The organism is Chlorogloeopsis sp. ULAP01, assembly GCF_030381805.1.
Lineage (GTDB): Bacteria > Cyanobacteriota > Cyanobacteriia > Cyanobacteriales > Nostocaceae > Chlorogloeopsis.
On record NZ_JAUDRH010000013.1, the window covers coordinates 173,014 to 230,684 of the forward strand.

General features: G+C 40.5%; 42 protein-coding genes (2 of these 42 only partly in view). 21 read left to right on the plus strand and 21 right to left on the minus strand.

The genetic code is table 11. The features are described 5' to 3' along the window. Nucleotides 1-4,024, minus strand: the 5' portion of a protein-coding gene (locus QUB80_RS24335) for a response regulator (protein ID WP_289792055.1). The gene continues 554 nt to the left of window position 1, outside the view; 4,024 of the gene's 4,578 nt are visible here — the first part of the coding sequence; the start codon lies at nt 4,022-4,024; its stop codon lies beyond the left edge, outside the window. A 544-nt stretch (nt 4,025-4,568) separates the two neighbouring features. On the opposite strand from QUB80_RS24335, the gene QUB80_RS24340 reads away from it, so the two are divergent. The 6 genes from QUB80_RS24340 (at nt 4,569) to QUB80_RS24365 (ending at nt 13,100) form a co-directional block, all read left to right on the plus strand. Next, nucleotides 4,569-5,867 (plus strand): HlyD family secretion protein, encoded by a 1,299-nt coding sequence (locus tag QUB80_RS24340; RefSeq protein ID WP_289792056.1) that lies wholly within the window; start codon nt 4,569-4,571, stop codon nt 5,865-5,867. Between the two features lie 160 nt (nt 5,868-6,027). Continuing rightward, nucleotides 6,028-7,980 (plus strand): ATP-binding cassette domain-containing protein, encoded by a 1,953-nt coding sequence (locus tag QUB80_RS24345; RefSeq protein ID WP_289792130.1) that lies wholly within the window; start codon nt 6,028-6,030, stop codon nt 7,978-7,980. Next, nucleotides 7,949-10,276, plus strand: coding sequence for an ABC transporter permease (locus QUB80_RS24350; RefSeq protein WP_336622340.1), 2,328 nt, complete (start codon nt 7,949-7,951; stop codon nt 10,274-10,276). Before QUB80_RS24345 ends, QUB80_RS24350 begins: the two co-directional genes overlap by 32 nt. 627 nt (nt 10,277-10,903) lie before the next feature. Then, a complete protein-coding gene (locus QUB80_RS24355) occupies nt 10,904-11,386 on the plus strand; it encodes an adenosine-specific kinase (RefSeq protein ID WP_289792057.1) in 483 nt (160 codons plus the stop codon). A gap of 52 nt (nt 11,387-11,438) precedes the next feature. Continuing rightward, nucleotides 11,439-12,383: a YihY/virulence factor BrkB family protein gene (locus QUB80_RS24360; protein ID WP_289792058.1), complete on the plus strand. Its 945-nt coding sequence runs from the start codon at nt 11,439-11,441 to the stop codon at nt 12,381-12,383. 120 nt (nt 12,384-12,503) lie between these two features. Then, the gene (locus QUB80_RS24365; protein WP_289792059.1) at nt 12,504-13,100 is read left to right on the plus strand and encodes a DUF3611 family protein; all 597 of its coding nucleotides are present in this window, start codon (nt 12,504-12,506) and stop codon (nt 13,098-13,100) included. Between the two features lie 8 nt (nt 13,101-13,108). Here QUB80_RS24365 and QUB80_RS24370 read toward each other — a convergent pair whose 3' ends face one another. After that, complete coding sequence (locus QUB80_RS24370; RefSeq protein WP_289792060.1) at nt 13,109-14,746, minus strand: alpha-amylase family protein; 1,638 nt, start codon at nt 14,744-14,746, stop codon at nt 13,109-13,111. Between the two features lie 78 nt (nt 14,747-14,824). Further along, nucleotides 14,825-15,979, minus strand: coding sequence for a permease (locus QUB80_RS24375; protein ID WP_289792061.1), 1,155 nt, complete (start codon nt 15,977-15,979; stop codon nt 14,825-14,827). A 40-nt stretch (nt 15,980-16,019) separates the two neighbouring features. Between QUB80_RS24375 and QUB80_RS24380 the strand changes: the two genes are divergently transcribed. Beyond that, nucleotides 16,020-16,250, plus strand: coding sequence for a hypothetical protein (locus QUB80_RS24380; protein ID WP_289792062.1), 231 nt, complete (start codon nt 16,020-16,022; stop codon nt 16,248-16,250). A gap of 304 nt (nt 16,251-16,554) precedes the next feature. On the opposite strand, the gene QUB80_RS24385 is transcribed toward QUB80_RS24380, so the two are convergent. Next, the gene (locus QUB80_RS24385) at nt 16,555-17,397 is read right to left on the minus strand and encodes a hypothetical protein (protein ID WP_289792063.1); all 843 of its coding nucleotides are present in this window, start codon (nt 17,395-17,397) and stop codon (nt 16,555-16,557) included. Nucleotides 17,398-18,566: 1,169 nt separating this feature from the next. Here QUB80_RS24385 and QUB80_RS24390 point away from each other — a divergent pair. Then, on the plus strand, nt 18,567-19,295 hold the full coding sequence (locus QUB80_RS24390; RefSeq protein WP_289792064.1) for an AIM24 family protein: 729 nt from the start codon (nt 18,567-18,569) through the stop codon (nt 19,293-19,295). Between the two features lie 179 nt (nt 19,296-19,474). After that, on the plus strand, nt 19,475-19,864 hold the full coding sequence (locus QUB80_RS24395) for a 6-pyruvoyl trahydropterin synthase family protein (protein ID WP_289792065.1): 390 nt from the start codon (nt 19,475-19,477) through the stop codon (nt 19,862-19,864). A 131-nt stretch (nt 19,865-19,995) separates the two neighbouring features. On the opposite strand, the gene QUB80_RS24400 is transcribed toward QUB80_RS24395, so the two are convergent. Continuing rightward, complete coding sequence (locus QUB80_RS24400; protein ID WP_502875322.1) at nt 19,996-20,760, minus strand: hypothetical protein; 765 nt, start codon at nt 20,758-20,760, stop codon at nt 19,996-19,998. A gap of 547 nt (nt 20,761-21,307) precedes the next feature. On the opposite strand from QUB80_RS24400, the gene QUB80_RS24405 reads away from it, so the two are divergent. Continuing rightward, nucleotides 21,308-22,624 carry an HhoA/HhoB/HtrA family serine endopeptidase gene (locus QUB80_RS24405; protein ID WP_502875320.1) on the plus strand — a complete coding sequence of 439 codons (1,317 nt, stop codon included), beginning with the start codon at nt 21,308-21,310 and terminating at the stop codon, nt 22,622-22,624. A gap of 166 nt (nt 22,625-22,790) precedes the next feature. Here the strand turns inward: QUB80_RS24405 and QUB80_RS24410 are convergent, their stop codons facing one another. Together QUB80_RS24410 and QUB80_RS24415 are read right to left on the minus strand one after the other, a co-directional pair. Beyond that, nucleotides 22,791-23,369, minus strand: a complete 579-nt coding sequence (locus QUB80_RS24410; protein WP_289792067.1) for a DUF1997 domain-containing protein — start codon at nt 23,367-23,369, stop codon at nt 22,791-22,793. Between the two features lie 289 nt (nt 23,370-23,658). Then, nucleotides 23,659-24,141, minus strand: coding sequence for a thiol-disulfide oxidoreductase DCC family protein (locus tag QUB80_RS24415; protein WP_289792068.1), 483 nt, complete (start codon nt 24,139-24,141; stop codon nt 23,659-23,661). A 234-nt stretch (nt 24,142-24,375) separates the two neighbouring features. On the opposite strand from QUB80_RS24415, the gene QUB80_RS24420 reads away from it, so the two are divergent. Next, the gene (locus QUB80_RS24420; RefSeq protein WP_289792069.1) at nt 24,376-25,401 is read left to right on the plus strand and encodes an NAD(P)/FAD-dependent oxidoreductase; all 1,026 of its coding nucleotides are present in this window, start codon (nt 24,376-24,378) and stop codon (nt 25,399-25,401) included. A 208-nt stretch (nt 25,402-25,609) separates the two neighbouring features. Then, nucleotides 25,610-31,210: a translocation/assembly module TamB domain-containing protein gene (locus QUB80_RS24425; protein ID WP_289792070.1), complete on the plus strand. Its 5,601-nt coding sequence runs from the start codon at nt 25,610-25,612 to the stop codon at nt 31,208-31,210. A gap of 176 nt (nt 31,211-31,386) precedes the next feature. Here the strand turns inward: QUB80_RS24425 and QUB80_RS24430 are convergent, their stop codons facing one another. The 4 genes from QUB80_RS24430 to QUB80_RS24445 all read right to left on the minus strand — a co-directional run bounded on the left by QUB80_RS24430 (nt 31,387) and on the right by QUB80_RS24445 (nt 36,150). Further along, nucleotides 31,387-32,247: an alpha/beta fold hydrolase gene (locus QUB80_RS24430; RefSeq protein ID WP_289792071.1), complete on the minus strand. Its 861-nt coding sequence runs from the start codon at nt 32,245-32,247 to the stop codon at nt 31,387-31,389. 72 nt (nt 32,248-32,319) lie between these two features. After that, a complete protein-coding gene (locus QUB80_RS24435) occupies nt 32,320-32,496 on the minus strand; it encodes a hypothetical protein (protein ID WP_289792072.1) in 177 nt (58 codons plus the stop codon). 495 nt (nt 32,497-32,991) lie between these two features. Continuing rightward, nucleotides 32,992-35,583: a tetratricopeptide repeat protein gene (locus tag QUB80_RS24440; protein ID WP_289792073.1), complete on the minus strand. Its 2,592-nt coding sequence runs from the start codon at nt 35,581-35,583 to the stop codon at nt 32,992-32,994. Nucleotides 35,584-35,742: 159 nt separating this feature from the next. Next, the gene (locus QUB80_RS24445) at nt 35,743-36,150 is read right to left on the minus strand and encodes a universal stress protein (protein ID WP_289792074.1); all 408 of its coding nucleotides are present in this window, start codon (nt 36,148-36,150) and stop codon (nt 35,743-35,745) included. Nucleotides 36,151-36,515: 365 nt separating this feature from the next. Here QUB80_RS24445 and QUB80_RS24450 point away from each other — a divergent pair, with 365 nt between their 5' ends. After that, a complete protein-coding gene (locus QUB80_RS24450) occupies nt 36,516-37,718 on the plus strand; it encodes a phosphoglycerate kinase (RefSeq protein ID WP_289792075.1) in 1,203 nt (400 codons plus the stop codon). Nucleotides 37,719-37,744: 26 nt separating this feature from the next. Here the strand turns inward: QUB80_RS24450 and QUB80_RS24455 are convergent, their stop codons facing one another. Then, the gene (locus QUB80_RS24455) at nt 37,745-37,918 is read right to left on the minus strand and encodes a hypothetical protein (protein WP_289792076.1); all 174 of its coding nucleotides are present in this window, start codon (nt 37,916-37,918) and stop codon (nt 37,745-37,747) included. 350 nt (nt 37,919-38,268) lie between these two features. On the opposite strand from QUB80_RS24455, the gene QUB80_RS24460 reads away from it, so the two are divergent. From QUB80_RS24460 to QUB80_RS24475, 4 genes are all read left to right on the plus strand, one after another. Further along, nucleotides 38,269-38,814, plus strand: coding sequence for a CAP domain-containing protein (locus tag QUB80_RS24460; protein WP_289792077.1), 546 nt, complete (start codon nt 38,269-38,271; stop codon nt 38,812-38,814). Nucleotides 38,815-39,187: 373 nt separating this feature from the next. Beyond that, nucleotides 39,188-39,379: a hypothetical protein gene (locus QUB80_RS24465; protein WP_289792078.1), complete on the plus strand. Its 192-nt coding sequence runs from the start codon at nt 39,188-39,190 to the stop codon at nt 39,377-39,379. Nucleotides 39,380-39,493: 114 nt separating this feature from the next. Further along, complete coding sequence (glpK, locus tag QUB80_RS24470; protein WP_289792079.1) at nt 39,494-41,014, plus strand: glycerol kinase GlpK; 1,521 nt, start codon at nt 39,494-39,496, stop codon at nt 41,012-41,014. Between the two features lie 202 nt (nt 41,015-41,216). Beyond that, a complete protein-coding gene (locus QUB80_RS24475) occupies nt 41,217-41,909 on the plus strand; it encodes a Uma2 family endonuclease (protein WP_289792080.1) in 693 nt (230 codons plus the stop codon). Between the two features lie 623 nt (nt 41,910-42,532). Here the strand turns inward: QUB80_RS24475 and QUB80_RS24480 are convergent. The 3 genes from QUB80_RS24480 to pedR all read right to left on the minus strand — a co-directional run bounded on the left by QUB80_RS24480 (nt 42,533) and on the right by pedR (nt 44,983). Further along, entirely contained in the window at nt 42,533-43,531 is a 999-nt protein-coding gene (locus QUB80_RS24480; protein ID WP_289792081.1) for a glycosyltransferase, read from the minus strand. A gap of 195 nt (nt 43,532-43,726) precedes the next feature. Next, nucleotides 43,727-44,380: a DUF6391 domain-containing protein gene (locus QUB80_RS24485; RefSeq protein WP_289792082.1), complete on the minus strand. Its 654-nt coding sequence runs from the start codon at nt 44,378-44,380 to the stop codon at nt 43,727-43,729. Nucleotides 44,381-44,704: 324 nt separating this feature from the next. Beyond that, nucleotides 44,705-44,983, minus strand: a complete 279-nt coding sequence (pedR, locus tag QUB80_RS24490; protein ID WP_016873275.1) for a photosynthetic electron transport-dependent transcriptional regulator PedR — start codon at nt 44,981-44,983, stop codon at nt 44,705-44,707. Nucleotides 44,984-45,333: 350 nt separating this feature from the next. Here pedR and QUB80_RS24495 point away from each other — a divergent pair, with 350 nt between their 5' ends. Then, entirely contained in the window at nt 45,334-46,317 is a 984-nt protein-coding gene (locus tag QUB80_RS24495) for a carbohydrate kinase family protein (RefSeq protein WP_289792083.1), read from the plus strand. A 15-nt stretch (nt 46,318-46,332) separates the two neighbouring features. Here QUB80_RS24495 and QUB80_RS24500 read toward each other — a convergent pair whose 3' ends face one another. Further along, a complete protein-coding gene (locus tag QUB80_RS24500; RefSeq protein ID WP_289792084.1) occupies nt 46,333-47,331 on the minus strand; it encodes a DUF6745 domain-containing protein in 999 nt (332 codons plus the stop codon). Nucleotides 47,332-47,438: 107 nt separating this feature from the next. Between QUB80_RS24500 and QUB80_RS24505 the strand changes: the two genes are divergently transcribed. Then, nucleotides 47,439-48,803: an NAD(P)/FAD-dependent oxidoreductase gene (locus QUB80_RS24505; protein ID WP_289792085.1), complete on the plus strand. Its 1,365-nt coding sequence runs from the start codon at nt 47,439-47,441 to the stop codon at nt 48,801-48,803. Between the two features lie 19 nt (nt 48,804-48,822). On the opposite strand, the gene QUB80_RS24510 is transcribed toward QUB80_RS24505, so the two are convergent. The 3 genes from QUB80_RS24510 to modA form a co-directional block, all read right to left on the minus strand. Continuing rightward, on the minus strand, nt 48,823-50,010 hold the full coding sequence (locus QUB80_RS24510; protein WP_289792086.1) for an MFS transporter: 1,188 nt from the start codon (nt 50,008-50,010) through the stop codon (nt 48,823-48,825). Nucleotides 50,011-50,294: 284 nt separating this feature from the next. Then, nucleotides 50,295-52,106, minus strand: coding sequence for a molybdate ABC transporter permease subunit (gene modB, locus QUB80_RS24515; protein WP_289792087.1), 1,812 nt, complete (start codon nt 52,104-52,106; stop codon nt 50,295-50,297). Between the two features lie 280 nt (nt 52,107-52,386). Next, the gene (modA, locus tag QUB80_RS24520) at nt 52,387-53,178 is read right to left on the minus strand and encodes a molybdate ABC transporter substrate-binding protein (protein ID WP_289792088.1); all 792 of its coding nucleotides are present in this window, start codon (nt 53,176-53,178) and stop codon (nt 52,387-52,389) included. A 94-nt stretch (nt 53,179-53,272) separates the two neighbouring features. On the opposite strand from modA, the gene QUB80_RS24525 reads away from it, so the two are divergent. Further along, nucleotides 53,273-53,713, plus strand: coding sequence for a TOBE domain-containing protein (locus QUB80_RS24525; RefSeq protein ID WP_289792089.1), 441 nt, complete (start codon nt 53,273-53,275; stop codon nt 53,711-53,713). 140 nt (nt 53,714-53,853) lie between these two features. On the opposite strand, the gene QUB80_RS24530 is transcribed toward QUB80_RS24525, so the two are convergent. Further along, entirely contained in the window at nt 53,854-54,207 is a 354-nt protein-coding gene (locus tag QUB80_RS24530) for a circadian clock KaiB family protein (protein WP_289792090.1), read from the minus strand. Between the two features lie 397 nt (nt 54,208-54,604). After that, nucleotides 54,605-55,294, minus strand: a complete 690-nt coding sequence (locus QUB80_RS24535; protein WP_289792133.1) for an MBL fold metallo-hydrolase — start codon at nt 55,292-55,294, stop codon at nt 54,605-54,607. A 1,626-nt stretch (nt 55,295-56,920) separates the two neighbouring features. Here QUB80_RS24535 and QUB80_RS24540 point away from each other — a divergent pair. Continuing rightward, a protein-coding gene (locus QUB80_RS24540) for a cellulase family glycosylhydrolase (RefSeq protein ID WP_289792134.1) crosses the window boundary here: on the plus strand, nt 56,921-57,671 show its 5' portion. 263 nt of this gene lie beyond the right edge of the window; 751 of the gene's 1,014 nt are visible here — the first part of the coding sequence; it begins with the start codon at nt 56,921-56,923; its stop codon lies off the right edge, out of view.

Below are 57,671 nucleotides of genomic sequence, written 5' to 3' on the forward strand. Positions count from 1 at the left end.
TATCTGCTCGTTCCTTTAAAATTGCCATTGTTTCCCAGCCATTCATACCGGGCATCAGTAAATCTAGCACGATCGCATCTGGATGTTGAGCAGATGCAGCAGCGATCGCTTCTTCTCCATTAGATACCGCAATTACCCGATAGTGCCGTTTCTCCAGTAGATTTTGCAATTGGGCGCGAACTTCTGCATCATCGTCACAGACAAGTACCAAAGGAGAATAGGGAAGATGCTTTGTATTTGCCTCAAATAAAGAGTAAGGCAACGTCGGGGTAGTGCCTTGTGAACTCCCCGAAGTCAAAGACAGGGGGATCGTAAAGTAAAAAGTACTACCCTTTCCTAACTCGCTATCCACCCAAATTTGTCCGCCATGTTGTTGGACAATACTCTTGCAGATAGCCAAACCCAAGCCAGTACCATCATGGTTGCGGGAATCGGAAGAATCAACTTGTTGGAAGCGCTCAAAAATACTTTCTAGTTTATCTGCCGGAATCCCGCGCCCGTTGTCGCGGACAGTAAATAAGATGTGGAGGGAGGGGGAGAGTGGGGGAGTGGGAGAGTAGGAAAAATCCTTGTCCCCACCTCCCCGTGTCCCCACCTCCCCGTGTCCTCTTTCCCTGTCCCCTGTCCCCTGTCCCCTATTCCCTGTCCCCTCCTCTGCGCTCAACCAAACGGTAGAACCAGTAGGCGAGAATTTAATTGCATTACTGAGAAGATTTGTCAGAGTTTGGACAATGCGATCGGGATCTGCCCAGATTTGTTGAGATAGACTTGAAACCGAGATGGTAACTCCTGCTTTATCTGCAAGGGGCTGCATTACGTTTACTGCTTCTGCAATCAAGTCAGCGACATTGCAGGTTTGTTTTTCCATTTTGACTTTGCCCGACTCGATGCGCTCAATATCAAGAATGTCGTTGATCAGTCTGACTAAACGTTCTGTACTGTCTACAGCAATTTGTAGCAAGCGTTTTCCCTGTTCGGACTCTGGCTTAATTAAACCACTGGCTAACATTCCCAAAGAGCCATGAATTGAAGTTAGGGGCGTGCGGAGTTCGTGACTGACAACAGAAACAAATTCATCTTTCATCCGTTCTACTTGCTTGCGATCGCTAATATCTTGCAGGTAAACGGTATATACTATTTCTTGCCCCAGCTTTAATTTAGAAATAGAAGCCTCTGCCGGAAACTCCGTGCCATCTTTGCGACGTCCGTAGATTTCGCGACGTTCTCCCATGCGACGAGCAACTTTTGCAGAACTGCCGAAGTCTGAAACATAGTGACGATGTGCTTTAATATACCGTAATGGAATGAGTAAATCTAATGTTTGCCCTAGCACTTCCCTCGCTTCGTAGCCAAAAATTTTTTCGGCTCCTTGGTTAAATAAAGTAATATTTTGATTGCTGTCAATAGAAATAATTGCATCATCTGCAATTGATACAATCCCCACAAACATTGCTTGGGAGTTTCGCAGTTCTGACTGAGCGTATTGGCGCTCGTTTAGTTCAGATTGGAGTTGCTCGTTAATTTGAGTTAACTCTGCTGTACGCTGTGCTACTCGCAGTTCTAAATCATCCTTAGCTTGACGTAAAATCTGCTCTGTATGCTGTCTCTCCAATGCTGCCGAAAGTATATTCGCAACGGATTGAACAAAATTAATATCACGCTCGGTAAAAGTCAGTTTTTTTGCAGAATATACTCCCAAAACTCCATAGGAACCATTTTGTTTAGGAATCGGTACACTTAAGCCACTAATTATTCTATGTTCTTGGAGCAGAAAAGAAGGCTGAAATCGTGTTTCTGTGCGTAAGTCTTCAATAATGACTGGTTGCTGTACCAATAAAGTATAACCAGAACCAGAAGCATCACAGTTAATCTTTGCTTTACCTACAAGTCCTTGACGCCAGCCAACTCCAGCACATAACAACATGGTATTTTCTTCCGGAAGCAGCTTCAAGAGTTTGCAATATTCAACTTTGAGGTTTTGTGCCACTAGTGTTACTGCTTCATCCATGAGGCTAGAAAGTTCTTTGCCCAATAGAGCTGATAGTCCTAATTGAGCTACTGTGGCTTGTTGACTAATGCGAATGTTGAGTTTTTCTTCTGTTAACTTGTCTTCATTTTCCAAAAAGCGATCACTTTGCTTCATCCCTCGTCGCAGTTTAATTCGTTCTAGACGATTGATGATCCGCGTTACCAATTCTGGGCCGATAATAGGTTTGCTCACAAAGTCATCTGCACCGACTGCAAACACCTGATTAACAATGTCGGCATCGCTGTGAACTGTCAAAAATAAAATCGGCAATTCGCTCCATTGCGGATCGTTACGTACTACTTGGCAAATCTCAATCCCGCTAAACTGGGGAAGTTCCACATCGAGAATGAGCAAATCAGGATTTACAGTTTGTAGAGTTTCCCAAAAACGGCGCGGATCTTCTAAAGTTGTGACTTTGATGCCCCAAGGATTTAGCAAAGTTTGTAACAGCGCACCGATTTTCGGATCGTCATCTACAGCCAATATATGAGCTTCGGCATGGGGAGCTTCTTGTAATACTTGCGTGACTGCTTCTAGCACCTGTGTAATAGGCATGGGCTTTTGCAAAAAAGTGTGTCCGCCCTTACGAGCGACTTGCAGGCGGTTAGTAAAATCACTTTGTTCTGTAAAAACTACTACTGGTACAGGAGGCTTACGCTGTTTTAATTCTGCCAACAGGCTAAAGCTGTCCTCAATATCTGACGAAACACTTGGATCTAGAAGTACTACACTTGGATGCTCTCGGTACAGCTTATTTTTTGCTGTTTCAATATTAGTAGCAATAGTAACTTCTAAGCCTTTGGTTGTGGATTCTACTTGGATTTGTTCGGCAAGTAGGCGATCGCGATCGACTACCAATAGCAAGGGATGTTCTTGCTCTGTACTGGGAAGGGCTGATACTGTCTTTTGTTCATTACAGGTTATTTCTTGACGTAATTGCTCTACCCAATGTACAAACTGGGTAGTATCGTCTTTTGTTAAAGTTTTATTTGCCTTGAGTAAATGCTCTATTTTGCGTGCCAATTTAGAGCCAACATCATAGCCAAAAGTGCCTAAAGAACCTGCTAATGTGTGTGCTTCTTGTTGTGCTTGTTTATGCAATTTTTGATGTAAAGATTTTTGGCGAGCAGCACTAGCTGCTTGCTCTAGTAACGTTACCTGTGCTTCAATTCTCGGTTGAAAGCGGTTCCAAATTCCAGCAATAGCTTGGAGAGTTTGCTGTTGAGTAGAAGTGGCTTGAGAAGAGGCGGAGAATCTATCAACAATATTCCCCACCTCCCCTTGTCCCCACCTCCCTTTGTTCTCTTCTCCCGTTTCCTCTTTTAGTGGCTTCAAACGATAACCAATACCATAAACTGTTTCAATTAAATCCCCTGATGCTCCTACAGCTTTTAATTTCTGCCGCAATCCTTTGATATGGGTGCGAACAGCTTCTTCTCCTGGAGTATCCTCATAAGTCCACAGATGTTCTAAAATCATCCCACAGCTAAACACCCGGCGACTGTTTCGTAAAAATAGTTCTAACAGTGCATATTCTTTAGGAGTTAACGACAATAATTTATCGGCATATGTTACTTCACAACTTGTCGGATCAAGCTGTAAATTACCCCATTCTAGAATTGGTTGTGATATTAAATTACCACGACGTAAAAGTGCTCGAATTCTAGCAACTAATTCCTCTTGATTAAATGGTTTAACAAGATAATCATCCGCACCTGCGTCTAACCCAATAGCCTTTTCGTGGCTGCTATCACAACCTGTTAACAACAAAATTGGCATTCGTAAACCGTGGGATCTGATTTGATGGCAAAGAGTGATTCCATCTATCCTCGGCAAGATGACATCTAATAGAATTACATCATAATCAAATGTCTGTATCAAATCCCATGCTGCCTGACCATCTAAGGCAATTTCTACAGCATAATTGTAATTAGTAAGGACAGCTGCAAGTGCATGAGCAACAAACTCATCATCCTCAACAATTAATATTTTCATTGGAAAAAGTTAATTTATCTTGACAAGAGTTAGGAATTGCGAGCCGAACAAATTAAAATTTAAATCTGAACAATGTTGATCTTACAAACAGATGCCAGATAGATGTAATTTTAGTTAATAAATATCTAAGCGAGGTTTACAAATTTTAAAGAGTAAAAGGGATTGGGGACTGGGGATTGGCTTTAAAAGTTTGATGTTTTACCTTCTGCCTTGAAAGAGGGATGTAAGGGTGTAAGGGTGTGGGGGAGCCACTGCGGTGGTGAGCCAGCGCGTTGGGCGGCTACCCTCCGGGAAGCCGCTAGCTAACGCAACGCCTGACGGCGAACGCGTCTAGTGCCGACTTGTAGCGACTGGCGAAAGGGTTTCCCGGCATAAAGCATGTGGCGTTGTAGGGGAAAATACCTTTTTCATGCCTGGCGGTAAAGCTTGTTTCATAGGGACTGCCTACTGCCTGGTTGGTGAGCGGAGTCGTTCGACGTAGTCGTTCCCGCAGGGTACCACTGCCCTCTGCCTTTGTTTGTAAGATCTACCCAAGGAAAAAGCTATGACAACCCAGTTTGTTCCTAAGTCCCAAAAAGGGGAGGAACCACAGCAGTTAGTAGAACCAAAACAGCACGAACCACCAATTGAGCCGCCTTCCGGACGTAAGCTCAAGCTGCCTTTGTTAATTTTGGGTGGAATTTTAATGGCAGCAGCGATCGCCACGCCAACTTGGTATTATTTATCTCGTCCGCAACCCTCTGGCTTGGAATTGAGCGGACGAATAGAAGGTTATGAAACTGACATTGGGGCAAAAATTTCTGGGCGCGTGAATTTTGTAGCTGTGCGTGAAGGCGATCGCGTCACTAGAGGACACGTAGTGGCAAAACTCGACGACGAGGAAATCCAAGCCCAACTCCAGGGTGCAAAAGCCAGAATCACAGCTGCCGAGCAACAAGTAGAACAAGCACGAATGCAAATCAGCGTGATTCAAGCCCAAATTCAGGAAGCACAATTCAACTGGCAACAAGCCCAAGACAACACTCAAGGTATCATCGCCGAAGCTAGATCTCAAGTTGCAGCAGCCGAAGCACAGTTGAGTCAAGCCCAAGCCGACTTACAGCAAGCAATTTCCAATGCCAGATTGGCGCAAATAAACCGCGATCGCGTCGCTCAACTACACCGCGATGGTGCTTTTAGCCAGCAACAATTTGACGAAGCTCAAACCAATTTAGAAACAGCCCAAGCTACCGTTAAAGCACGACAAGCAGCAGTTAGCGCCGCAAATAAAAAAGTCAAGGCATCTGAAGGTGCTTTGGTACAAGCACAAACGACAAAACTTAACCCGAATATTAGCAAAACCCGGATTGCAGCTTTACGCGAGCAGCAGAATATTGCTAAAGCTCAACTAGCAGTAGCCCAAGCCGAAGTCAAAAATGCCCAAGCCACCGAAAAACAAATTCTCGCTCAAATTGCTTACCTGAACGTGACAAGCCCTATAGATGGAGTTGTCACCGCCAGAACTGTAGAACCGGGAGCCGTTGTGGGTAGTGGCAAGACTCTGCTAACGATAATTGATCCGAATACAGTTTATATGCGCGGCTTTATTCCGGAAGGTGAAATTGGAAAAGTTAAAATAGGGCAACCAGCTAAAGTTTGGCTTGATTCGTTTCCCAAGCAGCCCTTGAATGCTCGCGTCAGTGCTGTTGATACCCAAGCTTCTTTTACACCAGAGAATATTTACTTTAAACAAGACAGGGTAAAACAAGTATTTGGTGTCAAACTGAGTATCGAGCAATCGGGTGGCTTTGCCAAGCCAGGGATGCCTGCTGATGCAGTAATTGAGATTGAAAAAAAGAATTAATTAACCACATAGACGTGCAAGCGGCTACTTACCCTACGGGAAGCCGGGCAAAGCCCGTCTACAGAAGCCACTACTCTACCTTGAAGCCGCACTACGTCCGTCTACGTGTCTACCCGCAGCTTAGGACACAAAGTACACAAAAAAGAGAAAGGAGGAGTTTATCAAAACTCATCAATATCCTGTTATTCAAGTTCAAGGATTATATAAACAATACGGTAAATTTACTGCTGTTTGTGGTATCGATTTTAAAGTTAACCGAGGAGAAGTATTTGGATTAATTGGCCCTGATGGAGCAGGTAAAACCACAACCTTTCACATTTTGGGTGGAGTAATGGAGGCAACAACAGGTAATGTGAAAGTACTTAATTACTCTCCCCAACAAGCACGTTTGGGAACGGGTTATTTAACACAGCAATTCTCTCTCTACTTGGATTTAAGTATCGATGAAAACCTGTATTACAGTGCTGGGTTGCGTCAAGTTTCAGAAAATCATTTTCGAGAGCGTCGCGCCAAATACTTGCGATTGATGAGCTTAGAAAAATTTAGTAGTCGTTTAGCAGGGCAGTTATCTGGTGGCATGAAACAAAAGTTAGCTCTTTGCTGTGCTTTAATTGCTGAACCGGAAGTATTGCTTTTGGATGAACCCACTACAGGCGTAGATCCGGTATCGCGTCGGGAATTTTGGGATATTTTGGCAGCTTTGTCTCAAGAGGGAGTAACAATTGTAGTTGCTACTCCTTATCTGGATGAAGCAGAACGCTGTCATCGTATTGCTTTGATGTATGAAGGGAAGATTCAGGAAATTGGAACGCTAGCTCAACTGCGTTCTAGTTTGGGCTTGCAGCGTTTAGAAGTGCGTGCTAGTGATTTAGGAATCACTGAACGTGTTTTATTAGATGCTGTAACCACTAATATAAGTAATATTGTCGATGTTCAAACTTTTGGCGATCGCTTGGATGTACTAGTCAAAAATCTTCACACTGACATCGCTTACATTCAATCCATCCTCAAGCAAAATCAAATTCAAGCTACCATCGAACCAGCACAACCAACCCTCGAAAACGTTTTTGTCACTCGCCTGCGCCAACAAGGCTCAGATCCAAAGTTTATTCCATTTCCCCGCAGTGAAGAGGAGGGGGGGAGAGGGAGACAAGGGGAGGTGAGGAGTTTTTCTCTCTTTGCGTCTTCCACCGCTATTGGTGCGCACAATATCTGGAAAACCTTCGGTAACTTCCATGCAGTCAAGCAGTTAAATTTACAAGTTGGCTATGGTGAAATTTACGGGCTTTTGGGTGCAAATGGTGCTGGCAAGACTACTACAATTAAAATGCTATGCGGGCTGCTTAGTCCTACTTCCGGAGAAGTTTCGTTAGCTGGTAAGGTAGGAAACCTAAGGAGTCCACAGGTACGGCAGCGCATCGGTTATATGAGCCAAAAGTTTACACTCTACGATGATCTCAGCCTCATTCAAAATTTAGAATTTTATTGTGGTGTCTACGGCATACCTCGTCGAGTTAGACGTAAAAAAATAGACTGGGTATTAGAAACCTGTGGATTAGTTGGGCAAGAAAATATGCTCACAGGTAGGTTGCCAGGGGGTTGGAAACAACGAGTTGCTTTTGGCGCTTCGGTAATGCATGAACCAGAGATTTTATTTTTAGATGAGCCGACATCCGGTGTCGATCCCTTAGCGCGACGTCAATTTTGGCGCTTAATTGAAGACTTTGCCCGTCACGGTACAGCAGTTTTGGTGACAACGCACTACTTAGAAGAAGCAGAACATTGCCATCGGATGGGGTTTATGGTGGCGGGTGAAATGGTTACTCAGGGTTCACCGACAGAGATTAAAGCCGAACAGCCAGGACAATTGATAGAAATCATAGTTGATCGCTTAGATATTGCTTACGACTTGCTGAAATTGCACTTTCAACCGTGGCAAGTATCGCTATTTGGCTCCAAGCTACACCTAGTCTTGGAGCATCTCGATCTAGAACTTGCCCAAGTGCGTTCATTACTCCAATCTGCGAATTTAGAAATTCAATCTCTGCGTCGCATTCCCTTCTCTCTCGAAGATGCCTTTATTGGCATTGTCAAACGCACTACACAGAGATGAACAAGTCAAAAGCGAAAAAGCCCTCTGCCTTCTGCCTTTATCTATGAAACGCATCCTCAGCCAGTGTATGAAAGAATTAGTGCAGTTTCGGCGCGATCGCCTGACTGTGGCACTGGCTTTTGCATTACCTCTTGCGATGTTGCTTCTATTTGGTTTTGCAATCAGATTAGAAGCAAAAAATATTCCTCTAGCTATTCAAGATTTTGATCGCACTCCCACAAGTCGTGCCTACATTGAGCGTTTATTTGCTACCAACCAATTTCATCCTACTAGCTTGCATGGCAACGCAGAGGAAGTAATAGCGAGTGGGCAAGCAAAAGCTGTGGTAATTATTCCACCAGATTTCAGTCGCAATATCAATGCAGGTAAACCCAGTTCTATCCAAGTCTTAGTTGATGGCACCGATGGTAACAATGCGCGAGTAATTCAAAACAGCATCCGTGCTACAACAAGATTTTTCTTGCAAACTAGCGGATTGCAACCGTTTACCAATCCAGTTGTTCCCCGGATTAGGCTCTGGTTTAATCCTGGCAGAAAAGAATCTCTATATATTGTGCCTGGAGCTTATGCTGTTATTCTCTGGATTTTTCCATCTTTGCTGATGGTGATCGCGATGGTGCGGGAAAAAGAACAGGGAACGATTCTGCAAGTCTACACTACCAGTATGAGCGCTACGGAATTATTACTTGGCAAAGGACTTGCCTACTTAATTATCGGTCTTGGTCAGGCTGTTTTTCTACTGCTGTTGGGTTCACTCATTTTTAGCTTAGGCTTTGCCGGAGATCCTACACCTCTACTCATCGGCACACCACTATTTTTAAGTGCTGCTGTTATGTTTGGCTTATTAATGGGTGTACGCACTAATACTCAAAGTGCAGCAGTTCAGGCAGTGGCAACTATTGGTTTTTTAACAGCCTTTTTGCTTTCTGGTTTTATTTATCCGGTTGAAAATATTCCTTTTCCGTTATCATTAATTTCCTATTTCGTTCCTGCTCGTTACTATATCGAATTGACACGAGATGCTCTTGTGCGAGGCACAGGTTGGGCAGGAGTTTGGTATGTACCGCTAGTATTGTTTTTATTTAGTGGATTGTTTTTTGTTATTGCTCGCCGCCAAATTTGGCGAATGCAACTACCACAAATAGCAAGAGCAACAACTACGAGTGTTGCAGATATAAAACTAATAGGGCGTCTTTTAGATAGCCGTTTTTGGTCTTTAGCAGTCAAAGAAATTAACCAAACTCTGGGAAATAAACAACTTATTTTTATGTTAATCTTCCCAGTCACGATACAGTTGCTCGTCTTTGGCTTTGCTCTCAGCCCCGATGTCAACAACCTAAAATTAGGAGTTGTCGATTATTCCAAAACATCAGCTAGTCGAGAACTGATTTCTGCTTTGACTGAGAATGGTATTTTTGTTGTCAAAAGTTATAGCAACACTCAGCAAGAACTTGGAAATCTCGTTAGAACGGGGCGCATCACTGCCGGAGTAGTTATTCCTCCAAAATTAAACTATGATTTACGTTCTAGACAAACTGCCGAAATCCAAATTTTAATTGATGCGGTTGATGCCAATGCTGCCGGGATTGCTAGTGGTTACGCTGCTCAAATTATCAATAATTACAGCCAGCAGCAAGTAAATCATACTCCACCATTAATTCAACCCAGGGTTCGTTTTCTCTACAATCCTGGTTTAATTAGTAGCTGGTTCTTTGTTCCAGGTGTATTGGGGTTAGTTTTAACCCTGATGAGTTCTTTGGTAGCTGCTGCTACAGTGGTACGTGAGAAAGAAACAGGCACGCTAGAACAGTTACTAATGACGCCTGCTGCCGATTGGGAAATTTTGCTAGCCAAAGTCGTACCTTTGTTCATCTTATTGATTGGTGATGTTTTGATCGCTTTGGGAATAGCACGTTTAGTATTTAACCTGCCCTTCCGTGGTAGTTTTTATTTATTCATGATTCTTTCGGGCGTATCTATCTTTGTCGGCATTAGCATCGGCATTTTGCTAGCAACGGTTTCACCCAACCAAATCCGCACTCAACTCACTGCTTTTTTCATCAATATGCCAGTCAATACTCTCTCTGGAACTGTGACACCCATTGAAAGTATGCCTGTATTCTTTCAATATTTGTCTTTGCTAAATCCACTACGACATTATGTCAGCATTTCACGGGGTTTACTCCTCAAGGGAGTTGACTTGGAGGTACTATGGCCCAATGCTCTTGCTTTATTAATCTTTGCAATCATACTTTTAGGGGTAAGTACCTACCTATTCCGCCGTCAACTAGTTTAGTGAAGTAAAAAGCCCACTCTTGCAAGCGGGCATACAAAAGGATTGACAAAATTTAGTCTGAGTCAAAAATTAATGTTGCACCCAGTATTTAAAAAATAAGGTATTTTTGTCTTATATTAAAAGGGTAAAACTTGATTTTAAGACTTAACTTTAGGCTTTTATTTAATTCTCGATTGTCTGCAATACAATCAGTAAAATTTAATAATTAGCAAATCTCCTGTGTTGTTGTGATGTTACATAATTGTAGTAACCGATAACTTCTACTTCTTGAAAAATAAGGAGTTATTCCCGTTAGTTCGCTCCAAATTAATCAGAGTTAGTTAAAAATACAAAAAACTATTTCTGTAGAGAATGCGATCGCCTATTTTTTATCAAAATTTATCTAGTAGAAATTATGCAATAAAATTTAAACAACATATGTCAAACATATAGGCTTTACTAGAAGGAAATAGATGGACATCATTAAAGATAAAATTTTGAAAATGATTTATAAAGTGATTTTCAACCGTAGGGTGCGTTAAAGCAGCGCGTAACACACCACCAGATTGCGGTGCTTATTTAAATTCTCAAACTTGCATAGCCATAACAAACTAGACTGCTTTCTACCTTCTATTTGGAGAAAATAATATGGACGTAAAATCAGTAGCAATGGAGATTCCAGAAGGAAGTAATATCATTATTGGTCAAACCCATTTTATTAAAACAGTAGAAGATTTATATGAAATTATGGTGGGTATCTCTCCCCAAGTCAAATTTGGAATAGCCTTTTGTGAAGCTTCTGGCCCTTGTCTAATTAGAGTTACAGGTAATGATAGAAATTTGGAAGAAGTAGCAATAAAAAATGCCAAATCTTTAGCTGCTGGTCATAGCTTTATCATTATCTTAAAAGAGGCATATCCCATCAATTTTTTGAACGCTATTAAACAGTGTCCAGAGGTTTGTAATATCTATTGTGCCACAGCAAACCCTGTGCAGATGATAGTCGCCCAAACAGAACAAGGTCGCGGTATTTTAGGTGTTGTGGATGGATTTTCACCCAAGGGTGTAGAAAGTGCTGATGATGTAAAAGCACGGCAGGAATTCTTACGTAAAATTGGTTACAAACTTTAAGCTGAAGTTCCTCCCGATTAAACTTGTAACTCTGAACCAGAAATCAGTTCTTATGATTCGATATATTCGAGCCAATATTCTACCCTCAAAACCGGCTCAACTCCTAATCAAAACAGGGCTGAAGTGGGATCAAGATAATTGCCCCGGTATGGCAGCTGCCCTATCGTATTATGCCCTCTTCTCACTGTTTCCGATGCTATTAATAATCCTAAGCGTTGTCGGTTCAGTAATTGAACCCAATTCTGAAGCATTTCAATACCTCAAACAAGTAGTAGATCGGTTTCTGCCTCCAGAAGTTCACGATCTGGTGAAAGGAACTGTGATTGCCCTCAACCAAAACAGTGTCGGAGCGGGAATTATTGGATTTGGATTGCTCTTATCCGCAGCCAGTACAGTTTTTGCCGTTCTCAGGAATTCAGTCAATAAAATTTGGCGATCGCATGGTACAACCTCTGAATCAGCAACAATTCATAGGATGATGCTTGCGTTTGTTCTGAACCAACTTCTGTCTTTTACGTTGGTATTTGGAACCGCCTTATTGTTGCTGACTTCATTAATCTCAAATATTGCCATCAAAGCTATCCTAAAGCTAGTCGCCACCTTCCGAGAAACCTTCTTCTTGATCCAGATTGACGAACTGCAATTATCTCAGGGGCTTCATGTTGGCTCAACTTTTTTTATTCTAGCTCTGACTGCTTGTATTTTATTCAAAATTTTGCCATCCGTTTATGTAGGTTGGCGTGATGTCTGGTTAGGTGCTTTACTTACCGCCTTACTGCTGGTGGTGTTGCAACAATTAGTTAGCAATAGCATTATTACAATCGGTAGCCATTTCCTATCCTATGGCGTGATCGGAAGCGTCATGATTCTGTTGTTGTGGATTTATCTGACATGCCAAATTTTCCTAGTTGGCTGTGTATTTTCCTACGTTTATGCCCATCTTTTCGGTAGCCGTCGCGGAATGGCGATGAATAAGGTAAATTCACATCTGTCTTGAAAGGCAGAAGAGAAGATTCACTTTCATTTCTTTTTTAAAAAATTGATTGCGACAGATATATTCACAAAAGCCGAACACAGAAGCAATTTTTAATCCAAAATCTAAAATTCAAAATTGTATATGTTTGACTTCCTTAAAACCGAAACAGTTAGCTCTACTCCCCAACAGATTGCTCGTTCTATGCGCTGGCTGGGCTGGGCTGGCTTCTGGTTGCAAGCTCTGCTGGGATTTATTCCGCTTTTAGTAGTAGTCACATCTGTGCTGTTTAATCCTAGACAACAGCAAGGTGGTGGATTTTCATTTGGTATATGGTTGGCGATCGCTTGTTTAGTTATTTTGATTTTTAGTATTTACTGGTGTTTTCGCTATACGCAACTAGCAAATAAGCTAACAATTCGGGAATTGCGCCCAGCCAAGTCTCAAATAAGCCGAGATCTGAAGTTGGGGCTGCTTGCCAATCTCAGTATTATGGCGATCGCAGTACTGATTGCTCTAGGGCGAGTTGGTGAATTGAGCTTCAAAATGTTGACGCTGCCTCAAGGTTCGACTGTGATTACTCCCAACCCAACTGCGACGATGGTAACCCAGGGAGCAATGATCCCACCGTCTACTATTATTTCCATTCAAGCAATGGTTAATGCGATCGCAGCCGGATTAGTTGGAGCCATTGTGGCAATTGTGCTGCTCTACCAACTTGGGCAAAATCGCAATGATTAATATTTTTGTTAGCCGAATGAGAGCATACTGTTAACTCGGAACCAACGATAGCCGTATGCTGATAAGGGTATGGAGTGAACATCACCATCGAGTGGTTCATACTGACAATTGCAAAATAAATCGATTAAATGTTGGTACTGCGGTGATTTGAGTGTAACGTTACAGACTTTATCTGCTAAGTTATGAACTGCTATTACCGCATTGCCATTCCACTCACAACAATGGGCAAAAACGCTAGGTTCATCTGTTTCTAGAATATGCCATTGACCCCGCCCTAATTCCGGACACTGCTTGCGAATGCGAATTACCCGTTCCATCCAATTAATTAAAGAATCTGGTTGACGCTGTTGGGTAGCAATGTTGACTTCCTCATAGCCGTATTCTCCCTGAGAGATTACAGGATGTGGTAAAGCAGAAACTGGGGCAGTAGAAAAGCCTCCATTCTCTTCATTTGACCATTGCATCGGTGTACGAACACTACTTCTACCCGGTAAAGACAAGTCATCACCCATACCAATTTCTTCACCGTAACGTACTAGGGGCGTACCAGGTAAACTAAATAACAGACTGTAAGTTAGTTCTATGCGACGGCGATCGCCTCCTAGCATGGGTGGTAGTCGGCGACGGATACCCCGTCCGTAAATCTGCATATTTTCTTGAGGCGCAAAAGCGGCAAATACTTCTTGTTGTTCGGTTTGGGTAAGTTCAGATAAAGAAAGCTCATCGTGATGGCGGACAAAATTTACCCATTGTGTGGTATGGGGAATATCTGGTAGAGACTTGAGTGCATCACATAAAGGTGTTGTTTCCTGACGGGCAAGAGCCAAAAACATATGCTGATTTAACCAAAAGTTAAACAGCATTTGCATCCGATCGCCATCCCCGAAATAGGTACAAAGTTTATCTGGTGTAACGTTTGCTTCTCCTAGCAGTACTGCATCACCGTGACGAGATGAAACAAACTCCCGCATCTCGGATAGAAAATTTTCTAAATCGGATGGTTCTGCACCTGGAATACCCATTCCTTCTATCAAGTAGGGAGCAGCATCCACGCGGAAACCGGATACGCCCAACTCCAACCAGAAACCCATAATTTTGCAAATTTCTTCTCGCACCGCCGGGTTAGCAATATTTAAATCTGGTTGTTCTTTATAAAAATGATGTAGGTAATAAGCTCCTGCCTGTTCATCGTACTCCCAAACACTTTCTTTTTCTCCAGAAAAAATAACCGTGTGTGAGTCTCCCTGAGGTGGTTCTTCTGTCCAAACATAATAGTTGCGATATTTAGAGTTTCGATCTGATCGTGCTGCCATAAACCAGGGATGGCGATCGGAAGTATGGTTCACTACTAAATCCGCAATCACGCGAATACCCCTTTCTCGCGCTTCATGCATGAACTCTACGAAATCTCCTAAAGTTCCTAATCGAGAATCAACATTGTAGTAGTCCATTACATCGTAACCATTATCACGATTAGGGGAAGGATAAAATGGCAATAACCACAAACAAGTAATTCCCAACCCAGCCAGATAATCAAGTCGGTTCGTCAGCCCCGGAAAATCACCTACGCCATCTCCATTGGAGTCTACAAATGTCTCCACATCTAGAGAGTAAATAATTGCGTTTTTGTACCATATGTGTTCCATCGTAGCTACTTTCCTGTCTTGATATAAATCATTAATAACTAAATACTCATAAATTTTAGTATTAACTACTACTGTGTATTATGATTTTGCTACCTCCTGTTGCGAGTATTGTTCAGTATTGCCAGCTTGATAGACATGTTTGTTTTGCCAGTGCAACCACAGCAATACACCACCAAATACAGCAAAGATCATATTGAGCCAAAAAGTGTAATCAATGTGAAACTTATACACCTGTGTGAGTGTAGCTCGTTCCACAGGAAGTGCGCCACAAAGAGCAAAAATTTCATGTACTGTAATTGCTGCTGCTACTATGCAGACATACAATAGCCCAGAAAGATAAGCTGCGTATTTCCAACCGTAGTATTTGACTTGCAAATAGATTGCGGTTGCTGCTACCAAGTCAGCACCTAAAAAGCTCATCACTCCATCAAAGGAAGCATTTTTTGACCACAGTAAAGCAGCTATGGGTATACTACCCATCGAATCAATACAAATCAAGCAAACGATAATCGGTGCAATCAAAGCATTTTCTATTACTGTTAGCAACGAAGGTATATTGTGATCGGCTTGCAAAAATAAGGTATCCCAGAAGTTCGTAGGAACAAAGACATAAATCAAGCCTGCAAAGATAAACCCAATCAAAATTCCTTTATATGCTATTTTCCATTCTTCAAAAAAGGCATCGGCGATCGCTCTCCAACCATCTTTTGAAGACAATTTTTGCCACCAGTTTTTGTTCTCCAAACTTTTGTTGTGCTGTATCCCCTTGCCTTGGTGGCGTATTTGAGCGTGTTGTCTGGCTTTTTCTGCCAACTGCTTGGGAAACCAAAAACGATTCATCATGTAGGCATAGACAATCATCAAAATGCCAAGTAAAAAATTGCCCACCAGGAATTGCCAACCTAGCAGCACCCACAAAACAATTCCCAATTCAATTACCAAATTTGTAGAAGCAATCAGAAAACACAGAGCATTTACTGGGTGCGCACCCTTGACTAAAATAGAACGAGAAACAGCGATCGCTGCCAATGAACATGATGAAGAGATAAAACCAAATAACCCAGCTAAAGTAACTTGTTTCCAACTGCGCTTACCTAAAACTCTTGCCATTCCAGAGCGGTTAACCAGTACCTGAATGACAGCAGAAATCGTGTACCCGAACACTAATGCCCAAAATGATTTCCACAAAATACCAGCACTGGCGAGCAGAGCTTGGATGATTTGATTGAGCATGAGATAGTCTATATAGCTAAATTTTACTTGCAAAAGTTTTGTGCTTCATCTTGATTTGAAACCCCAGCAAAAGCTTGTCAAACACTTGACAAGGGACGGTTTTAAAGTATTAAGAAATATAGGACAAGATGCAAAACCTGAGACTGGAGAGTTTTTACCCAATAGTCATGATTGTGTAAATTTTCAAAATATTACTCACCTGCCTTTAGGTAGAAATAACTTGGCTTTGACAAAAAGAAGGCAATTTTTTCTCACATTGCAATTAGGATAAATAATTGAAAATTAGTACCAACACTAGTTAGTGCAGGCACAATTTTTCAAATACACCATCCACTTCTAAAGCTTTTTCCTGGCACCTGGTTCCTGTACGCTAGTCTTTTGCTGCCAGGCAAGTTCCAAACCTTGCTTATCACAGCTAAGGGGAAATTTATTTAATCGTTAACAATCTCATTATATAAGTAAAAAGACGCAAAAAAAGTTTTTTTTCGTGTTTTATATCACTGGTAGAGAAATCCAAACTGTAGAAGTGGGTAGTCAGGCGATCGCTCAACGGAAGAGGTTCCTAATACTCAAGGCTAAATTCCTGAAGGATATATAGCTTGGGCAATGATTACGGGCATATTATTATATTGTGCTTCTAAGTGTCTTTTCACCTGCAAATCCCAAGTTACTTTGTAGTCTCGTTCAATCTCAGCCACAACAAACGGACGAACTACACCGATGACTGCTATTGTCTGCCCTTTATTAATAGCTATCGCTGGTGGTGTATTTAATAAAATTGGCAAATTCTCCCCGCCAAATAGTCGATTTTCCTTAACTGAAAACAAAACTGGGCTTTGAATATTTTCAACTCTTCCAATGACTGCTAGTTTTTTACCTGAATATGCACTAATATTGGCACGGATTTGAGTCGGTGTAGGAGAAAGCATAATAGAGCGAGCTATAATCGCAGGTTTGTTGATGCTATCTCTATAATTTTCATCTTGCAACCTGAGCTTAAACTCTCGTTCTATTTCTGAAATTACAAGGTTGCGAACCTCACCCGTCACTTGAACTGCTACATTTGGATCTTTGGGTAAGTCAAAGGACTTTCCAGAAGCATTCACAACTATAATCGGTTCTCCACTAAAAAATCGGCGATCGCTAACTGTAAAGGAACTCAAACCAACTATTTGTAAAGGTTTGCTTTTAATTGTTACACTTTTACCAATCAATTCCTCAGTGTTGCTAACTACATTTGTAGTGGAGACTAAACCTGGAAGAGCAACTGTTTGTTGCCCATCACTATAACAAGCCCTTACCACCACAGCTAACATTACTAAACCTAGTAAGACTTTCGCTCTCCAAAGGCTTTGAAGTATTCCATTGTTTCGAGTATTAGTATTATTGGTAGTTTGTTTATCGTCAAGTTTAATCATAATTAAAAAGATTTGACATTAATTTAGTAAAAATATTAAATTTACAAAACTAGATATATTGTTTATTAATTGTGTTAAAGAACTTTATATTATTATTTTTTACTTTCATAAAATAATTAAACATTAATAAAATCCAAGTTTTTAACCTCTTCTTATAATAATAAGAAATTTATCATACTTCTTCTAGCTGAAGTAATATAATGAACATCAAATTATACCTACTGACTCTACCATAGACAGAGTCAAAAACATCTACTTTGCAAAGTTAGCTGTAATTGACTTTTAGCTTAAGAATATATGGGTACACTTAAAAGTAGGTTTGTATATATTTTATTATTTAAGTAGTAATCTTTAACTTTTTTAATTTTATTAAACATATATTTTTATCATTAATACGGAATATCAATGTTTTGAGCCTGTATACTTACAATACCGTTGTATAGACTAAAACTATAGATTCAAGATATAATATTTACATAAATGAACTGACACAAGTAGCTTGAACGAACTAATCGAGGGCATAAATGTAAAATAAATTTTGTGATCTAGCCATTTTGTCCGCACCGAACGAACTTACCCATGCCCCAAGAAAATCTCGGTATAACGCGATCGCGCATAGGCTTTCTCACAAACAACTTGTGTTCATTGGTAAAGGTTTGAAGCGTATTTACTTTTCATAACTCACATTATATTTATTTCCACTCAGTTATTTAGCAATGTAATAGTGGAGTCTTCTACATTATTTATCCAGTTATTAAGCAGTTATTAATATCTAATAAAAAAGCTCCTAACACAGGAGCCAATGCATTCAAGCGAGTGTGTAAACGTGCCATTACTGCTAGTTTAATCATTAATTTATAAATTCAACCCTATCTTAAGGGTGATAGTAATAATGAGATAGTAAAAAAGCGATCGCACTTTCAGTTATGAGACGATTAAACAGATATAAGGAAATGCTACGGTCTTTATAATCATGGTTGCTTCATTTATCTTAAACATTTATCTTAAAATTTATCGCTACGCATCTATCTGCCACTACACTGCTTTTCAGCGCTTGAGTGTCTGCGTATATCTGCTCTCAGCTTACACCGTTATAAATTCTTACAAGTATTGACAAATACTAAAAAAATTTATACACCTAAACTTAATTGTCAACGGAGACAGAAATTATGCACCACGAAGTAAGAATTTTGGAACCAACAGATTTATGGTACCTGCAAAATAATATTAACAAAGATACAAATAAATACTACCATCCAACAAAAACTATTCCACTTGTTCAGCAAGTGGAAATTAGACTAGAAAACTCTGGAGTAATTATTCAAAAAGGTACATTACATAGTTGTGTTGGTAAATTAACTTATGATGTTTATAAAACTGATAATCGCTTGAGAGATATATGGGTGTCTTTAACAACAGAGATAGAATTTAATGCACCTGTATATAGAGGTTTGGGTATAGTTCTCCTAGAACCTAGACAAAAAGGTTATTTTTTGCATTACACACCTATTGAAGTTTCCGAACAAGAACAATGGGAATTTGATGATGGTGTATTTCAGTTTTGTTCTGACAATGTAGTCATAGGAGCAAGAAAATTAAAGTTCCGCCAAATGGCTGCCTCTGGGGATGGAAAATGGAGAATTGCTCTTAAAGCTTTGCCAGGGCAAATAGCAAAAGCGATCGCGGGTACTTTAGCACCTGCCAAAGTAATTGAATTAAAAAGAGGAGAAACTTTAATTGCAGATTATGACATGGTCAAAGGATATACAAGTGGGATTACAGAAGATTATCGGAAATTAGGTCATTTTGGCAAAGGAGGTGGAGAAGGTTTTGTTTGGATTTATAGTGGTGAAGGTAAATTATTAGTAGCTGAAACTGATAGTCTTGGTCTTGGATAAAGTAACTTTTCTGGTGCAACGTGTGTCATCTGTGTATTAACATCCCCTGAAAGAAGTCGATAGAAGCTCCAGCGTATGCCTTTGCATCAAAGACGTAACCTGTTGCCCCAAGATGTCTAGAAGCAGAGTATACGATCAACAAAGAATGTATTCACGATTGGCTTTGAGGCGATGTTAAAATGCCCAGATGGAAACTAGTAACAGAATTCTCGTTTGATAGTGCTCATTTTATTAAAGACTATGATGGCCCTTGTGGTAGATTGCATGGACACACTTACAAAGTACGAATCGAAGCAATATCCTCCAAGTTGCACTCCTCAGAATATTGTCCGCATCCAGTCATGGTAGCTGATTTTAGAACTTTACGCTGGGCGAAACAGGATGTGTCTAGAGGAGGGCTTGATCATTGCGTTCTCAACGAAGTCTTGCCTCCTGAGTACGAAACCACCGCCGAGATGATTGCCAAATTTATATACGACGAAACCAAAAAACGGATGCCGCAGGATGTACAGCTAAAAGTTGCGGTGTCAGAAACTCCAAATTCTTGGGCAGAATATGAGGATGACTAAAATTGGCGTTGCCTAGACGGGATATATCGAGTTTCTACAAGGATTTTGGCATGACGCAAAATTATTTTCATATATTAAATCAGCAACACCCTAAAATTTAGCTGGATGTGAGGTAGGCGATCGCACTTTGCTTACAAAGCCAGTAAGAGAATGCTATAAGCTGCCGCACCTAACATAAAAGCCCAAAAGCTGCTTTCCCGCTCCTCTGGTAGTTCTTCTTTAAGAACGTTAAGAATAACCCCCCCTGCTAAAAACGCAAATAAGACAGCGATCGCGGCTGCTGGAATTTCTATTCTACTACCAAGCACCCAACCGATAATAATTGCTGCTGCTAGTATCCAGCGCCCAATGCGATCGTAAAGATGCTTATGGTGTTCGCGCAAACCATGATCATTAACAACAAAGTGTAATGTCATGGCTATACTAAACAGTAGCAAACTGATCATGCCCTGCTCTTCTCGATGTAGCAGCAGATAGCCAATCAATGCATTGTAAATAGCAAATGAGATGATATGTAACCAAAATATGGAGCTACTAGTTATATCACCTTGCCCTTGTCGTTGTAATTGGTTACGAGAAGACGTGGCTAAACGTTCCAGTCCATAGAATATAGTTAAACCGAATAAAGCTATTAAATAGACGTGGTATTCTATGTATGGAATTATCCCCTTTCCTAAGTCTTGTAACACTGTTTGATGTTGACTTAATTCCGGCAAAATATGCACAAAAACATAAGCCACCGATACTCCACCAGCAGCACTCAACCAGCGACTACGAGGAACTTTTTTGAATCTCAACCAACCAGAGTAGAGGTGTGCTAGTGCTAAACTTATAGCAATTAATGCTGATAAAATAAGTATGCCTTGGGTCGATGAGAAAGATGCTAGAATGAAAATCATGCTACTAGTAACTCATAAAAACAATTTAGTTTGATTGCTACTATTACTGAGAAACGTAGCTATTATTATTTTTATCGTCTTTACCAGAAGCTAAATACAAATTATTCCTAAAGAGTAAATATAAAAAGCAAGTGAAAATTAAATAAATATTTCTATAAAAATTTTGATATGGGACTCATATTTGATTTTTGAAAAAAACGTAGACTGTGTGATCGTGAAGCGTAAAGCACCGTTTTCAAGGGTTGGGTGCGTTAGACTCAAGTCATAACACAACGGCAGTTTTGCGCTCAGAAAATCTACACCGCAAACTGCCTCCTTAATTTTTTCAGCAATCAAACCGGATTCCTATAAATTAGTCCATAATATATAGTAAATGACTACAAATATTAAAAAAACACATAAAATCACAATAAAATTATTACTTTTGGTAATTTATAGCTCATAGCTCCCTTTCGGCAGAGGTAAAAAAACCAAAAAAGTATCAAAATTGAAAATAGACATCCTCAAATAGATAACTTACATCTAAAATTAAAGCCTAACAACTATGACGCAAAGAATAAGCAGAAAAAATAATCAGAATACTTTTGATTTAAACTTTTACGAAAGTCAAGAACAACCGATTAATCTTCAGAAAGAAGCTTTGCAAACAAACCATTTTCTAGGCAAAGTCCCTTGGCGCAAAGAAGCAAAACACTTACTGCTACCACTCATAGCAACAGCCATAGGTTTATTAAATGGCTGCTCGGTACAAGTTCCCAGAAGTACTCCTGAAAATAACACTACCCAACAAGTTCAGCAGTCAACACCCACCAACAATCGTCCCCTAGAACCAACTCCCGAAGACACCAATTTTGTTGTTGCAGTCGTAAATAAAGTAGAACCAGCAGTAGTGCAAATTAATACTGCTCGTACTGTACGCACTCAAGTGCCAGACGTTTTTCAAGATCCATTTATTCGGAGGTTTTTTGGCGATCGCGTACCAACACAACCACAAGAACGAGTCGTACGCGGTGTTGGCTCTGGTTTTATAATTAGTGCCAATGGTCAGATTTTGACTAATGCTCACGTTGTTAACAACGCTGATAGGGTAACAGTTACCTTTTCTGATGGTCGCAGATTGGAGGGTAAAGTTCTGGGAGCCGATAGCGTCAGCGATGTTGCCGTTGTGCAAGTTCCTGCTAACAATTTACAGGTAGTAGAATTGGGAAATTCTAAGCAGGTACAACCAGGACAGTGGGCGATCGCGATCGGTAATCCTTTAGGCTTGCAAAGAACTGTTACAGTCGGCGTTGTTAGTGCAATAGATCGCTCAGTCAGCGATTTAGGAATTTCTGATCGTGGTATTGGCTTTATTCAGACGGATGCAGCTATCAATCCTGGAAATTCGGGTGGCCCTTTGTTAAACGCTCGTGGACAAGTTATTGGTGTTAATACCGCTATTATCCAAGGTGCTCAAGGCATAGGTTTTGCCATCCCAATTGAGACAGCACAAAGGATTGCCCAACAATTAATTACCGAGGGCAAAGTTGAATATCCTTATATTGGCATTGAAATGATAGCACTCACACCAGAAATTAGGCAACAAATTAATAATCTTCCCAACAGTAATATCCAGGTTGACACCGACACAGGTGTTTTAGTTGTTCGCGTTGTCCAAGGTTCTCCAGCAGCGCGAGCTGGACTGCGCCCAGGAGATGTAATTCAGCAAATTAACAAGCAATCAGTGACAGCAGCCGAACAAGTGCAACAAGCAGTTGACAAAAGTGGAGTAGGTAGCAATGTACAAATACAACTACTACGGAATGGACAAACCGTGCAAGTAACTGTACAACCTGCACCCCGCCCAGCCAGAACCCAATAGATTCCAGAGAGGGGGAGTGTCAAAAAAGCCCGGTTATCCTAGCCGGGCTTTTGAGTGGGGTAATATTCCCCAGAAGTTTAGATATAAAAAATTAAGTATAAATCGTTTATTTGTACGCTGATAATGACTACAAAACTTGCACTGTTAATTTCGGAAAAATTCAAATCTAACTCACTGGATTTGTGATGGGAATCATGGTGGAGGTGTTTGCACTAACTTGCATCGCCTTAGCCCAAGCTTGATAATCCCGCACTAGTTGACGTTCCAAACGGTGCTTCATAGTCAAAAGAACGCCATTGAGAAATGTATTACCAGCAGTCTCTAAAATTGACTTGGGTGTTAGTAACAGAGCTGGCGGCAGTTCAACTTGTACTGTCAAATCTGCCCTTCCCTTAAGCAATGTGGCAGTTTCCCTACTTTCAGGCGATAGATTACCCGTAAGATTGAATTTGAAAGACTTTTGTAGGTACTCAACTCCATGAATCTCACAAGCAAGCGATCGCAGATGGATTGTTCCGTCTGCCTGCGCTAAAACTTGCAAATCGACTGTAGGTTTAAAACTGAACATCATGAAATTTAGAGGACGAAGCTTGAGCCGAAAGTCAGAGAGACTCAGTTGTTCTACCTGAGTGCGATCAGTAACAGCCTCAACTAAACGTTGTGGTTGACGCAGATAATGTTCAATTGGAACTACCTGATTAGGCACGTTCATCGTCAAGTCTTGAGATGCATGGAACTTAAGCATAAGTAGAATTCCGTTTACCTACGAAAGGAAGATACCTAAAAAACTCGGTATAAGATTTGAGAAAATCAGTTAAAGCAGGCTGAAAGCATTGCGAGCAGGAAAGATAGACTGATTTGAGAGCCTATATTTGATAAAAATAAACTTTTGTAAATATTATTAATAATTTATTACAAATAAAATTAAAAAAATAGGGCGGATAACCGTATATTTTCAGGAACACGGGGAAAATGAGAAGGATCGCGAATCACGATTCCCCTCTCCCATTCGTGTTCTGAATCACCAGTCACCATTACTCGCTTAGTTGACAGCGTACCTGTGTACTACACTCAATACGCTTGTTGCGATCAGCAATAATTGTCGCTAAATCCGGTCGTCCAGTCAGAGCAAGTCGCCAATCAGCCCAAACTCCATATAGCTTATCGACGATAGGGCCGATTACAGGCCAACGAGTTGCAGCATATACCCATCCCATCCCTAATGCTTCGTAGACTCGACGAAAGACTTCCACGTTTTTGATCACACTACCATCAGGTAAAATACCGTGGATTCGACCCATTGCCGTTGCAAAGTCTATACCTCCATGTTCTTCGGGAGTATAATTTTCGTCTGCTATATCTACAAATGCTACCAAGCCTCTACCTGCATCTCGCCTTTTCAAGAAGTTAACTTCTCGCATACACAATGGACACTCACCGTCATAGAGTAGCTTGATTTGCCATGACGGTATAGCAGTTCCAACGGATTCATGAGACTGAGTTTTAGACGAGGACATAAGTATTTCTCAATCAATTCATGTTTTAAGTGAGGCTTAAAAGCCATATGAATTATTTTAAGTAAATTTAATAAAAATTAACAACTATACAGACATTAAGGACAAATGCAATACTCAAAAAGCTATAGATTCAACTGGTAGCGACGAGAAGCCTACACCAATCAGACATTTTTTAATCCAGCCCCCAGTTCCTTTTTACGATATCCTTGAGCAGGTAGTCTGTGTTTTTTCTCCATGCCTGAAAAGTCTTCTCAATCCTCTTGCCTTGTTATTGGAGGTGGAATTTCCGGTTTAATTGCAGCTACAGTTCTACAAAGACAAAATATTCGCGTCACTGTAGTTGACAAAGGTCGAGGAATTGGCGGGAGAATGGCGACTCGTCGCATCAGAAATCCTAAGTACGGTGAAGGTGTTTTTGATTACGGCGCTCAATCCTTTACTGTTACTGACTCCAAGTTTGAATCTTGGGTTAAGAGTTGGATACAAGAGGGAGTCGTTCAAGAATGGGTAGGAGATTACTCAAGTTACAATCAGCACTCAAGCAATGGTGAAATTTGCTATCGAGGAGTCAATAGCAATCGCAGCATTGCCCAATATCTAGCTCAAAACTTGAATGTTTATACAAATACAAAAGTTGTTAGTTTTGAATGGCGGAGCGATCGCTGGCAAGTAAAGACAGAAAACAACGAATACTTTTCCGCAGATGTGTTACTGCTGACACCACCAATACCCCAAACTTTGGAACTACTGGATCGTTCGCAAATTGAATTAGCACCGCAATCGAGACATCGACTTGAACAGGTAGTTTACCATCGTTGTATTGCGGTACTTGCTCTATTAGCGCAGCCCTCTTTAATTCCAAATCCTGGCGGTGTGAAGTTGGATGGGGAGCCTTTAAGCTGGATTGCTTGCAATCACAAAAAGGGAATTTCACCACAAGGCAATGCAGTTACACTCCATGCCAGTTCCAAGTTCAGCGAAACTAACTGGGAAAAAAACAATTTAGCGATCGCCAATCAACTTCTAGAAGCTGCATCTGAATGGTTAGGTTCGCAAGTAATTGAGTTTCAGGTGCATCGATGGCGCTTTAGTCAACCACAGACTGTATACGGTGAGCCTTTGCTTGCCTTAACTAAGCCAGGATTACTAGTTATATCAGGAGATGGTTTTATTCAGCCAAATATTGAGGGTGCTGCTTTATCAGGTTTAGCTGCTGCTGATTATTTGCTGAAAAAATTTCAATTAGGGAAATCAGTATGACGAGGAAGAACACTCTGTTTACTGATTAGCTCTTATTTGTTGCACTTTTAGCCTTACCACGCCGCTAACTTAAATAGTGATCGCGCGACGATAAAAGCTTGGTGCTAATATTCATCTTAACAATAGTGAATTTTTATCTTGTATATTTTTTGAAGTCAACAGGCCGAGTTCAAAAGTCCCCTTCTTCTGTGTAATGAGGATGCAATCAATGACAAATCAACCTCAAAGAAGAATTAGTAGACGTACTCGACAAATTCTACTCGGAGGTGGCTGTGCTATTTCTGGAGCCACTCTAGTGGGGGTTTTTGCTGGAAGTTGGTGGGCATATAAATTTATTGACGAGCAACTCTCGCCTTTGATTGTTCAAAACTTACAAGATGTTTTAAATCGCCCTGTGGAAGTAGGAAAAGTCCAAAAATTCGGCTTCACAAATATCATATTTGGTCGTTCTACTATTTCTCCCACAGCAACAGATCCAAATCAAGTCAATATTGAGCGTATTGTAGTTAACTTTAACCTATTAGATGCTCTATTGACTCAAACTTTACCTTTGAAAATTACTCTTGAACGCCCCAATATCTTTTTATCACAAAATCAACAAGGACAATGGACAATACCACAAATCAATCAGTCAAAACTAAAAACAGGATTAAAAGACAGTCCAATCAAAATTAATCCTAATATTCAAGTGCAAAACGGCACTGCTATCCTTTCAGCGATTGGCAAGCCCAGCCGCCCTTATAGTTTACCAGAGGATTTGTCTTCAATTTTTGCAACACCAAAAAAATCAACTGCCAACCTCAACTCTAAATTACAAAATCAAGTCAGAAGTGTTGTGAAGATTGAAAATATCAACGCCAATCTTTCATTGCAAGACAACTATCAACTGATTGGGTTTGACTTCTCCGGAAAACCAGTAACCGGAGGAAGTCTGCAACTACAAGGCAATGCTAATTTAAAATTACCAGAGATAAAGCTACAAGCCGCAGCACAAAACTTTCTTGCTTCAGATATTACGCTATTATTACCGACACTGCCAGCTAAACTCCTCAATGGCAGACTCTCAAGCAATGTAAATGTTCATTTCCCTCCCAATAACCAGCCGCTTCAGTTTGGTGGAAAATTGAGTTTTCGAAATTTAGCAGCGAAATTTGATGCTATTCCTAAACCAATTACATATGTAAATGGTAGTCTCCAACTGCAAGGAGAACGCATAACTTTAGAAGAAATAAGGTTGCGTTACGGTGGAATACCACTGCGAGCAACTGGTAGCCTTACCACCCAAGATGGTTATAACCTCAAAGCCCAGGTACTTCCTGTCAGCGCCACAGCTTTATTAAAAACACTAGATCTCAAATCACCTGTACCAGTTGCAGGAGAATTTGGGGTTGATACGAGAATCACGGGAGCGATCGCCCAACCCATCATCACAGGAATCGCCAGAAATACTAAACCCGTCAAAGTCGATAAAGTTAACTTTGCAACAACTGATGCTAATTTTCAGTTGACTCCCCAAGCCTTGATTTTACAAAAATTCCTGGTTACTCCCGCAGATGGTGGTGCGATCGTAGGCAAGGGAAATATCAAACTAGATAAACACCTGCCAGTTGCCTTGAATTTGCAATTACAGGATTTGCCAGCAGATGCCATTGCTAGTTCTTATGGAATTAAAGGTGCAAATTTCACCTACGGTAAAATAACTGCTAATGGAAAGATTAATGGTGAGCTAAACAAGATTCGAGGCAATTTCCAGTGGCAAGCACCTCAAGCAACCTATCCAGGAAAAGGAAATATTGATATTGCAGGTAATAATCTCTTATTTAGAGATATGATTTTCTCTGTCGCAGGTGGGAATGTTCGTGTACAGGCAGAACTGTTTCAAGTCGCGGGGATATTGCCGCAACGCTGGCAAGTACTTTTAGAGGGATCAAAAATTTCGCTCAATCAGTTTGCAGCCAATATGCAAGGGCTAGCGAGTGGAAGATTGCAACTATCTGGCAGTTTAAACAATGTCAACCAAGCTACTATGTCTGTGCAAGGGCAAGCTCAACTTGCTACCAATCAAAAATTGTTGTCGGTAGCGCCGATTAAGGCTTCACTAAGTTGGTTAGGAGATAAACTGCAAATTCAACAAGCATCAATTCCTGGTTTAGAGTTAGATGGATTGGTATTCACTCAGCAGCTACCAGGAAAAAGCATACCTACCATCTCTAATCTAGATTTAAATGCACGACTGCAAAACTTTAACTTGGCTACCGTGCCAGTTCCGATTCCCGATGCTATTCGTTTAGCTGGCAAAGCGAATTTCAACGGACACATCACTGGCAATTTAGAAACACTCAATCTTGCAGGTAAATTGGGACTAAATCAGTTTGCCGTTAATGATTTTGTCTTTGATCCTACACTCAACGGGCAGTTGCAGTTTGCGCCAAACCAAGGATTAAATCTAAATCTGACTGGGCAACAAGACAAAATTAGCTTGCAATTAGATAAAAACTATCGTGCTGCTAGCTTTTTGTTACAGCAAGGCGAAACTGTTGCTCGCGCTACAGCTAAGAATTTTGGTAAAGACTATCGGTTGGTAGTAAATTTACGTAATCTGCGGCTCGATAAAGTTACTAAAAATATATCAGGGCTAGTCAATGGCAGTTTGCAAGTATCTGGTAGTTGGGACAATATTAACAAGGCTACCATTAAAGCTCAAGGGAATGCACAAATTCCTTCATCGGCAAAACCCCAACCAATTGGCCCTATTATAGCTTCACTGCGTTGGCAAAAAGATAAGTTGCAAATCCAACAAGCATCCGCTCCTGGTATAAAAGTAGATGGATGGGTATTTGTCCAGCAGGCTCCAGGAGAGATGATACCTAGTATTTCTACCCTGGAGCTGAATACTCAACTGATCAACTTTAACTTGGGTGCGCTGCCAATTCCTGTTCCTGATAACGCCATCCGTGTTGCTGGAAAAGCAAACTTCAACGGACGTATCACTGGTAATTTAGAAACACTTAATCTCGCAGGTAAATTAGGATTAAACCAATTTGCTGTTAATGATTTTGCCTTTGAACCTTCATTGAGAGGGCAATTACAATTTGCCCAAAACCATGGCTTATCTTTGAATCTAACTGGTAAACAAGACCGAATTACATTACAGCTAGATCATGCTTATCGTCCCACTAACTTCTTATTACAACAAGGGCAAACTATTGCTCGTGCTACAACCAATCAAGGCGATCGCACTTTAGCAGAAGTACGCAATCTTCCACTCGAAAAACTCGCCATTGCCCCAGCAGATACATTCGGTTTAGGAGTAGTTAAAGGCAACCTCAATGGTAACTTTGATTTGAATCTTACAGAGTTATTAAATCCGGCAGTAGTAGGAGTGGTAAGCGTTACTCAACCAGCCCTTGGTTATATTGGAGCAGAATTGTTTACCGGACAATTTCACTATGCTAACGGTACTGCCATCCTCAGTGAAAGTGAATTACGTAAGGCACAAAGCCGTTTGTCAATGACTGGGAGTTTGAATCTGAAGAGTGATCCCCAACTACAAGCAAAAATCACTGCTCATCCCATCAATTTACAAGATATTTTAGCAGCATTACATTTGTTTGAACTTTCCGATTTTTCTAGAGGACTTAAAGCTCCTGAATATGCCTCTGCAAAAGTATTGCGACTATCCCCAGTGGGCAACTATAACGCTAACCTGTCAGAACAACTAAAATTGCTAGCAGACATCAGTCAACGGCAAAAGCAAGCGCAGGAACAAGCAGCCTTGCAATTACCAGAACTTTCTCAGTTGCAAGGAACGTTTTTAGGTAATGTTGATGTTGCCTTTTCCCCTCACACTGGGCTGGGATTTAAATATGGCTTGCGCAGTCAAGATTTAAACTGGGGCGAGTATCAAGTCGAGCAGGCGATCGCCCAAGGCAATTTCCAAAATGGCTTGTTAGCAGTTTCACCTCTGAAGCTAGAATCTGGGCGATCGTTGGTAGCATTTTCAGGACAAGCAGCGCTAGACAAGCTATCTGGGCAGCTAGTATCTCAGAACATTCCCATATCACCTCTACGCAAGTTTTTTGATTTGCCTGTTGATATTCAAGGTGACTTCAACAGTAATGTGAATTTGGCAGGTAACTATAAAAATCCCCAAGTAGCTGGAGAGTTATTTCTAACAAATGCAAGCCTCAACCAAACCCCAATTAATCAAGCTCAAACTTTGTTTAGCTACAATAATGCTCGATTAAATTTTAATGGAGAATTGCTTGCTACCAATTCACAAAATCCCCTACGGTTAGGTGGTAGTATTCCGTATACTTTGCCTTTTACAACTGCATTTTCCAATAATGATGAATTCAGATTAGATGTCAATCTTAAAGATGATGGATTATCTTTAATTAATGCTCTGACAAACGGTCAAATGAACTGGGCAGGTGGCAAAGCAGCAGTAGAAATTAATGCTAAAGGAACTGTGCGTAACATAAATAATGGTTTAGAAATTAAACCATTTATAAATGGTGCTATTGATTTTGATAAAGCGGCGTTTGCAGCATCTAATATGCAAAAAGTTATCGAAAGTTTGACGGGTAACATCTTATTTAATTTTGACCATATTCAATTTGATAAATTACAAGCTAATGTCGCTAATGCAAATGTATTGATTCAAGGTTTTCTTCCTATTTTTAAGCCTGAAAATTCTACTATTTTAGAACAAAACAAACCCTTAACCATTACTCTGAATAATCAAAAGTTACGGTATAAAAATCTTTTTCGAGGGAACATTGATGGTCAGGTATCAATTACTGGTTCTGCCCTTGCACCTATAATTGGCGGACAAATTAACCTTGAAGATACCAAAGTAGAAATAACATCATTAAATTCGCCTTTGTCATCATCTCTTTGCGATTCACAAGCTAATCAGCAAATAACTGCTGCTAAACCAATCAAAACAAACGAAGGTAATCAAAACTTTGTTTCCATACCTAAATTTAATAACCTACGGCTAAATTTAGATAATGAAGTTCGCCTAAAAGGCCCCTTGTTTAACTTTTCTGTTGCAGGGAAAATGGCTGTTAATGGAACATTACTTAACCCTCTTCCCAAAGGAGAATTTAATATACATCGTGGTTCTATTAACCTATATACAACTGAATTTCGCTTGGTATCAAGCCGTCCCAATACTGCCTCATTTGTTCCTAGCCAAGGCTTAGATCCGATTTTAAATGTAGAGATGTATTCTGTAGTTTCAAATATAGACAATCCTCCAATTACCAATCACTCTGCTCTATTTCCATCATCAGAATTTGCAGATTTATCAAATAATAACTTTGGTGAAATTGGCAATATAATAGTTGATGCCAAGGTTGAAGGGCCAGCTTGCAAATTATTTGAAAATCTCCAATTAACTAGTACTCCTAAATTAAGTGAAGAAGAAATAGTTAATTTAATAGGAGGGAATACTGTCAATAATCTATCGCTAAATCGAGGTCTACTTCATGAACTCAATAGAGGTATACTTTCTGAATTAAATAATTTGGTTAACAACATCTTGGGCTTAGATAATTTCAAACTATATAATACGAACTTTGGCTCAAAAGATGGTAGAGGCTCTGAAAATACCGTAGTAGCTGAAGTAGCATTTAACGTTAATCCGAAATTATCTGTCTCTGCTAGTTCGTTGTTGAATTCTAATACTTTACCATTTCGACTTGGTGGAGTATATCGGCTCAATGAAGATTTGACTGTGCGTGGTTATAGTCAATTTATGATTGACAATCGCATCTTTGTAGAATACAGAAAAAAGTTTTGATATTATAACCGCCTAAAGAGGGGTATACTCCATTAATTTATACGTCGTTGCGAAAAACTCCCAAGCCTGGTGGCGGCAGCCCAGAAATCCTCGTTACTAGGTTCAACCTGGTAACGAGAATTAGAGCCTCTGGCTCTCTCAAATGGTGCAAACAATCTAGCTCTATTACCTTCAACTTAACGTTTATAAATCAAAAAACCAGCGATCGCATCTAGCAGTGCTTCTTTTTCATCTGCCCGAATCAGGTGAGCACTATTTTCAAAGATTCTTAAGTCAGCATTCTTAATTACTTGAGCTATCTCTTCAGAAAATTCCGGAGGACAAATCCAGTCATGTCGCCCTCCAATAACTAAAGTAGGTGTAGTAATTTTGTGTAATTGGTCAAGTAGATTATAGCTGCGTAGAAAGCCACCAAAGGCAACATTAATGGCATCAACCGACAGAATTGTCCGATCCCAATTTTTACCAGATACACAAGGATCGTAAGTTAGCGAATACATCGGCCCCATAATCTTAAAATACTCCCGCAGCTGTTCTTCATTTTCAAAGGAGCCATCCCACAGTTTTTGAGCAATTTTCCTTTGTTCCTCTGTTCCCCTTTGTGCCAAAATTTCTTGAGCTCGTTGCAAGAAGCGAAAACTAGCTGCTGTTGCAATCACAATTAAATGCGATATGTGCTGAGGATAGCGAACTGCATAAGATAAAGCAACCATACCGCCATAGGATGTGCCAATGACAACGATTTGATCAAGCCCTAAGTGACGGCGCAGCGCTTCCATGTCTTCGACATTATTATTCAGAGTGTAAGTTTCTTTTAGTCCACGAGCAGAACGTCCTTGTCCCCGATGATCGAAGTAAACTAGTTGCAGCTTTTGAGCAAGAGGAGAAAAAGCAGGTTTATATGAAGTATGATCTGCACCAGGGCCTCCATGAACCAAAAAGGCAACTGGTTTGGTGTGAATGCGATCGCCATCTACTACCAAAGAAGAACCTTCTACATCAAAGAAAATCTCTGTATCGCGGATTTTTGCTCGCATTTTGTACTCCTATCCTGCATACTCATTTTCTCTGAAAAAGTAGATGCTTTGGTAGCCAAAAATTATCTTTACTTAAATACAAATTTCTAAATTAAATAAATCATCAAGTAGCTTATTCACCCCCAAAAAGCCATATGTCCACCATCTATCTTGCTGAACTGTATACACCCGATGATTTTTAGCAGCTTTGAGTGTAGATAAAAGTGGATTTTGAGAAAAAGATAGCGCCGCATTCTTACTTTCACTCATAACAAACAAATTGGTGTCTAAGTTTTATCATTTGTTAATGTCCTAACCACTTTGGCTATTGCTATATCTAATCAAATTAATACTTAAATAACTTTAATATTACTATTTGTCGAGAAAATAAATCAGGTGCATCCTTGTTTTTTACAATGCCCACAGGCTATGAGCCTGGGGCTATAAATACAAAGCCTGCCTGCGCAGTCTAGAAACAATCATAGCCTGTACAGGCAGGCTTCGTTAGTATAGGAATACTCTTCTGAGGTATTAATTAAAACAGTGGAATGCTCCCAATTAAATCTCTCTATTTTAATTTTATTTAGCAAAAATCAAGAGTGTTGTTATACGTGCATAATAGAATAATCTAAAGTGATTTATTTTCTTGATTTGATTGATGAACGACAACTTTACTAACACTCAAGAATGGTTCACTGTGTTAGGCTACCTGAGCTTTACGGTTTTTATTGCATGGTGCGTATTTGCCACCCAGAAAAAATGAGTTTACGCTCGCACATTGGTGTTTCCTACTAGCTCCTGAAAGCGTTTATTTGTGGCAATTAAATCAAAATCTATGTCAGCTTCTGCTTGTTGCCTATATCTAGGATTGAGATTGATAGCTTGTTGTAAATTTTCCAAAGCTAATGCTACTTTTTCCTGCAAAGCGTAACAGATTGCTTTGTTGTAATAAGCATTGGCATAGTCAGGTTTAATTTTCAGGGCTTTGTCAAAGCTTTCAATTGCCTCGTCATCATAACCAAGCATGACTAGTGCGTAACCTCGATTATTCCAGGCTTTATAAGAATTAGGGTTGAGTTGAATCGCTTTGTCAAAAGATGCGATCGCATCTTCATATCGTTCTAAATCTTCCAGTGCTAATCCCCTGTTTAACCATGCCACAGCATCATCTGGGTTGATTTTAGTGGCTTTGTTAAAAGCAATCAAAGCTTCTTTGTGTCGTCGCAAATATCCCAAGGCTACGCCTAAATCGCACCAAGCTTGATGATAGTCGGGTTTAATTTTCAGTGCTTTTTCATAGGAGGCGATCGCATCTTTGTATTGTTTTAGCCTTGCTAGCGCCATACCCCGTTTTAACCAGATTGCAGGCTCATCTGATTTAATTTTAAGTGCTTGGTCGTATTGAGCGATCGCCTGTTCATAGCGTTTTTCTGAAAACAGCACTTCTGCTTGTTTAAAGTAATCGTCAGCATTTAAAGTATCTTGTACTTGGTGCGTTTCTGGCTCTGGTGCTGGTTGCGGAGCTTCTTCTATTTTTTCTATTTTTTCTTCTACTTTCGCAGTCACAGGATTTGAGGAGGGTGGGGGTGTAATATGAGAAAGTTGTTCTAAGATTTGCTCTTTTCGTTGTTGGGCATCTGTTTGCAAATCTGAAAGTTGAGATACAAACTCAGACTCTAATCTTCCTAGCTTTTCTAAAACTAGAAGTTTTTGTTCTTGGGTATTCCACTGCAATTGCGAAAATTGAGAAGCAAATTCAGAACCGGATTTTTCTAAATTTTCAATTACTAGCTCTTTTCTTTGTTGAGCATCTACTAATAATTCATTTATTTGCGAGGCAAATTCTAATTGTAATTTCTCTAAACTCTCAAGAATAATTTGCTTTTGTTGTTGAGCGTCTAACTGCACCCCAGAAAGTTGAGATTTTACCTCCGATATTGAATTTTCTAAATTCGCAAATACTTGTTCTTTCTGTTGCTGATTTTCTAAATGTAATTGTGCTAATTGACTCGTGAATTCTTCTTGTAACTGCTGTAAATTTTCAAGAATTATTTGCTTTTGTTGTTGTACTTCTGACTGCCATTGGGTTGTTTGCGAGTTAAGTTGAGAAATAAATTCCTGTTTAGATTGCTCTAAATCTATAAATACTTGTTGTTTTTGTTGTTGAGTTTCTGATTGGAATTGTGCAACTTGCTCAGTTAATTCTGCTTGGAGTTGTGAGAAACTTTCCAAAGTTTGCTGCTGCTGTTGCTGCACTTGAGACTGCCATTCCAAGAGTAGAGATTTAAATTCCTGCCGCGAATTCTCTAATTCTGCAACAGTTTGCTCATTATATTGTTGATTACCTAACTTTAATTGGGCTATATATTCGGCTAACTCTGCTTGTAATTTCTCTAAATTCTCAAAAGAGTGCTGCTTTTGCTGCTCGGCATCTGAGTAAATTCCCGAAAGCTGAGTTGACAACTCAGATAAAGTTTGCTCTTGATTTTGTTGAGCACCTAATTGCAATTCAGCAAGTCGCAAACTAAATTCTGCCTGTAAATTATCTAAATTATTTAAATTTTGGTCTTTGTGCTGTTGAACTTCCTCCTGCCATTGGGCGAGTTGAGATGTCCATTCTTGTCGAGAATTTTCCAAATCAGTAAATACTTGCTGCTGTTGCTTTTGGTTTTCTAGTTGTAAAGCAGTAATTTGTGAAATTATTTCTGATTTTAAATTTCCTAATGTCTCTAAAGTTATATGTTTTTGTTGTTGAGCATCTATTTCTAATTCTGCTAATCGAGAATTAAATTGTGATTCTAGATTTTTTAATTCTTGTTTCGATAAATTGATTTGTTTTTCTAACTCTGCTAGCATTTGCGCCTTTGACTGAGATATCTCTGATGGAATCACAGATACTATCTGTTGTCGTAAGGCTTCTGCTTGTTTTTCTAATTCGTCAGTAATATTTTTAGCTTGCCGGATGTTGTTCTCGGCTGTTTGTTTGACAGTATTTAGCTGGTTTTGTAAATCTTCTAGCCCCTGAAACTGTGCGATCGCGCGATCAACGATTTCACGAACTACAGCTCGGCGCAGCAGCCAAAATGAGGCAATTACCGCCACAGGAAACAGAGTTAGTATAACTACCCAAATATTGAGTAGAGTGCGTGTACGTCCAAAAGCGCGATCAACTTCTGTTTGGATCAAATCTCGCGTTTGCTGTTCTGGTTGCAGTTGTGCTAGTTCTTGTGGCTGCTGATTGGTTTGGGGAGATGAGGTAATTTGGGCATTCGCCTCACCAACAGATAGCAGTAAAGGAGAAAAGACAATAGCGCTTTTCAACAAGAGTGCATAGAATAATTGATGCTTGCTCTTCATAAAACCATCCTCATCTGTTGGTTAGTTTTTGAGCTACGTGCCTATCTCCAATCTACCAGCTGCCTGAAGAGGACGCGGAGACAAGGAGAAGGATTTTCTCCCACTCTCCCACTCCTAATTTTGTACCCAGTTCACGATTTAGAGAATCGCTCTATATACTCATGGCACAATCAATACCGGACAGGGGGAAAGGTTAATCACGCGGTTGGTAACGCTTTCAGTCGCTCCTTCTTCCGTCAATCCCAGCCCCCGACAGCCCATGACGATTAAATTTGCGTCTATTTCATCGGCAACATCGCAGATGACAAATGCCGGGATTCCTTGCCGTTCAATGGTTTCGGTTTGTATTCCTTGCTCGGCAAACATAGATTTAGCACTTTCTAGCAATTGAGCAACCGTCTCTGGTGAAGACATTACCTCCTCACTCGACTCATCTTTTTCGGGTTCTTCCACCACACTAATCAGCACCAAGCGGCTGCCATACTTTTTTACGATATTAATTACTACCTCAGCCGCCTCCCGTGCTTCGCGGCTTTGATCAATCGGAAACAGAACTGTTTTGAACATAGCATTTACCTGCTGCTCTATATTTAGTGATGCAAAGTTAATCTGTAAAGATTGCTTTAGTATTTACTTCCTGCTTTTAGTAAGAGCATGGGAGTGGTTATCTCTCCACAGGCTGAGATCAGCGAGTTAAGCGCTTCGATTTGAAACAGGACTATTTATTATTTGCCCGTATTGTTTGCATTTTCGCAATACTCCATCGAAATACACCAACCAAATTTGGTTAATTCCATGTAGTGTCAAGCTTTTTGCGAATATATCGCCAAGAAACTCATGGCTTAACAATTCTTTGCACCCCTCACTCCGGTACAATTCTGGATGAGTCTAATTACAAAACATAACAAAAAGGCAATCAGGAGGTTTGTGCCGTGTCAAAAAAAACTTTAGCAAATTTATCTGCATCAGACTTGTCTGGAAAGCGTGCCTTCGTGCGGGTTGATTTTAACGTGCCAGTAGATGATTCAGGTAACATCACAGACGATACTCGTATCCGTGCCGCACTACCAACCATCAAGGATTTGGTGCAGAAGGGAGCTAAGGTAATTCTAGCCAGCCATTTTGGGCGTCCCAAGGGTGTAGATGACAAATTGCGTCTCACTCCGGTTGCCAAACGCCTCTCTGAGTTATTAGGGCAAGAAGTTGTTAAAACTGACGACTGCATCGGTGAAGAAGTTGCAGCCAAGGTGAGTGCTCTGCAAAACGGACAAGTGCTGTTGCTTGAGAATGTCCGCTTCTATAAAGAAGAAGAGAAAAACGATGCGGATTTTGCCCAAAAATTGGCAGCTAATGCTGATTTGTATGTCAATGATGCTTTTGGCACTGCACACCGCGCCCATGCTTCTACTGAGGGTGTGACTCATTATTTGAGTCCTTCTGTTGCTGGATATTTGATTGAAAAGGAATTGCAGTATCTGCAAAGCGCAATTGAAAGCCCCCAACGTCCTTTAGCGGCAATTATTGGTGGTTCCAAAGTTTCTAGCAAAATTGGTGTGATTGAAACGCTCTTGGAAAAGTGCGACAAACTGATCATCGGCGGTGGAATGATTTTCACTTTCTACAAAGCCCGTGGTTTGAATGTCGGTAAGTCTTTGGTGGAAGAAGACAAGCTGGAGTTAGCGAAGTCTTTAGAAGCTAAGGCGAAAGAAAAGGGTGTTACCTTCTTGTTGCCTACAGATGTGGTAGTAGCAGATAAATTTGCTGCTGATGCTAATTCTCAAACCGTCAGCATCGAAAATATCCCCGATGGTTGGATGGGTTTGGATATTGGCCCCGATTCAGTAAAATTGTTCCAAGAAGCCCTTGCTGATTGTAAGTCGATTGTTTGGAACGGGCCGATGGGTGTGTTTGAATTTGATAAGTTTGCTGTTGGTACAGAAGCGATCGCCCACACTCTCGCCGAGTTGAGCAAACAAGGAGCTACCACTATCATTGGTGGTGGTGACTCTGTAGCAGCAGTAGAAAAAGTTGGTTTAGCCGAGCAAATGAGCCATATTTCCACTGGTGGTGGTGCTAGCTTAGAGTTGCTCGAAGGTAAAGTATTACCTGGAATTGCAGCGCTCGATGAAGCTTAAATACCTCTTGCTTCTACTTCAACCAACTAAAAAACGGTAATAGCTTTTATTACAAACCCGGTCATAGCGATCGGGTTTTTTATCGTAACACGGGTGATACGATTTTGGATTTTAGAGCCACAGAGACAACAAGGATCTGTATGATCGCGTGTATGTTGCTGGGGCTTACTGAAAATACGCGATCGCTTTTTTGCTGTCATCAATTTGACTTGAACGCAATCAGCTATCTTTTTTAGCTTTTAGAAGTTTCTTAGATATATAACTATAGAGTTTGTTATTTGTATAAAATACTTTTATCTTTATTTTAAAGCAGAAAATAAATAGTAGAAAAGCTAGCTATAAAGCGCAATGTAGCTTAATTACATAGTAATATTAAGTGCATTTTATTCAAATGAAAATAACTAGCACTAAATTTGAGAGCTAAACAATAGATAGTCACAGTTTTTGCTCAAATTTGCACTTTATCTTCCGCTCGCTGTCTTTGTGTCTTGAACCACTTGTGTGTTTAGATGTAAAAGTTTATTCTCAGTGGCTATAGGACGAACTCTTGATGAATCAAAAAACCATTTTCGGCATTGCTTTAGGAGCTTTTGCCTTAAGCAGTGCAACAATGGCCATTTATACACCCAGCCAAGCTTATACCAAGAAGCACTTAGAGCCTTCTCATTCTCCAAGTCGTAGCTTTCAGATCGCACAAGCTTCCAGCACCAGTGCGATAGAACAGTCAGTTCACGAGAAAATTAATGCTTACCGTGGCTCAAAAGGCTTATCAAATTTGACTCGTAACTCTTCTATTGACAGTCAGGCTAGAACTCACAGTCGGAACATGGCTAGTGGTAATGTCCCATTTGGACATGATGGATTTCGACAGCGACTCACAAATACTGGTCTTTCATACAGCGCAGCTGCGGAAAATGTTGCTTACAATTGTGGATCTAGCGATCCTGCTAAGACAGCTGTAGACGGCTGGTTAAAAAGTAGCGGGCATCGCCGCAATATCGAAGGTAATTACAACCTCACTGGTATTGGTGTGGCTGCCACCACCAAAAACAATTGTGTTTATCTTTACTTTACGCAGATTTTCATGAAATCATGATAGGCGTTCTTGCTCTATTTTCTGAGTAATAATGCTGTGTTCATAACTTTTTTTGAGCAACACTACATGGGGGCAATATAGCCCCCCATACTATTTCACATTAAAGTTTCAAGACGGTTAAATTGACTTTAGCTTTCAGCCTTTGAAATTTATCTCTTGGCGGATAAAAACTCACACGCCAGATCTGAGTAAAGTAAAATTCAGCAATTACCGTGACATCAGGGCTCATACCATTTCACTTTAATCACGATACGCATCAATTATATAGAGACGTGCCATGGCACGTCTCTTCTTTTAGAGGAAATTAGTGTCACATAAAATGATGAAAATACCTCTTCCCTGTTCCCCGTTCCCCGTTCCCTAAATCTACACCATGACTACTGCCACCATTCACTTAGTTGTTGGTATCGAAAAATTTACCTTAATAGTATTTTATACTGAGGACGATGAATGGCAGTTTCGAGTCCTGAGCGGTGGCGGTGCAGTGTTTGGTGAGCGCAAGCTTTATTATTCTGCCCATGCAGCTGAAAAAGCAGGAAGAGAGTGGATTGCTAAGGGAAATTGATTAAAACTGCCAATATTAACTTCCGTTGCTGATTGGCATAAAATAGCGATCGCTACTGTAGTAAGTAGGTGAACATAATTAATTAAATGTATACTTATCGCCTTAACAACAGCTATGCAAGAAATTGGCACTAAAACTCCACCATCAGTATACATTCTCGCACTTGACTTGGGTACTACAGGCAACCGCGCTTTCGTGTTTAATGCCCTTGGCAAAATAGTTGGGCAAGCATACAAAGAACTAAGACAGTATTATCCCCAGCCTGGATGGGTAGAACATGACGCCTGCCAAATTTGGCAGGATACTTGCTGGGTAATGCAAACTGCAATTGAAAATGCTCAAATTACTCTCAGTGAAATAGCCGCAATTGGACTAACTGTACAGCGAGAAACTTGTTTAATTTGGGATAAAACCACTGGGCAACCACTGCATCGGGCAATTGTTTGGCAAGATCGCCGCACTGCTTTTCTGTGTCAACAATTGCAGCAACAAGGATATGCTGAGGAGATTTATGATCGCACTGGCTTAGTTATTGATGCTTATTTTTCTGCTACAAAACTCAGATGGCTGCTAGATAATACAACAGGTGTTGACCTCAACAATGTCTTGGCAGGTACAGTTGATACTTGGATACTGTGGAAACTTACAGGTGAGAGAGTTCATGCTACCGATCATAGTAACGCCAGCCGCACAATGTTGATGAATCTGGGTACCTGTAAATGGGATGAAACGCTTCTAGACTTACTTAAAATTCCCGCTCATATCCTACCCCAAATTCAACCCAGTTTAGGAAAATTTGGTGTTACCGATGCGACTGTAGTAGGTGCAGAAATTCCCATCACTGCCATCTTAGGCGATCAACAGGCAGCTTTATTTGGTCATAGTTGCGATCGCCCCGGTTTGATGAAATGCACCTATGGCACAGGTAGCTTTTTGGTAGCTCACACTGGCTCAAATATAGTCCGTTCTCAACATCAACTCATTTCCACAGTGGCATGGACGCAAGTTAAAAAAAGTAATAATTTAGACGTAGGTTATGCTTTAGAAGGTAGTATGTTTACTAGTGGAGCGTGCATCCAATGGTTGCGGGATGGCATCAAAATAATTAAAAATGCTGCCGAAACAGAAGCGATCGCCAATCAAGTTGCCGACAATGGCGGTGTATATTTTGTACCTGCATTTAGTGGACTAGGCGCACCCCATTGGGATATGACTGCCAGGGGAGCATTTTTGGGAATTACCGCAGCAGTGCAACCCCAGCATTTAGTCAGAGCTGTCTTAGAAGCGATCGCCTACCAAGTTAAAGAAGTAGTGCAAGCAATAGATGCATCTTCTCGGACTCCAATGCAAAGATTAATCGTGGATGGTGGTGCGTGTGACAACAATTTTCTAATGCAGTTTCAAGCAGACGTATTGGGTATTCCTGTAGAACGTCCAGTGATGCGCGATATAACTGTACAGGGTATAGCATTTGCAGCAGGATTAGCGGTTGGATTTTGGCATAGTTATGAGGAACTAGTGCAACAACGGCAAATTGATCGTGTCTTTGAACCTGGTGTAGGTAGAGAATATGCAATAGCTAACTTTACCACCTGGCAAAAAGCGGTAGAACGGGCTAAACATTGGACAGAATAAATGTGGGGATAGGCGATCGCGCTCATTTTACCCAGCAGATAAATAACCTTAGGGCTTTATCACTGAGGCTAAAAACTTGAAATTATATTTCCCTTTCTTTGCATCTTTGCGATTCAATAATTATTTTTGAACCACGAAGGCGCGAAGAACACTAAGGAAAGGATAAGCTGAAAATAGCAAATTATGCAGCACCATCAATTCTATGGCTGAATTCCAACTCCAGCGAAATCTGCCAAGTAGCGACGAACTGCCCTGTTCTGACGATACACCTGTGGATAACGAAGACCAGAATTTTTTACCTAATTTTTTATTGTTCCTTTTAGATTTTATCTGGGCAAATCGTCAAGATTGGTATTTTGGCGTAGATATGGGAATTTACCATACAACTGGAGTTAGCCCATTAGTACCAGTGGTTCCTGACGGATTTTTGAGCTTGGGAGTCGAACGCCGCAAAGCAGGGAAATCGCGCTTAAGTTATGTAGTTTGGGAAGAAAATAATATTCCTCCTATCTTCGTGCTGGAAATAGTTTCCCGCACACCTGGTAACGAATACGATCTCAAAACAAACATCTACGCCAATTTGGGAGTTCTCTACTACGTCATCTACAATCCCGATTACTGGCGACGAGATGGACATTTACCTTTTGAGGTGTATCGTTTAGTTAATGGTTCTTATCAATTGCAGATTGGAGAACCTTTGTGGATGCCAGAAATTGGCTTAGGAATTGGGCGGTACCGCCGCTTCATTGGTGGAGTGGAGCGCGAGTTACTTTACTGGTGCGATCGCCAAGGAAATCGTTATCTCGCAGCAGATGAAGCAGAAGAACAAGCACGTCAACGCGCTGAACGCCTGGCAGCACGTTTGCGCGAGTTAGGAGAAGATCCGCAAGAGTAAGGGCGGTGATATCTTCTTCTTGCCAAACATCGTTCAGATATCGCACCACAATTTACATCAGCGTGAGAAGAATGCCTGATTAAGCTGAGGAGAAAATTTTTTCTGATGCGATTTTATCTCCCCAAAACAACAACACCCAAGCTCTTAGTAGCTTAAATATTTCCTCTCATTTGTGATTCTATCTAGGCTTGCTGATTAATGATTAATAACCAGCCTTATTGCCTCTTGATACTACTAATATGAGGAAATATAAGCGTTTGTCTTGGGTGTTGCTGTTATTTGACAAGACAGATGCTCCAACAGCGTTTTTACCTCTTAACTAAATTGAACCATTGAACCTTTGGAATCGAGGCTGTTTTATCTGCCAAGGAAGCTTATTAGCTTCTACTCTTAGATTATCACTAATAATCATGTACGGTGTTTTTTGAAACCAAACTTTACTTTTGTTCTACTTGTTTAATAACAATATCAACACTTCTTAATACTCTTTATATCAAAATTCTCTTCAATTGTAGGGTGCGTTACGCGCTCCTTTAACGCACCACCAGATTGCGGTGCTTTACGGCTAGTTCATACTTTCTTAAATTCTCAAATCCTTTTGTAGTCGTAACACACCCTACTGTTCACGTTCTTAAATATTTCTTCCTTGCTTTTTTGAATATTGTCTGTATGTGTAATTTTGCCAGACGCATTCTTGTCAAATTCTTGATATTAGAAGAAAAACGAGCTTTGTGGTCAAAGAAAGCATTTAGCTCATCCAAAATTACTTGTAAACGCTTAGTAATATTTTCAGTGCGATATTCTGCAAAAAAATCTGGATACAACTCTGGTAGATTTACAGATGTTAGCGCCTTCAGAATTCTTTGAACATCGTACTCTTTTGAATATCCAGCAATTTTATAGCAATTAAATCCCGGATCTAAATAATCAGACAACCCACCATTGACACTAGAAAAAACCTGACAGCCACAAGCAAGAGCTTCCATTGGTTGCAATCCAAATCCTTCGCTTACACCTTGTTGCGCCCAGTATTCAGCAGAGTCATATAAGTAAATCTTAGTGCGATTGAATAACCCAACTAAATCTTCTACATAGGAATCAACAACAAATACTCGACACTGCTGCTGCAAAGCTGGAATTAATTCCTGCATTAAATATTCAGAAGATTTTCTCGCTTGGACTAAAACATCAATATCTCTTTCCAAATTTAAATTTTGGAACTCCTCAGTTATCTGATTAGGTAAATAATAAATTAGAGAGTTGGGAGAGTGTTGTCCCCAATATCCCATTGTATTTCTACTCACAGTGATAATTGGAATACTTGCAGGAAGATTAAATCCATAGCCCGTACTGTGAGCATGGTAGACAACATTGTATTGCTTGAGTTTGGCAGCTAGTCTAGCTACATCAAATCCCCAGCTAATCACAAAAATGACATCATTTAAATTTTGTTCTTGAAGTATGTCATTAAGGAAAAGCTTGCCTTTCTCTCGTTGACGGTAAGTTACAACCTCAGCACTACAAATTTTTTTAGCAAGATTTAATGTTTTTAATTCTGCCCAAAGTCCTCCACAAGCAAACTTGCCATCTGTCCCAGGAAGTAAAAAGTACAATTTTCTCATTATGCAATTTTCCTAAATGCAATGGTATAAGGGACTGGGTACTGGTTATTAGTACTGGGAAGAAGAGGACACAGGGGGACAAGGAGTTGAGGGAGTTGAGGGAGGTGAGGAAGTAATAAAAGTAAATTCTTCCCCATCTTCCCTATCTCCCTCATCTGTTCCTCTTTCACTTCGCCACTCCCTAGCCCCTATTTCCTATTCCCGCCAACGCACTTTCACGAAATTGGCTTCACGTCCCCATACATCTCGTGTAGGTGTTATATTTTCCACTTCCACATTAAAGGGAATGGCTGTTGTTAAATAACGCTGTGCTAAAGTACCGATATCAGGAGCTAATTCTGCCGCAGTTGTGGCTGCTAACCCCAATCCAATGAGTTGTTCAATCGGCCCTCGTGGTAACAATAGATGTGTACCTACAGCAAATCCAGCTGTTAGCAACATTGCCACTGATAAATTTGTACCACAACGAGGATGTACTGCTAAATGCCATTCTCCATTGGTAAGGCGATTGAGGGCAAGGTTGACTGCACGTCGTAAATCGCTAATATTTACCTGACCATAAAGATAAAATCCTTGCTCTGTAGATAAACCGCTCAATAGTTCGTTATCTAACTGAAAATTGCTAGGGCTTCTTTGATTAAAATGGGTTACTTTTGATTCACTTAAAACCCATACAGTAGCATGTTCTAAAGCATGAACCTGCCGCAGCATGAGAATTTCTTTCAAACCTGGAATAAAGGATAGCAGCCTAAGTAAGTCGGCATCTAATGTAGGTTGAGGTGCTGTAAAATCAAAATTAAATAAATCAAAGGTAAAGCCGCCAGTTTCGGCAGAAGCAGAAGTATTCATAGGAAAACTGCTCCTAACGCTGATGGAGCAACATGGTTTTTTTCAAATGTACCTTCTCAACGTGGAGATTGTTGCTAATTTTTGTTGACTAGCCTAAAAATAGGGGTTAGGAAGAGGACAAGGGGCAGGGGAGACAAGGTGACAAGGGGAGAAGACGTGACTCACGATCCTTCTTTCTTGTCCCCATCCTCTTTACTCTGTGTCCCCGCGTTCTCTTCCCAATCCCCAGTACCCTGTTGCGCTTGATTTTGAGAGGTTCACACTGAACACGAGGCGTGAGGAGGGGAACTAAAGCCAACCTATCAAAATTAGCTTCACAGCATACTAGTAATTTGTTGATTCTCCATTTTGATTGGGCAGAGAACAGCAGTTGACATCATCTAAGCAAACTTTACCCCAATGTAATGCCCAACGAACAAGAGCCACTCGATTATCTGTCCCCGTTTTGGTAAGAATGTTGCTGATATGATTATCAACTGTACGTTTGCTAATTTCAAGTTTACCTGCAATCTCTTGGTTAGTTAAGCCAGCGGCCACCAAGTCAATTATTTGCAGTTCTCTGTCTGACAGACTAACAGGGGTCTGAGACTCGCCACCAGCCATGCGTTATTTTCTCCTCCTTGGTATATGTACTTAATGCTCTCTCTCATTCTAGAAGATTCTTTAGCTGGTAGGCATTTCCAGTATAATTAAAAGTACTATATGTTAATAATTTACTGTTTGACTTAAGATTGGCAGTAAGATACAATCGCACTCCAATGACTCTTTTGAGTTTTGTGTAGAATTCAGAGAAAATTATACTACTCTAAAAAGCATCAGGCGCAAGCATTTAGAGCTATTTTAATTAGCAAAAAATGCGATTGAAATGTATGAATGACTGCCGAAAAAAATAGAAAGTATTGTAGATTTTATACTGGACAATTCCTCTTCCAACATCAAAAATCAAAAATGAGATGAGTAATCCCCGTGTTTTGTGCCTGGGTGAAGTTTTGTTTGATTGTTTGGCTGATCAATTGGGACGATCGCTCTCAGAAGTCGAGTCTTGGACTCCCTACCCAGGGGGAGCACCAGCTAATGTAGCCTGTGGTTTGGTAAAGCTGGGGATACCAGCAGGATTTATCGGATGTGTGGGTGAAGATGAGCCTGGTAATGAGCTAGTTGAGCTATTGCAAAAAGTAGGTGTAGATACAACTGGTGTACAACGTCATCCCACAGCACCAACACGGCAGGTTTATGTTGTGCGCTCTTTAGAAGGCGATCGCACCTTTGCTGGATTTGGACATTATAGCACCACAGAATTTGCTGATACCCGTCTACAAGCAGATCAACTACCAATCCAGCTATTTGAAGCAGCAGATTTTTTAGTTTTAGGGACTCTGGAATTAGCCTACCCAGAAAGCGGCCGAGCAGTTAAGCGTGCCTTACAATTGGCAGAAGAGTACAACCTCAAAGTTTTGTTAGATGTCAATTGGCGTCCTGTGTTTTGGACTGATCCTGAGATAGCACCACAAAAAATTCGGGAATTATTCCCAAAAGTCGATTTTCTCAAACTCTCACTAGAGGAAGCCGAATGGCTATTTGACACCAGTAAGCCAAGAGAAATTCTTAGCCGCCTCAATTCGGTTGAGGGTGTAGTAGTAACGAATGGGGAAAAGGGCTGTACCTACTCTTTTGAAGAACACGACGGTGAGTTACCAGCCTTTGATGTTTCTGTTGTTGATACCACTGGAGCAGGAGATAGCTTTGTCGTCGGCTTTATCCATCAGTTGTTAACTCACGGTATTAAAAGCTTGAGCGATCCACAAACGGCCAAACAAGTAATCACCTATGCTAGTGCTGTGGGGGCGCTGACGACAATGACACCGGGAGCGATCGCTTCTCAACCAACGGCAGCGGAAGTGGAAGCTTTTCTGTTGAATGTGGGTGTGAAGAGGTAGCCCTGTGAAGCTTGATTATGGGTTTGTGCGTCGGTTTATCCAGTGTACTCCCTCAATTGCAGACGTGATCCGAAGCGGCACCCAGTAAACGCGCACTTCCCCAGTGGTGGAATTTGTCGCCTTCAGGAACTGCATGGGCTGAACATTAACTCGCTGCCTGATCATACGTAACAAACTGTATTCTTCCCAAGAGTCAATTTCAACTGTGTTGACTTTTTCCAATAGGCGTACCCACTCACTATCATCCATTGGCTTGCGCGTGCGCTCCAGTTTAATTCGTCCGTGATCTGCGTATAGGCTATACCCATCTGCAAATGCGATCGCGGGTGCATTTTCGGCGTGAAGGTGATTGTCGCTATCAATACTTATTTTGGTTGGATGGTTGGAGATAATCGCGATATTCTCAAAAAAGAAAGTCCAGCCGCAATTCCTGACAAATTCTTCTAAAATCGCTACTTTGTCTTGAAATTGATGGTAGTTTAAAATGTGGACACAAAAGTCAAAATAACTACACCCTGCAATTAAACTTTCGGGCTTCCGGCACGAGGAGAATATATCTTTAATCGTGTTGCGAGCGTGCTTGCCAAGGTGCTGGGAAAAAATATCTTGCCACTGGCACTCTAACTGACGTTTTAGTAAAGAGGCATACTCATTTGCAAGATGGTTTTCAAACAACGAATTCAAATTGGTTTGTAGAGCAATGGGTAGTCGTGCAAGCAACTGCGATTGCAAATTACTGTAGATTCTACTCCAATCCGAGTTTATGATGGCATCGCCCAGCATTGTATAAGAACCGAGTTGGAGTAAATTCCAGATATACTCGAACGCGGCGTTAGGGCTATCAACGATAACTATTTCGGGTTCGCTGAGTTCGAGAACAGTATATATTGCTCGAACCGCATCGGTGGCGTTTTGTTGGCTCAATTGCTCGGTAGATAAGCCGAGATGTTGCCATTTTTCTCGATAACGGGATATCAATGCGTGTTGTTCTGGTGTCAGGCGATCGGCAAACATAGCAATGATGCGATACAGTAGCTATTTTGTATTAAACCAGACTGTAGGGCTTGCTCTGTATTAACAAAGCGCGATCGCTCTTCTATGTCCTTTGTCAGGAGGAAATTATGATTAACCCTGTTTATCAAACAGTCATTGTAGGTGGAGGCTTTACCGGATTATTTACTGCTTTGCACTTGGCTCACACATACTATCCTCGCTCCATCATTTTGATTGATAAAAATGAACGCTTTTGCTTTAAACCATTACTCTACGAATATTTTAGTGGTCAGATGGAGTCCTTTCAGGTAGTACCTCGTTTTTCAAACTTACTCAAAGGTAGCGGTATTATCTTTGTTCAAGATACGGTGCAATCAATTGATCTGCAAAACCAACAAGTCAAATTAGCTTCCAAAAACACCTATCAATACAGCAACCTAGTTTTAGCTTTGGGCAGTGTCACAAGCTATCTTGGTGTTGAGGGTGCCAAAGAGAATGCTCTGCCTTTTTGGACACAACAAGATGCGATCGCCATCGAACGCCATTTGCGCGACTGCTTACAACGTGCCGTTAAAATTGCAGATCCACAACAACGCCAACAACTACTCACAGTTGCAGTAGTTGGTGGTGGGCCTTCTGGTGTAGAAATGGTGGCTACCTTAGCAGATTTTTTACCACATTGGTATAGTGCTTTAGGAGGAAATTCTCAAGAAATTCGCGTTGTACTGCTCAATCACAGTCAGGAAATCCTTAATGGCGATTTAAATAATCCACTGCGCTCAATTGCCGAGTCAGAGTTACAACAACGTGCCGTACCAATAGAAATGTTAATGGAAGCGGAAGTTACCTCTGTTCGCCCTAACGCTGTTGAATATAAACGTGATGAGCGCATTGAGACATTGCCAACAGCGACTACAATTTGGACAGCTGGCACTGCTACCCATCCATTAATTAAAGACTTGGCAATTCCCCAAGCACACCGAGACAAACGCAACCGCATTCAAGTCACCAAAACTCTACAACTACCAGATTTCCCAGAAGTTTTTGTCGGCGGTGATTGTGCTGCTGTGGAGGATATGACTTTGCCGCCTACCGCGCAGGTAGCTTATCAACAGGGAGCTACTATTGCCCATAATTTGAAAGCGATCACCATAGGAGAAGAACTCAAACCTGTTAAAGTTAATATTCGTGGAACTCTTCTCAAGCTTGGGTTAGAGGATGCTGCCGCTAACCTCTTCAACACTTTTGAACTTATGGGTAAACCTGCTCATCTGATCCGTCAAGCTACATATTTAACACTATTGCCAACTCCAATTCATAACTTCAAAGCTACTAAGGAGTGGCTGAATGAAGAGATTTTTCAACAGCACTTCGGTAACCAAAATGTAGGGAAGAAAGTGGCGCAGGCTGTAGAGTTGGTGAGTGCAGGAGTCGTGGGTGTTCTTGTGGCGAGAAAATTACTCAAAATGTTGGGAGATGACGAACAAAATTAGCAAACCTGATTTTGCATCTTTAGCTATTGCTGCTTACAGATTGTTTTTGTGTATCTGCTTGCCACTTCACCCATAATAAAAAGGGAATTGCCATGAACTGGCTAAAAACGGAAAAGACAACCAGTACAGTCATCGACCAGTCATATAATACTCCCATTAAAGTGCTACCCAAAAACCACGCCAAGCCATAACCTGCACTGAAGGTACCATAGGCAGAAGCGCGTTTATCTTTCGAGACTAAACCTGCGATCGTTGCTTTCAAAATCGATTCTTGCGCGCCCATGCCCACACCCCACAAAACCATTCCTGCTAATGCCAAGTTAGTACTACTAGAAAAAGCCAAAGGCGCAAACAAGCAAGAAAAAACGACTGCAAGCATGAGAATCGAAATTCCAATGCGATCAAATAGCTTTCCAAATATTAATGCCGCTACAGCATCTACCCCCATAGCTAAGGCATAAAATAGAGGAATTGTTAGCCCAGAGGCAATCTGTTGCTTTTGAAAGTGATAGGCGATGAGGGGAAAATCGGCATAGCCTGCTGCCACAAGAGCCACAGCACCAAGATAAATCCAAAAAACCTGCGGCAATCCTTTTTCTGCGTCTGCCACTGTTTCTACTTCAAAATCTTGGGGATTGGGGTAAAGCTTTTGTAACACCAACAACACAAGCAATCCTAGAATAGCTGGCACAATCAGAATCACAAAGCCATTCTGATAACCTCCCCACCAGTAAATTACAGCTGCCACTGCCAAAGGGCCAAGCACTGCACCTGTTTGATCCATTGCCTCATGCAACCCAAAGCCAAAGCCCCTACCCATTTGACTCACACCATGCGAAAGCAAGGCATCACGGGGTGGAGTACGAACTGCTTTGCCTGTACGTTCCGCAATCATCAAACCAGCAGCAACCTCCCATCTTCCTGCTAAAGCTAAAAATGGCACTACTGCTGTGTTTAAAAAATAACCTAAAGTTGTAATTCCCCAATATTTACGTGTTTGGTCACTTAGATAACCAATAACTAAGCGAAAACCATAACCAATCAATTCTCCAAATCCTTCTATTAGACCAACTAATGTCCCATTCGCTCCCAATACTTCTAAATAAGCACCTGTTATGCTACGCGCCCCTTCATATGTCGCATCAGCACAAAGACTGACAAATCCTAGTAAAATAACAAACTTTAAAGCAGCAGTTTCCTGTGGCATTCCCTGTTGTTTTTCTAAGTCACTCTTTAGATTGAAGCATTGGGTAATATTAAAAAACTGCTTGCATAAAACATCAAAAATTGAGCATTAGTTATCTGTATTGTCGGTAATACCGTTTCTTTGTGGAGCTGCACCAAATTCTAACTTTTTTGAACGCAAAGGTACACGGAGGTTAGCGCATTAGGCGATTCGCCTTCCCGCAGGGTAGGTACGCAGAGGTTTTCTAAAGATAATTCCCTATCTCCCAAAATAATTAGGCGCATCTTCATGGAGAATTGATATAACTATTTTGTAGATTGCTCCATTAACATCAAACGCAAAGGATCTAATCGAACGTGCCACGGCAACGGCTGATCTTTGAGTGTTGCCCATTTCTCCTTAAACACTTCTGCTTGCAGATGGTAATCATGGGAACTTGTGGGAGAAGAATGCAATTTCAAAAATAGCGTCATCCGGTGTGGTGTTTCGCTAGTTCGTACCAACCAACAGGGAAAGGTATTCTCTTGGTTAGGTTCATTGGTGAAGTTAATTTGATGAGCGCGGATACCGACGTGAGAGAAAGAGTTGGGAATCGATTCAATTACTCGTAAAGTGCAATTCCAATCAATAGCTTCTACTTGGCGATCGCCTTTGAAGATTGCGGGAGAGAAGTTTTTACAACCTGTTAATTTAGCAACGTTAACGGTAGTGGGATGCTCAAAAATCTCGTATTTGGAGCCAGATTGAACTGCTCTGCCGTGTTCCATCACCAGAAGATTTGGACAAACTCGGTAGGCTTCTTCCATATTATGCGTTACAAACAAAGTTACACCTTGGTAATCTGCTAACGTTGCCATCATTTGTTGTTCTAATTGGCTACGTAAATGAGTATCGAGAGCAGAAAACGGTTCATCCAAAAGTAAAGCTTCTGGTTGAGAAGCCAAAGCTCTTGCTAGGGCAACTCGTTGTTGCTGCCCACCAGACAGTTGATGCGGATAGCGATCGCCTAATCCTTCTAACCGCATTTGCACTAATTGCGCTTCTACTCGTTGCTTAATGGCTACTTGAGATAATCCTTGCGGTAAACCAAAAGCAATATTCTGCGCCACACTCATGTGGGGAAACAAAGCATAATTCTGAAATAAAAAACCGACACGGCGATCGCAGCTAGGAATATTAATACCCTTTTGAGAATCAAACAAAACCCTGTCATTCAAGACAATGGAGCCTCTAGTTGGTGTTTCTATCCCAGCAATACAGCGCAAAATCATACTCTTACCAGCACCAGAACCTCCCAACAATCCCAAAGGTTGCTCATCGGTACTGAAGGAAACTTTTAAATCAAAATCACTAAGTATTTTCTCGATATCTACGCTCAGTTCAGTTGCAGAGAATCGTGCAGGTAAGGCAGAAACCTCACTTTCTTTTCCCTTTGTTATCCTGTCTCCTGTTCTACTTGTTTCTCTTGGCTCCTGCCAGAAGTTGACAGCAATAATTCCCGACAGAGAAATAACCATAATCGCGATCGCCCAGAACCAAGCTTCATTCATTGCTCCTGCTTCCACGGCAAAATAAATTGCCATCGGAATCGTCTGAGTTTGTCCGGGGATATTACCTGCTAGCATCAGTGTCGCACCAAATTCACCTAAAGCACGAGCAAAAGCCAGAGTTGTTCCGGCTAAAATTCCAGGCAGTGCCAAAGGTAACCCGATTCGCCAAAAGATAGTTGCTTCGCTTGCACCTAGAGTTCTAGCTACCCGTAAAAGATTCTGATCGATTTGTGTAAACGCTCCCAAGGAAGTTTTATACATTAAAGGAAAGGCAACCACTGTTGCAGCGATCGCTGCACCATACCAAGTGAAAACAATGGTAAAGTCAAAAGGCTCCAGTAATTTTCCGATTGGGCCATTCTTACCAAAACAGACCAGCAATATAAAGCCCACAACTGTCGGGGGTAAAATCAGAGGAGCAATAAAGATACTTTCAATCAGTGATTTCGCCTTACCCCGATACCCCAACATCCAATAGGCAGCCGCAATGCCAAGGAAAAAGGTAATAAAGGTAGCAAGCAAAGAAGTTTTAAGCGATATCCAAAGAGGAGATAAATCTTGTGGCATGGTTTTAGAAGACAGCAGGAGACAGAAAACTACCCAGCCAGCGAAAATCCTTGCTTTTCAAACACGGTTTTAGCTAGATTGCTAGATAAAAATTCCTCAACTTTTTTGGCAGCCTGGACATGAATTGAGCTACCTACCAACTAATTTATAAAAAAGTTGGTAGGTAAAAAGGTAAAAATAAAGACAGTTTTGCAAAACAGCCAAAAAATTTATTAGCTGTCATCAACTGTTTTAATCACCAAAGTGTAAATTTTGACTTCTTACCACTTCTATCTGTTGATTAAGGCAAGACAAACCCATATTTTTTCAGTACACCCTTTGCTTGGTCGCTTGATAAAAACTTAACAAAATCCTGAGCTACTTGAGTATTTTTACTTCTTTTTAAAACTGCTACCGGATAGATAATCGGAGAATGGTACCTTTCGTCAGCAGTTGCTACAACTTTTATCTTGTCGGAAATTTTGGCATCAGTGATATAAACTAAGCCCGCATCAGCATTACCGCTTTCTACTGCTGCTAAAACTTGACGCACATTGTTAGCATAGACAAACTTAGGTTTAATTTGTTCGTAGATACCTAATTTTTGCAGAACCTGTTCAGCATATTGTCCAGCAGGTACACTTCTTGGTTCGCCAATGGCAATTTTTTTAATCTTAGAGTCTTTGAGATTGTTAAAGCTGCTAACACCTGTAACATTACTCGGCACAATCAGAACCAAGCGGTTTTTTGCTAAGATATTGCGAGTATTATCAAGTAACTGTCCTGATTGCTCTAAGGTATCCATCTGCTTATTTGCCGCAGAGATGAAAACATCTACAGGCGCTCCCTGTTGAATCTGTTGCAATAAAGCACCGGAAGCTCCAAAGTTATACTTGATATTGATATTGGGTTTACTTTGTTGGTAAATTGGCTTGATTTCTTCCATCACATCTTTCAAGCTAGCAGCAGCAGACACAAGCAATTCGCGATTGGACTGGGCTACTACAGAAGGAATTATAAACGGCAAGCTAACTGTTAAAATCAAGCTAGTAAATGCTATGCCAATCAAGGCAAACAGTTGTCTTCTTTTCATCGAAAAACTACTCGTGCAGAAAATTTATAGAATTAGAGATTGGTAGTATCGTACCAAGACAACCAACAAATTACCAATTAATTTGGTAAAATCTATGCCAAGAAAAGAACAAGGATGGATTACATTTCAAACATCAGAAGAAGAGCGCAGAATTTTAGAGGAATTCTGTCAACAGTCGCAGCGCACTAAAACAGAAATTCTCAGAGAGTTAGTTCGTAATCTCAGTCAACGCTCCTCGCCATCACCGCAGTCAATACCAACCAAGTGCAAGGATTACAAAGATACTGATACCCCTGAGATCACAAATAATACTCAAAAAAGGCCTCTCAAAGTTAGTTCTCGCAATCTTCTTAAAGGTGTAGTAACAAAAGTTGTGAAGGGAGAAGTGAGCAGTCAGGTAACCATTAAGGTTATCCACGAAGTTGAATTAACTTCGATTATTACTACAATTTCAGTAGAGGAGTTGGAGCTATACGAGGGAACAGAAGCTTATGCAGTGATTAAGTCTAATGATATTGCTATTGCCAAGGACTAGTGCCAGGAGTGGTGTTATTTTTTGTGTTTCAAAGCTTTACTTTGTCAAGAAGTTTTGAAATTTTGACTTTACATCACTTATAGCAATTCCCATAGATAAGAAAACAAAATTCAATATATCAATTTTGACTTGATTAAATCTTAAAGAGCTAAAGCAATAATTAATTTTTCGGTATCTGTCAAGTCGCCAATCAGCTTCTTGAAAGGTGGCGGAAATTCCTTTATGAGTGTAGGAATTGCAAAAATTTGGTCTTCTTCTAGACGTTCAGGTTGTTGATAAATATCAATTACCTCTAGTTCATAGCGCCCGTGCAGACGCTCTTCGCAAAGTTTTTGAATATTTTCAAGAGCACTTAAAGACTTCTGATTATAGTTAGCTATATACAATCGCAAGACGTACTTTTCTAATTTGTGATTAGAAAGCAAATCCATTGCATCTTCTGAGTCATCTAAGAAGTCGTTTGAGTTGTCCTTCTCCCCTCTGGAATGATCCATGAATATCCTTATTAAATTAGTTTTTATATCCAAAACTTAAAACGATATCTATTTTTTGACCTCTATCCTGAGAAGGTGAATTGAAATTTACAGTAGAATAGAAGCTTATTACTCGTTTTACTTTTAGGTTGATATAAATAGGCAACAACAGAAGCAGGAAACAGATTTGAGCAAGACGAGTATAGCATCAGCACCTTGCAGGTTCTGATTTGGAAAACACAGCAAAACACCAAGCAATCACGATTAAATCATGAATAAATTTGCCGCCTATATTAGTAAAAGACAGCACTAATTAAAAATCTACTATTGTGCGATCGCAAAGCGTGCCGTATTAGTCTACTTGTTTCAGTTCATACCTGTAGTTTCACTCATACGGATTTTTATTGTTTTAGGTGACTTAGATTACACTACCGCAATGTTCATTAGCAGGAACTGCTTCCATCATCTTTTTCGGATTGGGTAAGTTTAAAGTGGACATTAATTCAATAAAATTTTCACGGCTACGTCCCAAAAATCGAGGATTCCAATGCTTTTCTTCTCCAATTGTGGATACTGTGTGACCACGATAATCATGCCCTGGATACACCAGGGTGTCATCTGGCAAAGGAAATAAACGCTGTGTCACTGAGTCATATAGAGTTCCTGCATTGCCACTTTGAAAATCTGTACGACCACAACCTCTGATAAACAATGCATCTCCAGTAAGTACTCGGTTATTATTGACCAGATAGGCATAGTGGCTATCGGTATGACCTGGGGTAGCAATAGCTTTAATAGATATTTTTCCTAACTGTAATATTTCTCCATCCTTAACGTAGCCATTAGCACAGACTACATGAGAATTATCTGGTACTATACTTAAACAATTGGTAGCAGATCGTAATTTATCACTTCCTGTAATATGGTCTGCATGAACGTGAGTTTCTAAACAGCAACGGAGAGTGATTCCTAATTCTTGGAGTAATTTGAGGTCGCGTTCCACCTGTTCTAGCACAGGATCTACAATTATAGCCTCTTTGGTGTTGGTATCAGCAATCAAGTAAGTGTAAGTGTTAGATTCTGCATCAAATAACTGCCGAAATAACATATCTACCATACTCCTATTTACTTTCTTCCTGCTCCAAAATAATTTTGGTGAGGCTTCTTATCCAACCCAACTAGTATCAATTTGAACATTAAAATCTAAGATTTATTTTTCTGTATATATATCTATATAGTAATATATTTATATTTTAATATATTTAATCAGTTTATTGCTTAGAGAAAAGAATACGAAGCTGAAACTTGAAATGTGGACTTTTAAGGAAGCCAATAATGAGAATTTGTGTGCAACGCTTTTCCACCCACTCCGATTCATGGAAGCAAGTGCAGCAGTTCTAGTAGACAGCATTTATATGAGATGACCATAAATATTTGCAACACAATCTTACAGAAGACTAAAAATCAAAGACTTTTTCTAACACTCATTCTCCTGGCAAGAATGTGAAAAAAGTAATTGAAAAAGGTAGAGCCAGCTTCATGTAAGGGTTTGAAATATTTATAGTCCGGTTCCTGAACACCCTAATCCTTTGGCTCAAACTAAATTAGTAGACTTTCCCTTTGAAAAAGCAGATAGAAAGTGTTAATCTAGCCACAGTCAAATTACGTGTAAAATTTGATTCAGTAATAAACAAAGGAGGTGAACGCTATCAAAGTAGTATATTTGTGTAGCAAAAATGTCAGTTGAACACTGAATATAGTGGTACCGATTTTCAAGGGACTTGGCGGTCAGAGAAACGGAACTTTTGATTGCTGATAGTTTGCAACTCAAACCCTATGGACAATAGGTTATCACATAGGGACAAGGAAAATGTATGCCTTTTCTTAAAGAAACAGTAAAGTAAAAAAGGCATCATTACCAAAACTTTATCTACTTAATACTGAGTTGCACATCCTTTGAAAAAACTTAAGAAAGATGTTAACTTAGCCACAGCAAACCCAGAAGAACACACGTAGTACGCAAGCATTGAGGAGGTGGTGACTATTGAAGTCTGATATTGCAGATAGTCAAAATGTTAGGTGAGCCGCTTGTATATCAGCATTGGTTTTGAAAAGACTTGGCGGTCGGAAAAACCAAATTGTTGACAACTAAAAGTCTCACGACTCAACCCCTATTAGGCAATATCGTAGCACATAGGGGCGGGGGAAGTATATGCCTTTTTTTTAAAGAAACAGTAAAGAAGGCATCTGGCTCTACAGTTTCTCCCAACTCAATATCAAGTTGCAATTAAAGGTAGTAATTAGGACAGCACACGAAGAATATACCGTGCCTCCTTTTGCGTATAGCCTTCACGACTATGGGAATTTTTTCATCAGGTAGATTTTTGCACAAGTCAGTTCAAGAGTGAAGCAAAGGGTTGACCTTTAATTTTTTCTCATCACTTGTAAAAGTTACTTTTGCAAGAGATTTACTGTAGTGCAAAACTTTGTATTCCTATAAATATCTAGTTGAAGTTAATTAAGAACTACTATCAACGCAACTTTGTATTGACTCGAAAGCGGAACGAAAAAAGCACGTTAGAGCTGTTCATTAACCGCAAATATTTTAGGGAGAAATCTCACGGCTGGGTGCCTTATATGGAGGATAACTGTCGTGAATATTTCCAGATTTCAGTCCAAAGCTGCTTTGTTTTGCTTTCAAGTAGTACAGATTGCATCACTTTTATCCCTGACAATGATTGGGAATGGTGAGGCTCTTGCACAAGGACGCTTCAAAGTTGTAGGAAACAAGATTTTAGATCCCTCAAACAACGAATTTGTTGCAAAAGGAGTAAATATAAACGGCCCTAATGCCGTATGGCCACACGACATGTCACGAGATGTTGATAAGATAGGAAATTCCTGTTGGAATTTCAACTTAGTGAGAGTTAACAGCTGGCTGTTCTCGGCGGGAGTACGTCAGTATACAAGCAATAATGATATTGACAAGATTGTGCGGACATTTACAAGCCGCAAGATTGTAGTCATGTTTGAGGCACACGACAGAACTGGAGGCTTCTACGAAGGAAGCGATCTGACAAAACTGGTAGATTGGTATAGAACTCTCGCGAAGAAATACAGAAATAATCCTTATGTGTGGTTCGATGTGATGAACGAGCCAGGAACGCATAAATATGATGCGACAGCTCGCAACAAATGGCTCGCTGTACACCAGGCAGTAATCAAAGCAATTCGCGATGATGCGCAAGCGGATAACCTGATTATTGTTGAGGGAACAGCTTGGGGGCAAGACGCTGGTAATTGGAATTCATCTTCCGTGCCGACAGGAAATAGTGCGATTCTCAGTGACTATGCAAGTATCCTCAATTTTGGTGGTAAGAGTTACAAAAACATAGTCTTTAGTATCCATGTCTATGACCAGTGGACTTTTGGGGATGCTAGGTTTGCAGACTATGTGGATCGTGTCTTAGCTCTCAACATACCGC

Excerpts from the sequence above, each read along its gene's own strand:
- QUB80_RS24340 (WP_289792056.1), top strand. The coding sequence starts at position 4,569 with ATGACAACCCAGTTTGTTCCTAAGTCCCAAAAAGGGGAGGAACCACAG.
- QUB80_RS24355 (WP_289792057.1), top strand. The coding sequence starts at position 10,904 with ATGGACGTAAAATCAGTAGCAATGGAGATTCCAGAAGGAAGTAATATC.
- QUB80_RS24360 (WP_289792058.1), top strand. The coding sequence starts at position 11,439 with ATGATTCGATATATTCGAGCCAATATTCTACCCTCAAAACCGGCTCAA.
- QUB80_RS24365 (WP_289792059.1), top strand. The coding sequence starts at position 12,504 with ATGTTTGACTTCCTTAAAACCGAAACAGTTAGCTCTACTCCCCAACAG.
- QUB80_RS24370 (WP_289792060.1), bottom strand. The coding sequence starts at position 14,746 with ATGGAACACATATGGTACAAAAACGCAATTATTTACTCTCTAGATGTG.
- QUB80_RS24375 (WP_289792061.1), bottom strand. The coding sequence starts at position 15,979 with ATGCTCAATCAAATCATCCAAGCTCTGCTCGCCAGTGCTGGTATTTTG.
- QUB80_RS24385 (WP_289792063.1), bottom strand. The coding sequence starts at position 17,397 with ATGATTAAACTTGACGATAAACAAACTACCAATAATACTAATACTCGA.
- QUB80_RS24390 (WP_289792064.1), top strand. The coding sequence starts at position 18,567 with ATGCACCACGAAGTAAGAATTTTGGAACCAACAGATTTATGGTACCTG.
- QUB80_RS24395 (WP_289792065.1), top strand. The coding sequence starts at position 19,475 with ATGCCCAGATGGAAACTAGTAACAGAATTCTCGTTTGATAGTGCTCAT.
- QUB80_RS24405 (WP_502875320.1), top strand. The coding sequence starts at position 21,308 with ATGACGCAAAGAATAAGCAGAAAAAATAATCAGAATACTTTTGATTTA.
- QUB80_RS24410 (WP_289792067.1), bottom strand. The coding sequence starts at position 23,369 with ATGCTTAAGTTCCATGCATCTCAAGACTTGACGATGAACGTGCCTAAT.
- QUB80_RS24415 (WP_289792068.1), bottom strand. The coding sequence starts at position 24,141 with ATGTCCTCGTCTAAAACTCAGTCTCATGAATCCGTTGGAACTGCTATA.
- QUB80_RS24420 (WP_289792069.1), top strand. The coding sequence starts at position 24,376 with ATGCCTGAAAAGTCTTCTCAATCCTCTTGCCTTGTTATTGGAGGTGGA.
- QUB80_RS24425 (WP_289792070.1), top strand. The coding sequence starts at position 25,610 with ATGACAAATCAACCTCAAAGAAGAATTAGTAGACGTACTCGACAAATT.
- QUB80_RS24430 (WP_289792071.1), bottom strand. The coding sequence starts at position 32,247 with ATGCGAGCAAAAATCCGCGATACAGAGATTTTCTTTGATGTAGAAGGT.
- QUB80_RS24435 (WP_289792072.1), bottom strand. The coding sequence starts at position 32,496 with ATGAGTGAAAGTAAGAATGCGGCGCTATCTTTTTCTCAAAATCCACTT.
- QUB80_RS24440 (WP_289792073.1), bottom strand. The coding sequence starts at position 35,583 with ATGAAGAGCAAGCATCAATTATTCTATGCACTCTTGTTGAAAAGCGCT.
- QUB80_RS24445 (WP_289792074.1), bottom strand. The coding sequence starts at position 36,150 with ATGTTCAAAACAGTTCTGTTTCCGATTGATCAAAGCCGCGAAGCACGG.
- QUB80_RS24455 (WP_289792076.1), bottom strand. The coding sequence starts at position 37,918 with ATGACAGCAAAAAAGCGATCGCGTATTTTCAGTAAGCCCCAGCAACAT.
- QUB80_RS24460 (WP_289792077.1), top strand. The coding sequence starts at position 38,269 with ATGAATCAAAAAACCATTTTCGGCATTGCTTTAGGAGCTTTTGCCTTA.
- QUB80_RS24465 (WP_289792078.1), top strand. The coding sequence starts at position 39,188 with ATGACTACTGCCACCATTCACTTAGTTGTTGGTATCGAAAAATTTACC.
- glpK (WP_289792079.1), top strand. The coding sequence starts at position 39,494 with ATGCAAGAAATTGGCACTAAAACTCCACCATCAGTATACATTCTCGCA.
- QUB80_RS24475 (WP_289792080.1), top strand. The coding sequence starts at position 41,217 with ATGGCTGAATTCCAACTCCAGCGAAATCTGCCAAGTAGCGACGAACTG.
- QUB80_RS24480 (WP_289792081.1), bottom strand. The coding sequence starts at position 43,531 with ATGAGAAAATTGTACTTTTTACTTCCTGGGACAGATGGCAAGTTTGCT.
- QUB80_RS24485 (WP_289792082.1), bottom strand. The coding sequence starts at position 44,380 with ATGAATACTTCTGCTTCTGCCGAAACTGGCGGCTTTACCTTTGATTTA.
- pedR (WP_016873275.1), bottom strand. The coding sequence starts at position 44,983 with ATGGCTGGTGGCGAGTCTCAGACCCCTGTTAGTCTGTCAGACAGAGAA.
- QUB80_RS24495 (WP_289792083.1), top strand. The coding sequence starts at position 45,334 with ATGAGTAATCCCCGTGTTTTGTGCCTGGGTGAAGTTTTGTTTGATTGT.
- QUB80_RS24500 (WP_289792084.1), bottom strand. The coding sequence starts at position 47,331 with ATGTTTGCCGATCGCCTGACACCAGAACAACACGCATTGATATCCCGT.
- QUB80_RS24505 (WP_289792085.1), top strand. The coding sequence starts at position 47,439 with ATGATTAACCCTGTTTATCAAACAGTCATTGTAGGTGGAGGCTTTACC.
- QUB80_RS24510 (WP_289792086.1), bottom strand. The coding sequence starts at position 50,010 with ATGCCACAGGAAACTGCTGCTTTAAAGTTTGTTATTTTACTAGGATTT.
- modB (WP_289792087.1), bottom strand. The coding sequence starts at position 52,106 with ATGCCACAAGATTTATCTCCTCTTTGGATATCGCTTAAAACTTCTTTG.
- modA (WP_289792088.1), bottom strand. The coding sequence starts at position 53,178 with ATGAAAAGAAGACAACTGTTTGCCTTGATTGGCATAGCATTTACTAGC.
- QUB80_RS24525 (WP_289792089.1), top strand. The coding sequence starts at position 53,273 with ATGCCAAGAAAAGAACAAGGATGGATTACATTTCAAACATCAGAAGAA.
- QUB80_RS24530 (WP_289792090.1), bottom strand. The coding sequence starts at position 54,207 with ATGGATCATTCCAGAGGGGAGAAGGACAACTCAAACGACTTCTTAGAT.
- QUB80_RS24535 (WP_289792133.1), bottom strand. The coding sequence starts at position 55,294 with ATGTTATTTCGGCAGTTATTTGATGCAGAATCTAACACTTACACTTAC.